The 40,998-nt window shown below is 71.9% G+C and carries 38 protein-coding genes and 1 pseudogene; 18 read left to right on the top strand and 21 right to left on the bottom strand.

Annotated features, from left to right (window positions below; genetic code table 11):
• Both J7I97_RS07750 and J7I97_RS07745 read right to left on the bottom strand, forming a co-directional pair.
• The coding region (locus J7I97_RS07750; RefSeq protein WP_214932012.1) for an acyl-CoA dehydrogenase family protein at positions 1 to 848 on the bottom strand (848 nt) is incomplete at its 3' end.
• A gap of 15 nt (positions 849 to 863) precedes the next feature.
• A complete protein-coding gene (locus J7I97_RS07745) occupies positions 864 to 1,784 on the bottom strand; it encodes an SDR family NAD(P)-dependent oxidoreductase (protein WP_214932010.1) in 921 nt (306 codons plus the stop codon).
• Positions 1,785 to 1,903: 119 nt separating this feature from the next.
• Here J7I97_RS07745 and J7I97_RS07740 point away from each other — a divergent pair, with 119 nt between their 5' ends.
• A complete protein-coding gene (locus J7I97_RS07740) occupies positions 1,904 to 2,830 on the top strand; it encodes a cyclase family protein (RefSeq protein WP_214932008.1) in 927 nt (308 codons plus the stop codon).
• Positions 2,831 to 3,146: 316 nt separating this feature from the next.
• Here J7I97_RS07740 and J7I97_RS07735 read toward each other — a convergent pair whose 3' ends face one another.
• The 4 genes from J7I97_RS07735 to J7I97_RS07720 form a co-directional block, all read right to left on the bottom strand.
• The gene (locus J7I97_RS07735; protein ID WP_214932007.1) at positions 3,147 to 3,617 is read right to left on the bottom strand and encodes an ATP-binding protein; all 471 of its coding nucleotides are present in this window, start codon (positions 3,615 to 3,617) and stop codon (positions 3,147 to 3,149) included.
• A 358-nt stretch (positions 3,618 to 3,975) separates the two neighbouring features.
• Complete coding sequence (locus J7I97_RS07730) at positions 3,976 to 4,983, bottom strand: acyl-CoA dehydrogenase family protein (protein ID WP_214932005.1); 1,008 nt, start codon at positions 4,981 to 4,983, stop codon at positions 3,976 to 3,978.
• A gap of 5 nt (positions 4,984 to 4,988) precedes the next feature.
• Positions 4,989 to 6,152, bottom strand: coding sequence for an acyl-CoA dehydrogenase (locus J7I97_RS07725; protein ID WP_214932003.1), 1,164 nt, complete (start codon positions 6,150 to 6,152; stop codon positions 4,989 to 4,991).
• Positions 6,152 to 7,366 (bottom strand): amidohydrolase family protein, encoded by a 1,215-nt coding sequence (locus J7I97_RS07720; RefSeq protein WP_214932001.1) that lies wholly within the window; start codon positions 7,364 to 7,366, stop codon positions 6,152 to 6,154. Before J7I97_RS07720 ends, J7I97_RS07725 begins: the two co-directional genes overlap by 1 nt.
• Positions 7,367 to 7,504: 138 nt before the next feature.
• Here J7I97_RS07720 and J7I97_RS07715 point away from each other — a divergent pair, with 138 nt between their 5' ends.
• From J7I97_RS07715 to J7I97_RS07690, 6 genes are all read left to right on the top strand, one after another.
• Positions 7,505 to 9,061: a class I adenylate-forming enzyme family protein gene (locus J7I97_RS07715; RefSeq protein WP_214931998.1), complete on the top strand. Its 1,557-nt coding sequence runs from the start codon at positions 7,505 to 7,507 to the stop codon at positions 9,059 to 9,061.
• 157 nt (positions 9,062 to 9,218) lie between these two features.
• A complete protein-coding gene (locus J7I97_RS07710; RefSeq protein ID WP_214931996.1) occupies positions 9,219 to 9,551 on the top strand; it encodes a hypothetical protein in 333 nt (110 codons plus the stop codon).
• 20 nt (positions 9,552 to 9,571) lie between these two features.
• On the top strand, positions 9,572 to 9,883 hold the full coding sequence (locus J7I97_RS07705) for a pore-forming ESAT-6 family protein (protein WP_214931994.1): 312 nt from the start codon (positions 9,572 to 9,574) through the stop codon (positions 9,881 to 9,883).
• A gap of 53 nt (positions 9,884 to 9,936) precedes the next feature.
• Positions 9,937 to 10,365 (top strand): DUF6507 family protein, encoded by a 429-nt coding sequence (locus J7I97_RS07700; protein WP_214931992.1) that lies wholly within the window; start codon positions 9,937 to 9,939, stop codon positions 10,363 to 10,365.
• On the top strand, positions 10,362 to 13,361 hold the full coding sequence (locus J7I97_RS07695) for a hypothetical protein (protein ID WP_214931990.1): 3,000 nt from the start codon (positions 10,362 to 10,364) through the stop codon (positions 13,359 to 13,361). The genes J7I97_RS07700 and J7I97_RS07695 overlap by 4 nt, the downstream gene beginning before the upstream one ends.
• Positions 13,362 to 13,374: 13 nt before the next feature.
• The gene (locus tag J7I97_RS07690; protein WP_308364629.1) at positions 13,375 to 14,241 is read left to right on the top strand and encodes an immunity 49 family protein; all 867 of its coding nucleotides are present in this window, start codon (positions 13,375 to 13,377) and stop codon (positions 14,239 to 14,241) included.
• 65 nt (positions 14,242 to 14,306) lie between these two features.
• Here the strand turns inward: J7I97_RS07690 and J7I97_RS07685 are convergent, their stop codons facing one another.
• A complete protein-coding gene (locus J7I97_RS07685; protein WP_214931987.1) occupies positions 14,307 to 14,831 on the bottom strand; it encodes an EF-hand domain-containing protein in 525 nt (174 codons plus the stop codon).
• A 283-nt stretch (positions 14,832 to 15,114) separates the two neighbouring features.
• On the opposite strand from J7I97_RS07685, the gene J7I97_RS07680 reads away from it, so the two are divergent.
• Positions 15,115 to 15,693, top strand: a complete 579-nt coding sequence (locus J7I97_RS07680; protein ID WP_214931985.1) for a sigma factor — start codon at positions 15,115 to 15,117, stop codon at positions 15,691 to 15,693.
• Complete coding sequence (locus tag J7I97_RS07675; RefSeq protein ID WP_214931983.1) at positions 15,690 to 16,955, top strand: zf-HC2 domain-containing protein; 1,266 nt, start codon at positions 15,690 to 15,692, stop codon at positions 16,953 to 16,955. Before J7I97_RS07680 ends, J7I97_RS07675 begins: the two co-directional genes overlap by 4 nt.
• 105 nt (positions 16,956 to 17,060) lie before the next feature.
• On the opposite strand, the gene purU is transcribed toward J7I97_RS07675, so the two are convergent.
• Together purU and J7I97_RS07665 are read right to left on the bottom strand one after the other, a co-directional pair.
• Positions 17,061 to 17,933, bottom strand: a complete 873-nt coding sequence (purU, locus tag J7I97_RS07670; protein ID WP_214931980.1) for a formyltetrahydrofolate deformylase — start codon at positions 17,931 to 17,933, stop codon at positions 17,061 to 17,063.
• A 14-nt stretch (positions 17,934 to 17,947) separates the two neighbouring features.
• Entirely contained in the window at positions 17,948 to 18,394 is a 447-nt protein-coding gene (locus tag J7I97_RS07665) for a hypothetical protein (protein WP_214932019.1), read from the bottom strand.
• A 196-nt stretch (positions 18,395 to 18,590) separates the two neighbouring features.
• Here J7I97_RS07665 and J7I97_RS07660 point away from each other — a divergent pair, with 196 nt between their 5' ends.
• Entirely contained in the window at positions 18,591 to 19,913 is a 1,323-nt protein-coding gene (locus J7I97_RS07660) for an ABC transporter substrate-binding protein (RefSeq protein ID WP_214931979.1), read from the top strand.
• A 15-nt stretch (positions 19,914 to 19,928) separates the two neighbouring features.
• On the opposite strand, the gene J7I97_RS07655 is transcribed toward J7I97_RS07660, so the two are convergent.
• A complete protein-coding gene (locus tag J7I97_RS07655) occupies positions 19,929 to 21,515 on the bottom strand; it encodes a hypothetical protein (protein ID WP_251058580.1) in 1,587 nt (528 codons plus the stop codon).
• Positions 21,516 to 21,910: 395 nt separating this feature from the next.
• The gene (locus J7I97_RS07650; RefSeq protein WP_214931974.1) at positions 21,911 to 23,293 is read right to left on the bottom strand and encodes a transcriptional regulator; all 1,383 of its coding nucleotides are present in this window, start codon (positions 23,291 to 23,293) and stop codon (positions 21,911 to 21,913) included.
• Positions 23,294 to 23,508: 215 nt separating this feature from the next.
• Between J7I97_RS07650 and J7I97_RS07645 the strand changes: the two genes are divergently transcribed.
• The 3 genes from J7I97_RS07645 to J7I97_RS07635 all read left to right on the top strand — a co-directional run bounded on the left by J7I97_RS07645 (position 23,509) and on the right by J7I97_RS07635 (position 26,759).
• The gene (locus J7I97_RS07645) at positions 23,509 to 24,195 is read left to right on the top strand and encodes a bifunctional DNA primase/polymerase (protein WP_214931972.1); all 687 of its coding nucleotides are present in this window, start codon (positions 23,509 to 23,511) and stop codon (positions 24,193 to 24,195) included.
• Between the two features lie 138 nt (positions 24,196 to 24,333).
• A complete protein-coding gene (locus J7I97_RS07640) occupies positions 24,334 to 25,167 on the top strand; it encodes an ABC transporter ATP-binding protein (RefSeq protein ID WP_251050278.1) in 834 nt (277 codons plus the stop codon).
• Positions 25,164 to 26,759 (top strand): transporter, encoded by a 1,596-nt coding sequence (locus J7I97_RS07635; RefSeq protein ID WP_214931971.1) that lies wholly within the window; start codon positions 25,164 to 25,166, stop codon positions 26,757 to 26,759. Before J7I97_RS07640 ends, J7I97_RS07635 begins: the two co-directional genes overlap by 4 nt.
• Before the next feature lie 489 nt (positions 26,760 to 27,248).
• Here J7I97_RS07635 and J7I97_RS07630 read toward each other — a convergent pair.
• Positions 27,249 to 27,365: pseudogene (locus tag J7I97_RS07630) on the bottom strand (IS5/IS1182 family transposase); the annotation flags it as partial.
• Positions 27,366 to 27,487: 122 nt separating this feature from the next.
• Between J7I97_RS07630 and J7I97_RS07625 the strand changes: the two are divergent.
• Both J7I97_RS07625 and J7I97_RS07620 read left to right on the top strand, forming a co-directional pair.
• Complete coding sequence (locus J7I97_RS07625) at positions 27,488 to 27,742, top strand: type II toxin-antitoxin system Phd/YefM family antitoxin (protein WP_214931968.1); 255 nt, start codon at positions 27,488 to 27,490, stop codon at positions 27,740 to 27,742.
• On the top strand, positions 27,739 to 27,990 hold the full coding sequence (locus J7I97_RS07620; RefSeq protein ID WP_214931966.1) for a type II toxin-antitoxin system RelE/ParE family toxin: 252 nt from the start codon (positions 27,739 to 27,741) through the stop codon (positions 27,988 to 27,990). The genes J7I97_RS07625 and J7I97_RS07620 overlap by 4 nt, the downstream gene beginning before the upstream one ends.
• A 465-nt stretch (positions 27,991 to 28,455) precedes the next feature.
• On the opposite strand, the gene J7I97_RS07615 is transcribed toward J7I97_RS07620, so the two are convergent.
• Positions 28,456 to 29,373, bottom strand: a complete 918-nt coding sequence (locus J7I97_RS07615; RefSeq protein ID WP_214931964.1) for an alpha/beta fold hydrolase — start codon at positions 29,371 to 29,373, stop codon at positions 28,456 to 28,458.
• Between the two features lie 287 nt (positions 29,374 to 29,660).
• A complete protein-coding gene (locus J7I97_RS07610; protein WP_214931962.1) occupies positions 29,661 to 30,353 on the bottom strand; it encodes a metal-dependent transcriptional regulator in 693 nt (230 codons plus the stop codon).
• A gap of 276 nt (positions 30,354 to 30,629) precedes the next feature.
• On the opposite strand from J7I97_RS07610, the gene J7I97_RS07605 reads away from it, so the two are divergent.
• Entirely contained in the window at positions 30,630 to 31,385 is a 756-nt protein-coding gene (locus tag J7I97_RS07605; protein ID WP_214931960.1) for an SIS domain-containing protein, read from the top strand.
• Positions 31,386 to 31,425: 40 nt separating this feature from the next.
• On the opposite strand, the gene J7I97_RS07600 is transcribed toward J7I97_RS07605, so the two are convergent.
• The 3 genes from J7I97_RS07600 to pdxH all read right to left on the bottom strand — a co-directional run bounded on the left by J7I97_RS07600 (position 31,426) and on the right by pdxH (position 34,619).
• Positions 31,426 to 32,820 carry a PAS domain-containing protein gene (locus tag J7I97_RS07600; RefSeq protein ID WP_214931958.1) on the bottom strand — a complete coding sequence of 465 codons (1,395 nt, stop codon included), beginning with the start codon at positions 32,818 to 32,820 and terminating at the stop codon, positions 31,426 to 31,428.
• Positions 32,821 to 32,944: 124 nt separating this feature from the next.
• The gene (locus tag J7I97_RS07595; protein ID WP_214931956.1) at positions 32,945 to 33,544 is read right to left on the bottom strand and encodes a PH domain-containing protein; all 600 of its coding nucleotides are present in this window, start codon (positions 33,542 to 33,544) and stop codon (positions 32,945 to 32,947) included.
• Positions 33,545 to 33,956: 412 nt separating this feature from the next.
• The gene (gene pdxH, locus J7I97_RS07590) at positions 33,957 to 34,619 is read right to left on the bottom strand and encodes a pyridoxamine 5'-phosphate oxidase (RefSeq protein ID WP_251058579.1); all 663 of its coding nucleotides are present in this window, start codon (positions 34,617 to 34,619) and stop codon (positions 33,957 to 33,959) included.
• 200 nt (positions 34,620 to 34,819) lie between these two features.
• On the opposite strand from pdxH, the gene J7I97_RS07585 reads away from it, so the two are divergent.
• A complete protein-coding gene (locus J7I97_RS07585) occupies positions 34,820 to 35,926 on the top strand; it encodes a citrate synthase 2 (RefSeq protein ID WP_214931954.1) in 1,107 nt (368 codons plus the stop codon).
• 67 nt (positions 35,927 to 35,993) lie between these two features.
• Positions 35,994 to 36,380, top strand: a complete 387-nt coding sequence (locus tag J7I97_RS07580) for a DUF3592 domain-containing protein (RefSeq protein ID WP_214931952.1) — start codon at positions 35,994 to 35,996, stop codon at positions 36,378 to 36,380.
• A 60-nt stretch (positions 36,381 to 36,440) separates the two neighbouring features.
• Here the strand turns inward: J7I97_RS07580 and J7I97_RS07575 are convergent, their stop codons facing one another.
• Genes J7I97_RS07575 through J7I97_RS07560 form a run of 4 tightly spaced genes read right to left on the bottom strand, consistent with a single transcriptional unit; the run spans position 36,441 to position 40,978 of the window.
• Positions 36,441 to 37,046 carry a TetR/AcrR family transcriptional regulator gene (locus J7I97_RS07575; protein ID WP_214931950.1) on the bottom strand — a complete coding sequence of 202 codons (606 nt, stop codon included), beginning with the start codon at positions 37,044 to 37,046 and terminating at the stop codon, positions 36,441 to 36,443.
• Positions 37,034 to 37,771, bottom strand: a complete 738-nt coding sequence (locus J7I97_RS07570) for an enoyl-CoA hydratase family protein (RefSeq protein WP_214931948.1) — start codon at positions 37,769 to 37,771, stop codon at positions 37,034 to 37,036. The genes J7I97_RS07575 and J7I97_RS07570 overlap by 13 nt, the downstream gene beginning before the upstream one ends.
• Positions 37,772 to 37,823: 52 nt before the next feature.
• Positions 37,824 to 38,996: an acyl-CoA dehydrogenase family protein gene (locus J7I97_RS07565; RefSeq protein ID WP_214931946.1), complete on the bottom strand. Its 1,173-nt coding sequence runs from the start codon at positions 38,994 to 38,996 to the stop codon at positions 37,824 to 37,826.
• A complete protein-coding gene (locus tag J7I97_RS07560) occupies positions 38,993 to 40,978 on the bottom strand; it encodes a biotin carboxylase N-terminal domain-containing protein (protein WP_214932013.1) in 1,986 nt (661 codons plus the stop codon). Before J7I97_RS07560 ends, J7I97_RS07565 begins: the two co-directional genes overlap by 4 nt.
• Positions 40,979 to 40,998: the final 20 nt, after the last annotated feature.

Here is a 40,998-nt window from a genome sequence, read left to right as displayed (position 1 = left end):
GCCCCCGCCCCCGCCCCCGCATACACGGCGAGCACCCGCTCCAGCTCCGCCGCGAACCCGATCTGCTGGACCAGCGTCGAGACCCCCCGCTCCAAGGCGAGCAGCCCCATGGCCACGGACCAGCCGTTGCCTTCGCCGCCGACGACCTCCGCCGCCACCGCCCCGTCGAGGAAGACCTCGTTGAACTCCGCCGTCCCCGACATCTGCCGGATCGGCCGGACGTCGACCCGGCCCGGCTGGTCCATCGGTACGAGCAGGAACGACAGCCCCCGATGCCGTGTGGACCCCGCCTCCGTGCGGGCCAGTACGAAACACCAGTCGGCGTCCTGGGCGAGCGAGGTCCAGATCTTCTGCCCGGTGACCCGGTACAGCCCGTCGGCGCGGTCCCGCTCCGCCGCCGTGCGGATCCCCGCCAGGTCGGAGCCGGCGCCCGGCTCGCTGTAGCCCTGGCACCACAGCTCCTCGCCACGCGCGATGCCCGGCAGGAACCGGTCGCGCTGGTCCTGCGATCCGTACGCGATCAGTGTGGGCGCGAGGAGGTTCTCCCCGATGTGGCCGACCCGGCCGGGGGCGCGCAGCGCCGCGTACTCCTCGGCCCACACCACCTGGCCGGTGAGGGAGATCCGCTGTTGGCCGTACGCCCCGGGCGGTGCGTCCCAGCCCTGGCCGATCCAGCCGCCACGGCCCAGCTCGCGCTCCCACGCGCGCCGCGCGGCGATCCCTTCGTGCTCGCTGCCGGGCCCGCCGAGGCCGATGACCTGCTTGTACGGGCCCACGAGGTGCTCGGTGAGCCAGGCGCGGGCGCGCCCGCGCAGCTCCTCGTCCTCGGCTCCGAAGCTGAAGTCCATGTCGTCCGGGTCCCCCTACGCGTTGGGGCGGTCCTTGGCGGCCGCCGCCTTGGCCATGGCCTCCAGCTGCACCAGCATCGGCATCGGGTCGGTGCCCACCGTCCCGGGCAGGAAGTCGGCGATCTTCTCCGGGGTCCAGGAGCCTTCCGCGTACCCGGCGCGCAGCTCGCGCGGCTGCGCCCACACGGCGATCTTCGGGCCGGCGATCGTGTACACCTGCCCGGTGATCTTCTCGCCGCCGACGGCCACGGCCTTGTCGCTGAGCAGGTAGGTGACCAGCGCCGCGACGTCCTCGGGCTCGCCGATCTCCTTGAGCTCCATGGGCACGTTGGCCGACATGCGGGTACGGGCGACCGGGGCGACGGCGTTGGCGGTGACCCCGTACTTGTTCAGCCCGAGCGCGGCCGACCGGACCAGCGAGATGATCCCGCCCTTGGCGGCGCTGTAGTTGGCCTGGGCGACCGAGCCCTGGTGGTTGCCGCTGGTGAAGCCGATCAGGGTGCCGGAGCCCTGCCTGCGCATGACGGCGGAGGCGGCGCGGAAGACGGTGAAGGTGCCCTTGAGGTGGGTGGCGACGACGGGGTCCCATTCCTCCTCGGACATGTTGAACAGCATGCGCTCGCGCAGGATGCCGGCCACGCACACGACGCCGTCGATGCGCCCGTACTGGGCCAGTGCCGTGTCGACGATGCGCTGGCCGCCCGCCATGGTCGATATGTCGTCGGCGACGGCCACGGCCTCGCCGCCGGCGGCGGTGATCTCCTTCACCACCGACTCGGCGATCTCGCTGGTCGGTTCCCCGCCCTCGATGCCGACGCCGTAGTCGTTGACGACGACCCTGGCGCCCTCGGCGGCGGCGGCGAGTGCCACGGCCCGTCCGATGCCCCGGCCCGCACCGGTGACGGCGACGACCTTGCCTGACAAGAAGTTCCCCACGTCCGGCCCCTTCCCGCGGTTTCTGACGGACCGTTAGATTCTATGGGCAGCCGGATACGGCTGCACAAGACCCCGCCCGGGTCCGGTCGTCGGCGATTTCTGCGAGGAGTGATGAGTCCATGGGCATGCCCGCCGAGTTCCACGACATCGCCAAGCGCATCAACAACTGGGGCCGCTGGGGCGCCGACGACGAGATCGGCACCCTGAACCTCATCACCGACGAGGTCGCTCGCGCGGCCGCCGCCGAGATCCGCGGCGGCCGCCGGATACCGCTCGCGCTCCCGCTCAAGGAGGACGGCGTCCAGGCCGGCATGATCCCGGGCCGGATCAACCCGCTGCACACAATGGTGCAGATCAACCAGGAGATCTTCGGCCCGGGCACGGTGGCGTGCAGCGACGACGCCGTGACGATGGGCCTCCAGGCCGCGACCCACTGGGACGCCCTGACCCACGTCTCACACTCGGGGAAGATCTACAACGGCCGACCGGCCGACACGATCACGGCCCACACCCGGGCTCAATTCAGCGGCATCGACAAGGCCGGGCACATCGTCTCGCGCGGGGTCCTGCTCGACGTGGCCCGCGCGAAGGGCCTGGACCGGCTCCCGGGGGGCCACGCGGTGACCCCGGAGGACCTGGCGGAGGCGGAGGAGTTCGGCCGGGTCACGGTCCGCCCCGGGGACATCATCCTCGTCCGCACGGGCCAGATCCAGGTCTACCTGGCGGGCGACCGTCACGGCTACGGCTTCCCGTCCCCGGGCCTGTCCGTCCGTACGCCCGAGTGGTTCCACGCGCGGGACGTGGCGGCCGTCGCCAACGACACGCTGACCTTCGAGATCTTCCCGCCGGAGATCGAGAACCTGTGGCTGCCGGTGCACGCGCTCGACCTGGTCGAGATGGGCATGTACCAGGGCCAGAACTGGGATCTCGAAAAGTTGTCCACAGCCTGTGCAGAAGAAAGCCGGTACGCGTTCCTGCTGTCCGCGATGCCGGAACCGTTCGTCGGCGCCGTGGGCACACCGGTGGCCCCGGTCGCCATCCTCTGACGCCCTCCCCTGACACCCTCCGCGCGACGGGCGCCACCCAGCCGGCTCCCGTCAGGCGCCCAGCCAGCGCTCATCAGACGCTCATCAGGCGCCCATAGACGCTCATCAGGCGCCCATAGAGGTGTCGAGGCCCCCGCAGAGCCGAGCAGGGGGCCTTGACCAACGGGTGGCGGCGTACGCGCATGCACGCCCCGAGCACGGCACGGCAGCCGCCACCCCACGACCCGCACTCGTCAAGGCTGGACCCTTGGCGTCCCCTCGCGTCGAATCGTTCACCACCAGGGTGATCAACACATGACGGTCCGTCAACACCTCGTTAGAGGTACACGCGCGGTTCCCGGATCGGCCCACAACATTCCGACGACCCGTCAGGTCCGTCCGTCGCGCACTCCGCGGCCTTCTCCGCGCGGTCGATCTCGCACCAGATCCGCTTGCCCGCGCCCTCGTGCTGCCAGCCCCACCGGTCCGCCAGACCGTCCACCAGCTCCAGTCCGCGCCCGCCCGTGTCGTCCCCGGCGGCCCGTCTCCGGGCCGGTCCCCGGTCGCTCGCGTCGGCGACCTCGACCCGCACCCCGGGGCCCCCGAACAGCATCCGCAGCACGGCCGGACAGCCGGTGTGCACGACCGCGTTGGTGACCAGCTCGGAGATCAGCAGGATCAGCGTCTCGGCAAGCGGCTCGTCGTCCCCTATGCCGGACCCGGCCAGCCGGGAGCGCGCCCATCGCCGAGCCCGGCCGACCTCGGCCGGGTCCGGTCGTACCTCCAGCTGAACCTGAAGCACCTGCACCGCTCACACCATCCGAACCGGCGGACACTTCGCCTCACGACGGAACGGGATCACGGACCGTGACCCCCTTTCGGAGCAGCATGGTTGACATACAGTCACCACAACAAGCGCTTCGGGCATATTCCAGCGCGAAGGAGTAGGCGTGGTGCATACTGTGCGACGCTCGCGCCGCTCAACCGCTCGCATTCGTGGGAGCGTACCGGAGCAGGCCCCCGACTCCGGGCCGCAAGGAGTCGAGCGAAGGACACAAACCGATATCAACTCTCCGTAATCGGACATGCGTCCCCCGCCGTCCTTCCCGTAACAGCCCGCTACGACGACGCCGACGGCGCCGACTACTCGTACAGCTACCCCACAGCTACTCCGCAGCCTCCCCCAACGCCTCCTCCAGCAGTGCCCGCGCCAGCTGCTCCTCCGCCTCCGCCGCGGTCCGCCACTGCTCGGCCCGCACCCAGGCCCGCTTGAGGTGCAGGTGCACATCCGCCTCCCAGGTGAACCCCATCCCGCCGTGCACCTGAAGGCAGTCCCGGGCGTTGCGCACCGCCGCCTCGTCCGCCAGCAGCTTGGCCGCCGCGATCTCCGCGGTGCCGCCGGTGTACGCCGTCACCGCCGCCGCGTAGACCGCCGCACGGGCCACCTCGGCGCGCACCAGCATCCGCGCGCACAGGTGCTTGACCGCCTGGAACGCCCCGATCGGCTGCCCGAACTGCTCGCGGTCCTTCGCGTACCGCACCGCCAGCTCCACCGTGCGCAGCGCGCTGCCGAGCTGGAGCGCGGCCGTCAGCAGCGCCCCCTCCTCGCGGTGCTCCGACTCCCCGCGGTACTCCGCGGAGGCCGCCGCGGCGCCGTCCGCCGGCGCCGCCACCCGGTACAGCGGCGTCAGCGGGTCCGCCGAGCGCACCCGGGCCGCGCTCCCGTCACCGGGTCGCAGTGCGGGCGCCCCGAGCACCGCGTCCGACTCCCCCAGGTACGCCACCAGCGGACCGCCGCCGTGGTCCCCCAGGTCGAAGGCCGTCACGACGGTCGTCCCGGCCGCCGCGCCCGGGACCACACCGGCCGCCAGGTGCGTGGCGACCAGCGGCCCCGGCAGCAGCGCCCGCCCGGCCTCCTCGAAGACGAGCACCGCCTCCGGGAGCCCGAGCCCGACCCCGCCCTCGGCCTCGGGGAGCCGCAGCGCGAAGAACCCGGCCTCGCCGAGCTCCCGCCACAGCTCCCGGTCGACGACCGCCCCGCCGTCGACCGCCCCGCCGTCGACCGCCCCGCCGTCGACCGCCGCCCGGAGCGCCTCGCGCCCGTACCGCCGCGCCAGGAGCTCGCGTACGCCCGCCCGCAGGTCCCGCTGGTCCTCGGTCGGCTGGAAGTCCATACCTCTCACCGCCCCTTCGGGAGGCCGAGGATGCGCTCGGCGACGATGTTCCGCTGGATCTGCGAGGTGCCCGCCGCGATGGTGTACGAGAGGGACGAGAGCCGGTCCAGGACCCACTCCTCGTCCAGCGCGAGGGAGCCCGCGCCCAGCACCTCGGCCGCGGTGTCGTACAGCTCTTGCCGCGCGTGCGAGTACGCCAGCTTGAAGACACTGCCCCCTGTGCCGGGAACGCCTCCGGTGCGCTCGGACTCGCTGACGTTCCACTGCGTCAGCCTCCAGAGGGCGCCGAATTCTCCGTAGAGCCGTCCGAGGGTGCGACGTAGAACGGGATCGTCCCACCGGCCGTTCGCCTTCGCCGCGCGCGCGAGCCCGGCGAGGGTCCGCCGGCAGGCGACGACCTCGCCGACGAAGGCGGTGCCCCGCTCGAAGGACAGGGTCACCATGGTGACGCGCCAGCCGTCGTTCTCCGCCCCGACCCGGTTGGCCACCGGGACCCGTACCTCGTCGAGGAACATCTCCGCGAACTCCGTCGAGCCGGCGAGGGTCCGCAGCGGCCGGACGGTGACCCCCGGCGCGTCCATCGGCATGGCCAGCCAGGAGATCCCGCGGTGCTTGGGGGCGGCGGCGCTGATGGGGTCTGTCCGCACCAGCAGCTCGCACCAGTCGGCGACCTCCGCGTGCGAGGTCCAGATCTTCGACCCGGTGATCACGTACTCGTCGCCGTCGCGGACCGCGCGCGTCCGCAGCGAGGCCAGGTCGGAGCCCGCGTCGGGCTCGCTGAACCCCTGGCACCACACCTCGTCCCCGCGCAGCACGGGCGGCAGCCAGCGGGCCCGCTGCCCGGCCGTGCCCTCGGCGGCGATGGTCGGGCCGGCGTGCAGCAGCCCGACGAAGTTCGCGCCGACGTACGGGGCCCCGGCGCGCTCCGTCTCCTCCAGGAAGATCAGGTGCTGGGTCGGGGTCGCGCCCCTGCCGCCCGCGTCGACGGGCCAGTGCAGGCCGGCGTACCCGGCGTCGTACAGCCTGCGCTGCCAGCCGAGGTCGTACGCGCGCCGGCCGGGCCAGTCGTCCGGGGACGGCTTGGCGGGCAGCTCGGGCAGCACCTTGGTGAGCCAGGAGCGCAGCCGGGCCCGGAACTCCTGCTCCTCCTCCGTGTAGGTCAGATCCACTAGCGGGCCCTGCCGTCGCGCAGGTCCCGGTCGAAGTCGAGCCCGAGCATCCGGATGGCGTTGCCGCGCATCAGCTTGTAGACGGTCTCCTCGTCCAGCCCCTTCACGTGGTCGAGGGCGACCTCCTTGGTGTGCGGGAACGTCGAGTCCACGTGCGGGTAGTCGGTCTCGAAGGTCGCGTTGTCCCGGCCGACGACGTCGAGCGAGGCGATCCCGTGCTTGTCGCGGAAGAAGCAGCAGAACATCTGCCGGTAGTAGTACGTGGACGGCGGCTCGGGGATCAGGTCGCGCACCCCGCCCCAGGCGCGGTGCTCCTCCCACACGTCGTCGGCGCGCTCCAGGGCGTACGGGATCCAGCCCATCTGGCCCTCGCTGTACGCCAGCTTCAGCGTCGGGAACTTCACCAGCACCCCGCTGAACAGGAAGTCCATCATCGAGGCCATCGCGTTGTTGAAGCTGAGCGAGGCCTGCACGGCGGGCGGCGCGTCGGGCGAGGCGGCGGGCATCTGCGAGCTGGACCCGATGTGCATGTTGACGACGGTGCCGGTCTCCTGGCAGACGGCGAAGAAGGGGTCCCAGTAGCCGGAGTGGATCGAGGGCAGGCCCAGGTAGGTCGGTATCTCGGAAAAGGTGACGGCCCGCACCCCGCGCGCGGCGTTGCGCCGGATCTCGGCGACGGCGAGGCCGATGTCCCAGAGCGGGATGATGCAGAGCGGGATCAGCCGGCCGCCGCTGTCACCGCACCACTCCTCGACCATCCAGTCGTTGTAGGCCCGTACGCACGCCAGTGCCACTTCCTTGTCGCGGGCCTCGGCGAAGGTCTGCCCGCAGAAGCGGGGGAAGGTCGGGAAGCAGAGCGAGGCCTCGACGTGGTTGAGGTCCATGTCGGCGAGGCGCGCCTTGGGGTCCCAGCAGCCTCTGCGCATCTCCTCGCGGGTGATCCCCTCCAGGGTCATCTCGTCGCGGTCGAAACCGACGGCGGCGATGTTGCGCTTGTACGGGAACTTCAGGTCCTCGTAGATCCACCAGTCGGTGGGCGGGCCGTCGGGATCCATGGTGATCACGTACTTGCCGCCGGTGTACGCGAGCTCGCCGATGCCCGCGGTGAGCGCTTTGGGGCCGCGGTCGCGGTACTTGGCGGGCAGCCAGACATCGAAGAGGTGCGCGGGCTCGATCACGTGGTCGTCCACGCTGATGATCCGAGGCAGTTCCATGGTGTCCCCTCGCCGCAAGCCGAATGAATCTGATGGATCGTCAGAAACAAGCTAGCTCCGCCACCCCTGGACCGACAAGCGCCGGAGCTCTACGCTCTCCGCTTGATCTGACTATCCGTCAGCTAGGGGAGGTCTGGGATGTCGGACACCACGGACACCGCGATACAACTGAGCCAGTCCCCCACCCTGTGGGAGCTGATCGCCCGGCGGGCCGCGCTGACCCCCGACGCCACGGTGCTGATCGAGGCGGCCGACGACCCCTCGGCGGACCGGACGCTCGCCTTCGGTGAGCTCCGCGACCGCTCCGAGCAGGTGGCGGCGGGCCTGTACGACATGGGCGTACGCCCCGGCACGGTGGTCGCCTGGCAGCTCCCCACCCGTATCGAGACCGTGCTCCTGTCGGTCGCCCTCGCCCGCATCGGCGCCGTCCAGTCACCGGTCATCCCCTTCTACCGGGACCGGGAGGTCGGCTTCGCGCTGCGCGAGTCGAAGGCCGAGTTCTTCGCCGTCCCCGGCACCTGGCGGGGCTTCGACCACACGGCGATGGCGCGACGGCTCGGCGCGCGCGGGATCTTCCAGGCCTACGAGGACCTCCCGGCCGGCGACCCGTCCGTACTGCCCCCTCCCCCTTCCTCCGGCACGGACGTCCGCTGGATCTACTGGACCTCCGGCACCACCTCGGACCCCAAGGGCGTCCTGCACACCGACCGGTCCCTGATCGCCGGCGGCTCCTGCCTGGCGCACGCGCTGCACCTGGATCCCTCGGACGTCGGCTCCATGGCCTTCCCGTTCGCACACATCGCGGGCCCGGACTACACCGTGATGCTCCTCCTCTACGGCTTCCCCGCCGTCCTGTTCGAGAAGTTCGCCATGCCCGACGCGCTGGACGGCTACCGCCGGCACGGGGTCACGGTGGCCGGCGGCTCCACGGCCTTCTACTCCATGTTCCTGGCCGAACAGCGCAAGGCGCCGGCCGAGAGGCTCATCCCCACCCTCCGCCTCCTCGCGGGCGGCGGCGCCCCGAAGCCGCCGGAGATCTATCACGCGGTGGTACGGGAGCTGGGCTGCCAGCTGACCCACGGCTACGGCATGACCGAGGTCCCGATGATCACCATGGGCGCCCCGGACGACACGGCGGAGAACCTCGCGACGACCGAGGGGCGCCCGCCGGCCGGCATGTCGATCCGCATCACGTCACCGGACGGCAGACCGCTCCCCCCGGACACCGACGGGGAGGTGCGCCTGCGCGGCGAGGCGGTCTGCCGGGGATACCTCAACCGGGAGCAGGACGGTGAGGTCTTCGACCGCGACGGCTACCTCGTCACCGGCGACTTGGGCCACCTGACGCAGAGCGGGCACCTGGTGCTCACGGGCCGCAGCAAGGACGTCATCATCCGCAAGGGGGAGAACATCTCCGCGAAGGAGATCGAGGACCTCCTCCACCAGCTTCCGGGCGTCGGCGACGTGGCCGTCGTCGGCCTCCCGGACCCGGTGCGCGGCGAACGGGTCTGCGCGGTGGTCGAACAGCCCGCGGGCGCCGCTCCCTTGACCCTGCCCCAGCTGACGGCCTACCTGCGCACTCAGGGCCTGTCGACCCACAAACTGCCCGAGCAGCTGGAACTGGTCGACGCGCTCCCCCGCAACGACGCCCTGCGCAAGGTGCTCAAGTACAAACTCCGCGAGCGCTTCGCCTGACCGTCTCGGGTACGGACGAGGCCGCCGGACTGACTGTCCGGCGGCCCTTTGTCATGCGTTCGTCACAGGGTGCGGTTGCAGATTGCACCAGCGACGCAGGGGTTGATATTGATGAAGTAATACGTTCATCCAGCCATCCATCCTGGCGGGGAGTCTGATGAAATTCGACATGGGGGCGCGGGTCCTGACGGACCTGCAGTCGCACTCGCAGAACTCGGGGAACGACCTCGGCCTGTTGATCAAGCAGCTGCTGCATGCCGCGCAGCCGCTCGAGGGAAAGTTCAACGGTGCGGGCAAGGCCGCGTTCGACCTGTTCAAGCTGCATTCCGACGACATCACCAAGGCGCTGAACGGCGCGCTGTCGGGGATCCTCGGCGGGCAGGCGGGCATGGACGCGGCGTTCGGTAGCGGTGACCAGGAGCAGGGCGACAACGCGCGCCAGCAGATGGCGGGCGCCAACTTCGACGCGGCCCGCTTCGGCGGCCGGTAATTCACGGGGAGTGATGGTTGATGGCAGCGGGAGAAGACCGTCGGTCGTACGACACGGGTGCCTCGACGGAGGCACAGACCAACATCAACGTGGTGATCGGCCGTCTGGAGCAGGTCATCGCCGCGCGTGACGCGCAGGTGAACGCCGCGATGATGGACTTCGCGGCCGATGGCGTGGCGGACGAGTACCACGCCAAGGAACTGCGCTGGAAGGGTGCCTCGCAGGAGGTCAAGAACATCATCGGGCTGCTGAGGTCGACGCTGGAGAAGAACGACCAGACGGCCGCGCAGACGATCGCCCGCGCCAAGGCCGCCGTCGACAACATCGGCTGACGTCCGCGGCGCGATCAGACGCGTTCGGTTCGGTTCGGTTCGCAGGGGGATTCATGACGTCGTGGGACATCAAGCCGCAGGGTGTACAGGGCCAGTTGCAGCTCACCGGCACGCGTGCCGGTGAGCTGGAGAAGGCACTGAACAAACTGATGACCGACATGTCGGAGGCCGCGCACGCCGCGGGCACCGCCGTACCGGGTTCGGTGGCGTCGACACCTCTGCAAGGACCCGTACCGGTCGGAGCGCCTCCACTGTCGCAGAAGGCGTCCGGGCCGGTGGGCGCCGCGCTCGCCGAGTACTGCAAGGAGCGGCAGAAGGACCTCACCTCGATGTCCGAGCGGATCCAGGCCGCCGTTCTCGGGGCCGCGAAGGCCACCAACGAGTACATCGAGGGCGATCTGGACGCGGCCAAGCACGCCCAGGACGCGGCGAAGGCCGTGCGACTGGATCTCCTCAAGGACGCCACGGGGGGCGCCAAGTGAGTGACGCACCGGTCAACCCGGCCGAGATCCCGGTCTTCACCGGCGATCTCGCCAAGCTCCAGGAGAAGGTGAAGTCGCTGTCGGGCGACGGCGCCTCCCTCGCCACCGCGGGCAACGCCGTCCACACCACCTTCGGCGGGATGTCGGCGTACTACAAGGCTCCCGAGGCGGAGCAGCTGTTCGCGGTGACGAAGCCGGTCGTGGACGTCACCCTGAAGTTCAGTTCCGACATGTGCGTCATCGCGGGCGCCCTCGGCACGTACGCGAGCGACATCGACCCGCTGATCAAGAAGCTGGACCACCTGCGCGAGGAGGCGCAGTCCTTCAAGGACAAGGTCTCCCACGACAAGAAGTGGCGTGAGGACGGCGACCTGATCGAGGAGAACCTCGACCGGCGCAACGAGATCGCCGAGGTCTGGGCGCAGTTCCAGACCGCCGAGCGCAACGCGCACGCCAAGATCGTCGCGCTGGTCGGCGGGAAGCCGCTCAAGGTCAACGACGGCTCCAACGGCGACCACATGTACGGCTACGACGGCGAGGCCCTCAAGGCGTCGAAGTCCCTGCCGTGGGGTGACGCGGTCGCCGAGTCGGTGCCGTGGTGGCAGGTGTGGGAGCACGCCTACGACTTCGGCAAGGGCGTCATCGTCGACGGCGTGTGGGGCACCATCAAGGGCCTGGGCACGCTGGTCGGGTTCGACGGATGGGACGCCGCCGGGCAGGCCTGGGTGGGCCTGGGCAAGCTCGCCACCGGCCTGGTCATCACCTCCATCCCCGTCGTCGGCTCCGCGTACCTGCTGGCCGACGACAAGGACCTCCCGTCCTGGCTGCGGGACTCCCGCACCGCGATGAAGGAGACCGGCAAGGCGCTGCTGGCCTGGGACCAGTGGAGCGAGAACCCCTCCCGTGCGGCCGGCGCGGTCACCTTCAACGTCGTGACCACCGTCTTCACCGGAGGCGCCGGGGGCGCCGCCTCGGGCGCGGGCAAGGCCGGAGCGGCCGCCAGGGCGATTTCCCTCGCGGGCAAGGTCGGCAAGGCCATCGACCCCATGACCTACGTGTTCAAGGGCGCCGGCGCCGGTCTCGGCAAGATCGGCGATGTCATGGCCGGTCTCAAGGGCATGGGCAACATCGAGCTGCCCAAGTTCCCCGACGGCACCATCAACCTGCCCGAGGGCTCCCTCAAGCTCCCCGACGGCACGGTCCACATCCCCGACGGCGTCAAGATCCCCGACGGTGCGGTCAAGCTACCCGACGGCAACTTCAAGCTCCCCGAGGGAACCACCGCCCTGCCGCCCGGCACAGTCCGCCTGCCCGGCGAAGGCGCCCCGCGGTTCATGGGCGAGGACGGCACCATCTACAAGGCCGACGGCAGCGTCGACAGCCATGTGGCCGAGGCCCCGAAGGACGTGGTGGACAAGCCAGGCGCCGACGGCAGGCCCACCACGCCGGACAAGCCCGCCAACCCCGTCACCGGGGCGGACACGCCGCGGGTCGGGACTCCGGCCCCGGCCAGGGTCCCCGAGCTGGCCGGCGTCGGCGGCCGCGGCGGCGACGACTTCGTCCGCCTCGGCGGCAGCACCGACGACATCGGCCGTGTCGGCGACCACACGCCCGGCGGCAACCCGGGAAGCCACCTCCCGGGCGACCTCACGCCCACCGGCCGGGCCGGCGACAACCTGCCGGGCGGGAACACCCCGCACACGCCCGGAGGCGGCGTGGGCGACCACATGCCCGCCAACAGCCTGGACAACACCGGTACCGGCGTCCGTCCCGGAGAGGCCGTACCCGGCCCGCGCACCGACGGCCCCTCCACGGGCGGCGGCGGCCACGACCTGCCCGGCGGCGGGGCCGCCGACAACGGCCTCCCCCGCACCGACGGCCCCGGCGGCGGCGCCACGGGCCCCGGCGGCGGCCTGGACGACCTGGGCCGCGCCGGCGACGACGCGATCGGCGACGCGGGCCACGCGGCCGGCGACGCGACGGGGGACGCGGGCCACGCGGCGGGCGACGCAGCCGGTGACGCGGCCGGTGACGCGGGCCGTGCCGCGGACGACGCGGCCGGTGACGCGGGCCACGCGGCCGACGACCCCTCCAACCCGGCGCACCCCGGGCAGGAGAAGCCCAAGTACGGCGACGGCAGCATGCGGCGGGACGACCTGACCCCGGCGCAGCGCAAGGCGATCCAGGACGAGCACGTCCGCCTGGCCAACCTCCCCGACAAGACGTGGTTCGACAAGTGGTACCGCCCCGACGGCCACCGCTGGCACAAGAAGGCCATCGTCGACGGCGTGGAGCTCCCGATCCTGAAGGAGGCCACCCCGGGCCAGTGGGTGGCCAAGTACGACCTGCCGAGCGGGCCGTCCGAGATCACCTTCGACTCGAAGCCGTTCAAGCGGGACACCGCCACCACCGGGCAGCTCGCGCTGCTCGACGACGTGGCGAAGAACCGCCACCTCGGCAGGACCCTCACCGATGCCCAGGACGCCTTCAAGGCCACACCGAACGAGGCGACCAAGGCGGCCCTCGAAGCCGCGCAGAAGGCCTTCGACGACAAGCTCCCCGGCGTCTCCAACAACAGCAAACTGGGCGAGGCGCTCGGCGAGAAGGCAGCCGAGCTGCACGTCGTGCCCAAGCACTTCCCCGACGCCGAGTGGGTCGAACTCCCGAAGACGCCCAACGGCGCCAACATGTTCGACCAGCTGTACAAGCTCGGCGATGACGGCGAGTACCTCATCGTCGAGGCGAAGGCGCCCGGGGCGAAGCTGGACTGGCGTCAGAGCACCGGCCTCCCCCAGAAGATGCGGGTCAAGCAGGGCACCAAGGAGTACCTGCACACGATCTTCGCCGAGATGACCGCCCGAGGCGGGAAGGACGCCGAGATCGCGGGCGACCTCAAGGCCGCCCTGGCGGACGGGAAGCTGAAGTATGCGCTGGTGAAGGCCAGCAAGGCGGACGGCTCCTACGCTGGTGCCCTGCTCGAATACTTCAAGATCTAGCCGAGGAGAGCACGTGGTCACCAGGATTGCCCGCCATGACTTCCGCACGGACGATGTGGACGGGGCGATGGCGCCGCTCATCAAGAACGTCGGCCGGATGCTCGACCGCATCGAGACGTCCGAGGTGTACCGCCACGACGCCCTGAGCGACGCGCTCATCGCGGCGAAGTGGTTCTGCCTGAAGGACCCCGAGGCGGACGCCTTCGAGACGTGGGAGGCGTGGGTCAGGGCCATGCAGGTCGGCTCGGCCCTGTTCACCTCGGCCACCGCTCCCGAGGGGCCCGTACCCTGCCGGATCGGGATCGCGGGCGAGGTGAAGAACCTCCCCGCGACGGGACCGCAGCCCTACCTGCACGCGGGCACCTGGCTCGACTCGTTCTACCTGGCCGCGATCTGCCGTGAGAACGACCGGGCCCAGCGCCTGGCCCAGGTACCGGTCCCGTTCCTGCGCGAGTCGGGCGCGCTGCTCGACGAGTACACGTACTCCTGGGTGGAGACCCTGCAGAGCTTCTGGTTCGGCCGGGACGATGTGTACGACAAGCTCGTCGCCGCGGTCAACGGCACCGCCCCGGAAGCGGTCGAGTACGCCGACCAGGAACTGATGGCGAAGATCCTCTACCCGCCGGTCATCATGTTCTACAGGTACCTCCGCCGGGACGCGGAAGCGTTCAACGAGGCCCTGGTCGACGCCCTCACGTGGCACAAGGAGTTCTGGACCGCCGACGAGGCGCGCGCCCTGAGCGGTGAGGGCCTGGTGGCCCTGGGCCCGCTCGCGGTCGCCTGCATGGCCCGCGACGCCGGCATGCCGATCGAGGTCGAGTCCGAGTACCTGCCCAAGGAGCTCCTGGAGTTCGGCTGGACCGGCGAGATCGACACCTGAGCCGCACCCCACACCCGAGCCCCACACCGGCGGGCACGCACGCAGTGCCCGCCGGGGGGCGCGTGCTACGCGTCCGGGGCCTCCACGCCGCAGTAGCCCGCGAACGCCTTGAGGATCTCCTCCTCCGAGATACGGCCGTCGCCGTCGGCGTCCAGGGCCGTCGCCACCTGGTCGGCCAGCTCGCCCGGGGTACCCAGCACCCGCAGGACGCGCGCCGTCGCCGCCGGGGTCGACCCCGCGCCCGCCGCGTCCTCCGAGGCCACCGCGATCACCGCCCGCAGGAACGGCCGCGCGATCTCCGCGAACCGCTCCGGGCTGTCCCGCAGCCGCTTCGCCGCCCCGGTGATGAACTCCTCGCGGGACACCCGCTGGTCACCGTCCACGTCCGCGATTCCGGCCATGCCCTGCCAGAACGCCTCGGCGCCCGCGAAGAGCGCCTGCCCTTTCTCCGACCGCGCGGCGGTCCCGAACTCGGCCAGCACCGCCCTCGCGGCCGCGCTGAAGTCCTCCCGGTCGATCGAGCCGTTGCCGTCCTGGTCGAAGGTGGCGAATCGGGAGGCGATCTTGCGCTCGTATTCTGCGCTGTCCATATTCGGCGTTCCGCCTTCACGTGTGCGGTGGGGTGCAGTTCAAGACAAGGCAGGAGCGTAAGGCCTGAGTGGCCTGCGCGTTAAGCGAAGTGGTCAAGCAGACGGCCGCATCGAACCCGCGCACGGGAAGCGCGGCAGGGCGCGCACGTGTGTACGCAAGCCCCGTCGGTGAGAGCGGACTTCTATCACGGAGGGCACTCGTCCACGGCGAGCTTCTCGCAAAACGGGCGCACGCGGCCATGTGCCACTACATTCGATGAGTCGACACACGGCTGGGGGCACTATGCCGAAGGACGTACCACCGCGCTGGGACCGCCGCATGCAACAGCGCCTCGCCCGCGGCGAAGCCGCCGCGCTCGGGGAGCTGTACGACCGCTTCGCCTCGCTCGTGCACAGCCTGGCGCACCGGGTACTGGGCGACGAGAAGGCCGCCGACCGGATCACCCGCGAGGTCTTCGGCTACATCTGGGAGAACCCGGACGCCTACGACCCCAAGCAGGGCTCCATGCGCTCCTGGGTCGCCCGGATCACCCAGGGCCAGGCGGTGGCCCGGCTGCGCCAGGCCGAACTGGGGCGCGGCTCCCGCGAGGAGCTGGAACGCAAGGTGGCCAGCGCCAACGCGGCAGCCCGCGCGGACTTCATCGTCACCTCCATGCCCGCACCGCTGCGCGCCGCCCTGGAACTCGCGTACTTCAAGCGCCGCGACTACCGCCAGGCCGCCGCCGACCTCCAGATCAGCGAGGACGAGGCGCGGCGCCGGCTGCGGCTCGGGCTGCAGTTGCTGTCGACCGCCAACACCCTCCCGCAGGAGGACACCGCCCCGCCCGGATACGGCCCCCCTGGATATGGAACGCCCCGATGACCGGACGCTCCGACACACCCGATGACGGATACGAGCGGCCCGGCGGCGTCGCGCGCATACCGGGTCCTCGCGGGGCCGCCGACGACTTCGACCCGCGGCACGCCCCGCGGCACACCCCGCGGCACACCCCGCAGCCGTCGCCCGCACCCGCACCTCCGCATCCGCCCTCCCATGCCGTACTGAAGTCCCTGCTCGGCGCGTGGGCGCTGGCCGCGTGTTCCGCGGAGGAGACCCAGGCGGTGGAGGACCACCTCACCGATTGCGCGCCCTGCGCGGAGGAGGCGTTGCGGCTGCGCGACGCGGTGGGGCTGCTGCATCCCGAGGAGAGCCTCGACCTGAAGCCGCTGCTGCGGTCGCGGGTACTGGAGGACTGCCTGGGCAAGCGGCCGGCGCGCATCCCCGTACCGGTGTGGGCCAATCCGTACGACACGGAGACGGCGCGGCTCGACGCGCTGCTACGGGACTTCGGCGAGTCGGAGTGGCACACCCCGGTACGGCTGAAGTGGTTCGAGGAGGACCGGCGGCAGTCGCGGCGGACCACGGTGGCCGGGGTCATCGGGCATCTGCTCACGGTGGACGGCCTGGTCGCGACCGCGCTGGGACTGGACGACCCGCTGGGCAAGGACGCCCCGCCCGGGGGACCGGCGGGCCGTACGGAGCACTTCTGGAACAACAGCTCGTACCCGGTCACACGGCAGGTCCGCGAGCCGTGGCGGGAGCAGGGGCACACCCTCGTACGCACGGTGTCGTTCGCGGGCCGGGGCGTGGCCGAGCTGGACGTCGACTACGGCTCGTTCGCCCTGCCGCTCGGGGACGCGTTCCTGGAGCGCGCCTTCGAGTGCTGGGTGCACGCGTGGGACATCGCGGAGGCGGTGGACTACCCGTACGACCCGCCGTCGGGTCCGCACCTGAACCGGATGATCGACCTCGCGGCACGGCTCCTCCCGAGCGCCCTCGCCCATCGCCGCCGCCGCGGCCTGGCGGCGCCGGCCCGCGGGCTGGTCGCGGCGGGAGCCCCTGGGCGGACCCTGCAGCTGGAGATCGAGGGCGGGGGCGGCGGCAGCTGGGACATCGCCCTGGACTCCCCGGCGGCGAAACCGTCGCCGGACCACCGGGTGGCGCACATCGCGCTGGACGGCGCGGAGTTCTGCCAGCTGGCCGCGGGCCACATCTCCCCGGAGGAAGCGGCGGCAGGCCAACACGGCGACCGCGAAGCCATCCGCGACGTCCTCTTCGCCGCCGCCTCCCTCAGCCGCCTGTAGCCCAACCCGGCCGGCACATCCAGCCCGGCCGGCACATCCAGCCCGGCGGGGCTGGGTGTGCCCGGCGGGGCCGAGAAGGCAGGACGGTTCAACCCCCGGCAGGTGTCAGGCGAAGACGACCGTGCGAGAGCCGTTCAGCAGGACGCGGTGTTCGCTGTGCCACTTCACGGCCCGCGCCAGCGCCTGGCACTCCACGTCACGCCCGATCGCCACCAGCTGGTCCGGCGTCACCTCGTGGCCCACCCGCTCGACCTCCTGCTCGATGATCGGGCCCTCGTCCAGGTCGGCCGTCACGTAGTGCGCCGTCGCACCGATCAGCTTCACACCGCGCGCATGCGCCTGGTGGTACGGCTTCGCGCCCTTGAAGCTCGGCAGGAACGAGTGGTGGATGTTGATGATCCGCCCGCTCAACTCCTTGCACAGCGTGTCCGACAGCACCTGCATGTACCGCGCAAGGACCACCAGCTCGACGTTCTCCGCGCGCACCAGCTCCAGCAGCTGCGTCTCCGCCGCCGCCTTCGTGTCCTTGGTCACCGGAATGTGCACGAACGGGATGTCGTACGAGCCGACCAGCTCCGCGAAGTCCGTGTGGTTGGAGACCACCGCCGCGATCTCCACCGGCAGTGCACCGATCCGCGCCCGGAACAGCAGGTCGTTCAGGCAGTGGCCGAACTTGGACACCATCAGCACGATCCGCATGCGATCGTCGGAGCGGTGGATCTGCCAGTCCATACGGAAGGAGTCCCCGATGGCGGCGAAGCTGGCCCGCAGCTTCTCCACGGTCACCGGCGGCTCCGCCGAGAAGTGGACCCGCATGAAGAAAAGGCCGGTGTCGTGGTCGCCGAACTGCCGGCTGTCCTCGATGTTGCATCCGGTCATGAACAGGTAACTGGACACGGCATGCACGATGCCCTGCTTGTCAGGGCAGGACAGGGTGAGGACGTACTGCTGGGGCTGCTGCTGCGGGTCATCGCTCATGACCCCACAGCCTTTCATACCGCGCGGGTGAGGATCCTCAGAACGTCCAGTGAGCTGGGCCTTTCGTCCGGGTCGTCCCCGTCCGCCGTGGCAAGACGCACGTGCGCCTCGCGCGCCGCCCGCACCGCCTCGGGCCAGGCGTGGTGTTCCAGGTACGTGGACACGGGCGCGTCCGGCCCGACCTGGTGCAGGATCCGCAGCACCCGCAGCACCGCGAGGTCGACGAGGGCCGCCTCCTGCGAGTCGCGGAAGATCGTGCCGACGTACTTCTCGGCGGACCAGCTGTCGAGCCAGGTGTCCTCGACGAGCCGGTACACGGCGTCGGTGACGTCCCCGTACCCCTCGGCGCCGACCAGCCAGGTGTCCTCCTGGAACGCCGGATCGGAAAGCATGTGCAGCGCCGAGCGCACGTTGCTGCGCCAGCGCCACCACGGCATGTCGTTGAGGGGCATGCCGCCCATGGTGGAGGAGCGGCTGCCGCGGCGGGAAGGGTTCTTCGAGCTTTCGGCGAATGTCACGCTTTCGATCGTACGTTCCCTCTTTTAGTGATCTTGAGGCAGCTCTCCGTGATCGCCCCCCGGCAATTCACCTGGGCGTCACCCAATGTTGTGTACACCTCAGACTTCAGTTACCCGCGGGGCGGAATGGTGCATGGACATGACCGATTCGCGAGGCGTAGCACCCCTGACCCGAACCCTCCTGGCTACGGCGATGGGCACGTGTCTCGTCGCCGGATGCGGGATGCTCCCAGCCAGATCGGGGGGCTCCGGGGACACCATCACGGTCATGACCTTCGCGCCGGAGGGCACCAAGGCGACCAACATGCCCGGAATGCCCGCCATGGCCAAGGCGTACGAGCGCTGGGTCAACTCCAAGGGCGGCATCAACGGCCACAAGCTGCGCGTCCTGACCTGCAACGAGAAGAACACCCCGGCCGGCGCCGCCGACTGCGCCCGCGCGGCCATCGCCCAGAAGGCCGTCGCGGTCGTCGGCTCGTACAGCCAGCACGGCCGCGCCTTCATGGCGCCGCTGGAGTCCGAGGGGATCCCCTTCATCGGCGGGTACGGGGTCTCCTCCGAGGAGTTCCAGAGCACCCTCTCCTACCCCGTCAACGGCGGCCAGCCGGTGCTGCTCGCCGGCGCCGGCCACCAGCTCGGCCGGGCCTGCGGCCAGGTGGCCCTGGTCCGCCCGGACACCCTCGCCGGGGACTCGATGCCCGTACTGCTCAACGCCGGGCTGAATGCCAACAAGATGGCCGAGGCCTCCGACATCCGCGCCGCCGAGGACACCGCGAACTTCTCCCTCCAGGCCCGCGAGGCACTGGCCGACACCGCCGGCTCGGGCTCGGGCTCCTCCAAGGACAAGGAGAAGGCGAAGGAGAAGGACAAGGAGAACGGCTGTGTCACCGCCGTGCTCGGCGAGCGCACCGAGACCTTCTTCGACGCCTTCCGCCGGACGGCCGAGGAGAAGAACCGCAGGCCGCAGATCTCCTCCGTCCTCGGCAGTGTCAGCCAGGCCCTGGTGGACCGCACCGGCGGCAAGGAGAGCCCCTTCGAGGGCGCGTACCTCACCAGCTGGTACCCGGTCTCGACCGATCCGCTGTGGGCGCCGATGCGCCGGGTCGTCTCGGAGTACTCCTTCGGCGACGACGGCGTGGATCCCGACGACAGCGGGGCGCAGACCACGTGGATCGCGTACACCGTCCTGAACGAGATCCTGAAGCGCTTCAAGCCCGACGAAGGCATCACGGCGCGCAAGGTCGCGCGCACGCTCAACAAGTCGGAGAGCGTCGAGACCGGCGGTCTCACCCCGGAACTGTCCTGGCGCTACAAGGACATGCGGGCCGTCGCCGGCTTCCCCCGCATCGTGAACGGGCGGGTCAGCTTCCAGATCGTCCAGTCGGGCCGCCTCGTCGCGCAGCCGGGCGAGCAGACCATGGACATGATCCCGACCCTGGAGCAGGCCCCGCGCGCGACGTGATCCGGGGCGGGGCCGTCAGAGCTGGGTCTTGTCCCGCTTGGTGAGGCTGTACTTGGCCGCGATCGAGTTCCACATGGTCGCGGCCGACTCCTTGGCCCGGGTCGCCTCGCCGCTCGACTTGTTGCCGTCGGAGGCATTGCCGGTGTTCTTGGCCTGCCCGTCCTTGCAGCCCTTCTTGTCGCCGCCGACGTCGTCCGCCCACGCCGCGTAGCTGTTGTCGGCGGCGGCCGAGGCCTTCCAGGCCTTGGTGAGGGCCGCGGAGAGCCTGGCGTTGTCGGGCAGCTGGTCCAGCTTCAGCTCCTGGAGCCGGGTGACCAGCTCATCGCGCTGGCGGGCCGCGTCACGCAGGTCGTCGGCCGCCTGGGGGAGGTTGCGGCAGCCCTTGATGTCGTCGACGGCCTTGATCACCGAGGCGCGGCTGTCGTTGCTGTCGGCGAGCAGCTTGTCGAGCTGGACGGCCTGGGGCCGCGCCGGGTCCACGGGCGCCTCGCCGGCCGCCGTCGAGCCGGCGGAGCTGGTGGGTACCGGGGGCGCCGCGCCCGGGTCGTTGTTCTGCGGCTTGCCGTCGCTGAGCAGCGCGCCGACGCCGAGCCCGACGACGGCCAGGCCGATGACGACGGCACCGATGATCACGGGCGAGACCCGCCGCGCGGGCTCCGGCGGCGGGGGCGGCGCCGCCTGGAAATGCTGCGGGGCCATGGGCGCCGCGTACTGCTGCCCGGGCTGCTGGGGCCGTACGGGGCCCTGCCCGGGCTGCTGAGGCCGTACGGGGCCCTGCCCGCGCGGCGGATAGGGCCGCGGCGGCTGCTGCCGGAGCACCGGCTCCTGGATCGGCGGCAGGTGCTGGGTGTGCCCGGCGGAGTCGTCGTCACCCCGGAACAGCCCGTCGAACCCCTCAGCGGCGTTCGGCGCCGGCCCGGCGGGGATGGGCGCGATGTACTGCGTCGCCGCCTCGTCATGCCCGGGCACGGACCCCGAACCGGCGGGGATGGGCGCGATGTACTGCGTCGCCGCCTCGTCATGCCCGGGCACGGACCCCGAACCGGCGGGGATGGAGGCGATGTACTGGGCGGAGTCGTGGTGCCAGGCACCGGATCCCGGTCCGGCCGGGACCGGCGGGATGTACTGCGTGGCCGCCTCGGGCAGGGGCGGGTAGCCGTAGCCGTGGGGGTCGCCCGGGCCCTCGTATCCGGGCCCCACGACGTGCCCGGGGGGCTGCTGCGCCGGGTAGCCGTATCCGGGCTGCGCGGGCGGCTGCGGGTAGCCGTACACGGGCTGTCCGGGGGCCTGCGGCTGAGGCTGCTGCTGCTCGCTCTGGTGCGGGTAGCCGTACGCGGGCCGTCCCGGAGCCGGTGCCTGCGGCGGCTGCTGCTGCTGCTGCTGCTGCTGGTAGCCGGGCTGCTGCGCCTGCGGCGAAGGGCCGGACTGCTGCTGCGGTCCCGGCGTCCCCCAAGGCGCCCCGGCCTGCGGGACACCCTGCTGCCCCGGCGGCTGCTGACCGGGGTACTCCGGATAACCCGAGGTCGGGTCCGGCTGCGCCGGATACGGCGACCCGGCCTGCGGGGTGGCCTGGTGGCCGCTCCCCTGTCCGCTCTCCGTCACCGGGACTCCTTCTCCGACTCGCCCGAACCTACGGCACCGTCGGCTCACGCTACCCGGTCACCCGCCACCACCGGCAGGCCCACCCGCACCTTCCCCCCGCGACTCCGCCTCCGGACACCCCCCCGAAACGGCCGTCAGGTCACCCGCCCCTTCCACCGTGGCCCAGCCTCGGGGCAGCCCGCGTACGGCCACTCCGCAGTCGCGGGCGCAGGCCTCGTACGGCTCCTTCCCCCACCGCCGTCAGGTCACCCGCCCCTTCCCCCGCGGCTCCACATCCAGGCACCCCCCAAAACCGCCTCCGGAGGCCCCCGCGGCCCAGCCTTCCGGCACCTGAAGCGGCCGCCAGGCCACCCACCCTCCCCCGCCACCGGCCTCCGGACAGCCCCGAACCGCCCTCAGGCCACCGACGCCTCCAGCCTCACCCCGAATTCCCGGACCGCCGCTTCCTCCCGGTACGGCTCCAGCCGCAGGCGGAAGTCCTCCAGGTACTCCGCCCCCCGCCGCGAGCGCAGCGAGCCCAGGAGTTCGGCTGCCTTCGTCGCCGTCTGGCAGGCCTGTTCCACCTCCCGCTGCTGCACCTGCGCCGCCGCCAGCAGCAGCAGACCGATGGCCCGGCGGCGTGCCTTGGTCGCGGGGAGGCCCCGCAGCGCCTCCTCCGCGCGTTTGCCCGCCGCCTCGGCCTGTCCCAAGTCCCGGTGGCAGTGCGCGAGTTCGTCGGCCAGGTAGGCCTGGTCGAAGTGCCGGATCCACACCGGGTCGTCGCCCGGCTCCGGCTCCGCCCGCTCCAGCGCGGTGACCGCCCGCGAGGACAGCACCGCGGTGGCCCGGGTGTCGCCCAGCAGCGCGTGCCCGCGCGCCTCGGCGGCGTAGAACATGGCCTCGACTCTCGGGGTGACCTGCCCGCGCGTGCCCTCCTGGGCGGCCCGCGCCAGCTGTGCGATCTCCCGCGGGTTGCCCAGCTCGGCGGCCAGGTGGCTCATGGAGGCGGCCAGGACGTAGCCGCCGTACGCGCGGTCGCCGGCCGCCTGGGCAAGCCGTAGCGCCTGGATGTAGTAGCGCTGGGCCAGGCCCGGCTGGCCCGTGTCCACCGCCATATAGCCGGCGAGCTCCGTCAGCCGGGCCGCGGCAGCGAACAGCGCCCGCCCGACCGGCTCCCGGTACGAGCCGCCGATCAGCCCGGACACCACGGAGTTGAGGTAGTGGACGACCACGGGCCGGACATGCCCGCTGCCGAAGCGGTGGTCGAGGTCCTTGAGCGCCTCGGTGGTGGCCATCACGGCCTCCACGTCGGACATCCCGACCCGGGAGCCGCCGCTGCGCGCCACCTGCGCGTCGGCCCCGGTGATCAGCCAGTCGCGGCTCGGCTCGACGAGCGCGGACGAGGCGACGCTCGACCCGGACAGGAAGTCGCGGCGGCCCACATCGCTGCGCCACAGCTCGCAGACCTGCTCGATGGCGCCGATGACGGTCGGGGAGAACTGCAGGCCGACGCCCGAGGCGAGGTTCTTGCCGTTGGCCATGCCGATCTCGTCGATGGTGACGGTCCGGCCGAGTTTGCGCCCGAGCGCCTCGGCGATGATCCCGGGGGCCCGGCCGCGTGGCTGCTGGCCGCGCAGCCAACGGGCCACGGAGGTCTTGTCGTAGCGGAGATCGAGGCCGTGCTCGGCCCCGCACATGTTCACGCGCCGGGCGAGCCCGGCGTTGGAGCACCCGGCTTCCTGGATGAGCGCCGCCAGCCGTTCGTTCGGCTGGCGGGCGACGAGAGGCCTGGCTGCCATGAGAAACCCCCTGAAGCCACGGGAGAGCATTGGAATGATCACTTCCCGCCTGATGTGCGGAGAATCTTCCCCTCTGCGTCGTGTCGCTACCCAACGGCGGCGCCCCGGCCCCCCACGCGCCCCCGTCCATGCATCGGTGCGCCCCGTGTGCAGGATCGATGCTCCGCCCACCGGCTGGTTTACGCCCGTAACCCCACGTGACCCGAAGAGTTGTGATGGGCGTGGAAGAGACCATCGGAGTCACGGAGACCGCACCCATCCCCAAGCAGCGCGGCGAGCAGCTATTGGACCATGCCGTGCGGTACACGGAAGAACGGCACTGGGATGTCTTCGCCGGCACCTGGCTGGAGGTCGGGAACGGGCGGGAGCTGTGTTCCTGCGGGGCCGAGGACTGCCCGGCGCCGGGCGCGCACCCGGCCGTGAAGGACTGGGCGGCGCAGGCCTCGGGCAGCGCCGTTCAGGTCCGGCGGATCTGGGGGAAGCAGCCGAACGCCTCGATCCTGCTGCCGACGGGCCGGACCTTCGACGCCCTCGACGTACCGGACTCCGCCGGATTCCTGGCCCTGGCGCGGCTCCAGCGGATGAACCGCACCGTCGGGCCGGTCACCCTCACGCCCGAACACCGGATGCTGTTCTTCGTACTGCCGGGCGCCGGGGCGAAGGTGCCGGACCTGGTGCGCAAGCTCGGCTGGTCGCCGAGCACGCTCGACCTGGTCGCGCGCAGCGAGGGGCAGTACGTCGCCGCCCCGCCCACCCGCTTCGGCGGCCGGGGCTCGGTCCAGTGGGCGCAGGCGCCGACGGCCGCGAACCGGTGGCTGCCGGACGCGGAGGAGCTGATCGACGCCCTCGCGTACGCGTGCGGGCGGGAGGCGGCGGACGCCCGGAACCGCAAGCAGGCGTGAGGGCCTGACCTGGTGGTTCGCGCCGCGCCCGACACATGTACCGGCAAGTTCATGACATAAGTAACTGCCAGGGTCTCTCCCCCTCCTCCTATCGTGAGGAACGTACGACCTACGGGGATCAGAACGAGAGGCAGGCGCATGCCGGACCAGGGTTATGCGACGGGTGTGACGGGTGGAGCGGACGGGGCGCGACCGGCGCCGTCCGCCGCACCCGCAGTGCGGGTTGAGGGTCTGTGGAAGCGGTTCGGCGAGCAAGTGGCCGTCGCGGGGGTCGACCTGGAGCTGCCGGCCGGCAGGTTCATCGGGCTCGTCGGCCCGAACGGAGCCGGCAAGACGACAACGCTGTCGATGGTGACCGGGCTGCTGCGCCCCGACATGGGGCGGGTCATGGTCGCCGGGCACGACGTCTGGGCGGACCCGGCCGAGGTGAAGTCCCGGATCGGCGTCCTGCCCGAGGGCCTGCGCCTCTTCGAGCGCCTCTCCGGACGGGAACTGCTCGGCTACATGGGCCGCTTGCGCGGTCTGCCGGGCGAGGAGACCGACAAGCGCGCGACGCAGCTGCTCGACGTCCTCGACCTCGCGGGCTCGCAGCACAAGCTGGTCGTGGACTACTCGACGGGTATGCGGAAGAAGATCGGCCTGGCGGCCGCGCTGCTGCACAACCCCGAAGTGCTGTTCCTGGACGAGCCGTTCGAGGGCGTGGACCCGGTGTCGGCGCAGACCATCCGCGGGGTGCTGGAACGTTACACCTCGTCCGGCGCCACGGTCGTCTTCTCCTCCCACGTGATGGAGCTCGTCGAGTCGCTGTGCGACTGGGTCGCCGTCATGGCCGCCGGCCGGATCCGCGCCGCGGGCCCGCTGGCCGACGTACGGGGTGACGCGCCGTCCCTCCAGGCCGCCTTCCTGGAGCTGGTGGGCGCGCAGGGCCGCCCCACCGGCGACTCCCTGGACTGGCTCGGCGGCGCACGATGAGCACCCCCGCCGCCTCCCTGACCCCGATTTTCGTCCGCATCAAACTGTCGCTGCTGAAGAACGGGCTGAAGGGCTCCTCCAAGCGCAAAGCCGCCTACTTCACCAGCCTCGCCTTCGCGCTGGCGGTCGCCTTCTTCATCACCCTCGGGCTCGCCATGCTGCACGGCAACGCGCACGCGGGCACCGTCGTCGTCCTCCTCGCCGCCCTCCTGGCGCTCGGCTGGGCCGTCATGCCGCTGTTCTTCCCCAGCGGGGACGAGACGCTCGACCCGAGCCGGCTGGTGATGCTGCCGCTGCGCCCGCGCCCGCTGGTGCGTGCCCTGCTCGCCTCCTCGCTGATCGGCATCGGCCCGCTGTTCACGCTGTGCCTGGCCATCGGCTCGGTGCTCGCGGTCGCACGGGGCGCCGCGGGCATCGCGGCCGCCGTCATCGCGGCGCCGCTGCTGCTGCTGGGGTGCGTGACCCTGGCCCGGGCGGTGGCCACGGCGAACGTCCGGCTGCTGAGCAGCCGCAAGGGGCGTGACCTGGCAGTGCTCAGCGGCCTGCTGATCGCGGTGGGCGCGCAGCTGGTCAACTTCGGCAGCCAGCACCTGTTCCAGTCGGGCGGCCTGGCCCGGCTGGAGCCCGTCGAGGCCGTCGTACGCTGGCTGCCGCCCGCGACCGCCGTCGGCATGGTGGACTCGGCCGGCAAGGGTTCCTACGGCGTGGCCGCCGCCCAGCTGGCCGTGACACTGGCGGCCCTGGCCCTGCTCCTGTGGTTCTGGGAGCGCACCCTGACCAAGCTGATGGTCACCCCGGACGGCTCCACGATCGCCGCGGCGAAGCCGCAGAAGGACCGCGGCGCGGGCGGCTTCTGGTCCCTCCTCCCGGGCGGCCGTACGGGCGCGGCCATGCAGCGCACCCTGCGGTACGTCGTCCGGGATCCGAAGACGAAGGCGGCCTGGGTGTCCGCCCTCGCGATCGGCATGATCGTCCCGGTGTTCAACGCCCTCCAGGGCACGGGGTCCGTATACCTCGCCTGCTTCGGCTCGGGCATGCTCGGCGTCCAGATGTACAACCAGTTCGGGCAGGACACGTCGGCGTTCTGGATGGTCGCGCAGACCATCTCGACCCCGCGCGACGCCTACGTCGAACTCCGCGCCCGCGCCTACGCCCTGGCCCTGGTCACGGTCCCGTACACCGTCCTGGTCACCGCCGTCACGGCAGCCCTGGTCGGCAACTGGCCGGGTTTCCCGGCGGCCCTGGGCCTGGGCCTGGCCCTCCTGGGCTCGATGCTGTGCACGGGCGCACTGGCCTCGGCCCGCTTCCCGTACTCCATCCCGACGGACGGCGCCTTCAAGAACGTCGCCCCGGGCCAGGGAGGCCTCGCCTGGGCGGGCATCTTCGGCGGAATGTTCACCTCGGCGGTGATCTGCTCTCCGGTGATCGTCCTGACGGTCTACCTCGTCGCGGACCACAGCTCCCTCACGTGGATCCTGCTCCCCCTGGGCACGGCCTGGGGCACCCTGGCCACCTGGACAGGCCTCCGCCTCGCCTCCCCGACGGTGTCCCGAACCCTCCCGGAAATCCTCCTGGCGGTATGCAAGGGCTGACCACGCAGGCTGACCACACAGAACGCGGCGGCGGGCCCCGGGGTGACCGGGAACCCGCCGCCGCGGTGTGTGGGGACCGGCCGGCGGGGCGGGCCGCAGCCGAAGCGCCACCCGAACGGCAACGCACGGCACCCGGGTCCGGAACACCCCGCCGGGCGGTGACGCGCAGCGGGACGAGCCGATCCCCGCCGGGCGGTGACACACAGCGAGCCGAAGCCGGAACACCGACCGGCCGGCACCGCGCAGCGGGACGGTACGAGGTGGTCGCCAGACCACGACGAGCGGCGGGGCGGGGCGGGGGTGGGGTGGGGTGGGGTGGGGACGGACGGACACCCGCGGGCGGTGATGCACAGCGCGGCGGGGACCGAACACCCGCCGGACCGCGACGCGCGGCGGGCCAGTTGACGAAAACACCGCCGGGCGGTGGTGCGCGGCAGGCCAGTGACGAAACACCCGCCGGGCGGTGGCGCGCAGCGCGGCGGGGACCGAACGGCCGCCGAGGCGTCCGCGCCGCTTGCGGTTGGCGGCCTGGTCGGCAGGCTGCGGGATCACCGCCCGGATGCCACGCTGCCGCAGGTGGCGGCGGACCGCCCGGGACGAGCCCGCGTCGGCGTCAGCCGTATACCGCCAAAACCCGGTCCAACCCTCCCCGAGGACCAACACCCCGCAGGCTCTGTTCGCCGAGCGAACAGCCCGCCACAAGGCACGTGAAGTGTACAGTTCTGCGCATGAGTGACACTCTGCCGATCACCGAGGCGCGGGCGAAGTTCGGATCACTGGTCCGCCGCACGTCCCACGCCCGCGAACGCATCACGATCACCGACCACGGCCAGCCGGCGGCCGTGCTCATCAACCCCCAGGAACTGGCCGATCTCGAGGACGCCCTGGCCCTGGCCAGGTACCGCGAGCGCCAGTCCGCCGGGACCGTGGAAACCGTGCCCCACGATGACGTCCGCACCCGACTCGGCCTGGAGCGTGGGTGACCTACTCGATCGTCTGGGACGAGCCCGCCATCGACGCGGCCGCCCGGTTCCTCAAGGACGACGCCGACGGGCTGCGCCAGCTCATGGACGCCGTCGACCTGCTCGCCGACCAGCCCCGGCCCGCGGGCAGCACTCCGTACGGCTCCCCGGACCTGCGCCGGATGCACGTTGGGCGCTACCGGGTCATGTACAAGATCACCGAGGCCACCATCACCATCGTGGTCATCCACGTCGGCCGCCTTGGCTGACACCCGCAGCAGCAGACGCCCGCGGTGATCTTCTCGTCCACGCGGACCAGGGTCAGCTCCAGCCAGCGGCGTATGACCAGGAGCTGGTCCAGCGCCGGGGGGCAGGCAGCGGCACGAGCTGTTCATGAGGTGCTGCGGCGCCGTGTTCGGTGGGCGCGCCGGTTGGTCCACCAGGTGAGGCGGTCGGTGGAGTCCTGGGGGAAGACGGTCTGTCCGACTGCCCGGCCCCGGTTCGGGTGGGGCACCTGGCCCGGCACCGTCCGACTGCCCGGCCCCGGTTCGGGAGCGGCGCCTGGCCCGGCACCCCCCGACTTTCAGGTCCGGTCCGGGAGGGCTGCCCGCCCCAACTCCGCCCGTCTGCCAGGCCCTGCCCCCGAGAGTCACCCACCCCCGCACCGCCCGACCGTCAGGCCCCCCTGGGAAGAGCCCCACCCCGCCCCGCCGGGCCAGGCGTCTGGGGCGCCGTCAGGGGGTCGCCTTGATGCCGTCCAGGAATGGTTCCAGGGCCGCGCGCCACGCTGTTGGTTGGTCGTAGTGGAGGTAGTGGCCCGCGTCGGGGATTTCGGCGTACTGGCCTGCTGGGAGGACGCGGACCATTTCCTGGGCCTCCGCGCGCCCGAGTTCGCCGTCGAGGCCCCGGACGACCAGGGTCGGGCAGCGGACCTGGGCCAGCTCCTCCCAGTGCGCGTCGTGGACCCAGGTCTCGCGGGCCGTGAGCATCTGGCGGCGGGAGAAGAGCGGGCGCCAGCCGTCCGGGGCCTCATGCATCACCTCGGCGAAGAAGGCGCCGCGGCCGGGGTCGGGGCGCTCCACCCGCGGGTCGTCCTCGCCGAACCAGCGGCGGGCGGCGTCCTGGGTGGGGAAGGGCAGGGGCCAGTGGTGGAACCAGTCCTGCCACTGCTGCTGCGAGGCCTCGCCGAGGGCGGAGGCGCGCATGTCGCAGATCACCAGGGCCCGGACCAGGTCGGGGCGGCGGGCGGCGAGCTGCCAGGCGGTGAGGGCGCCCATGGAGTGGCCGATCAGGGTCACCGGGGCGAGGCCGAGCTGGTCGACAGCAGCCTCGGCGTCGGCCACGAAGGCCTCGCGGCCCAAGGGCGTAGGGCTGTCGGGGCCGGCGGCCGGGCGGTCGCTCTGGCCGTGGCCGCGCTGGTCCAGGGCCACGACGCGGTGGCGCTGGGCGAGCCAGCGGGCGGTACCGGCCCAGTGGAAGGCGCGGCCCATCAGCCCGTGGAGTAACAGCACCGCGGGCCGCTCCGGGTCCGCGGGGGGCTCCCGGTCCACCGGGTCCGCCGCCCGGTACGCGTCGGCGGAGGCCGGTTCCTGGAACTCCCAGGCGGCCAGGCGCACACCGCCGGCCCCTGTCACATCGATGCGCTGTACCACCGCAGATGCACCCCCTTCGCTCTCGGCCAGAGTATCGAACCCGCATTCGAAAACCGGGTTCTCGCCGCCAACACCGCTCTTTCGAGTGACCTTGCTCAAGGATTGGCTTCCGCTGCCGAGGGGATCTTTTCAACGGGAGGCGGGCCGCTCGGGGAAGACGGTCCGTGGGGATGACCTTGAGAGCTCGGGGCTCCAGGTCAAAAGGGGAGGACCGGCCCCGGCGCCGCAAAAGCGCCGGGGCCGCCCACAGAGGCCCACAGAGGCCCAAGCAGCCCCAGCCCCAGTGGTCAGCGCTTCGCGACGAACACGTGCGAGGCGACATCCGTATCCAGCTCGGCGGCCTCGCCGCCACTGCCGACCAGCACCCCGCCCGGGGACTCGGTCACGCTCACCACCGAGCCGGGCTGCACGCCCGCCCGCCGCAGCGTGTACATCAGCTGGGCGTCGGTCTGGATCGGCTCCCCGATCCGCCGCACGACCACGGTCTTGCCCTCGGTGCCCGGATCCAGCTCGGACAGGCTGACCATGCCGTCCTCCAGGAACAGCTCGGCCTCCGCCTTCTCGCCCAGCTCCTCCAGACCCGGGATCGGGTTCCCGTACGGCGACTCCGTCGGGTGGCGCAGCAGCTCCAGCACCCGCCGCTCCACCGCCTCGCTCATCACGTGCTCCCACCGGCAGGCCTCCGCGTGCACCTGCTCCCACTCCAGGCCGATGACGTCGACGAGCAGGCATTCCGCGAGCCGGTGCTTGCGCATCACGCGCGTCGCCAGCCGCCGCCCCTCCTCGGTCAGCTCCAGGTGCCTGTCGCTCGCGACGGCCACCAGGCCGTCTCGCTCCATCCGCGCCACCGTCTGGCTCACCGTCGGACCGCTCTGGTCGAGCCGCTCGGCGATACGGGCGCGCATGGGGACAACACCTTCCTCTTCCAGCTCGAGGATGGTGCGGAGATACATCTCCGTGGTATCGATCAGTCCGGACATTCGTGCCCCTCGGATTGCGTGCGCTGGCCCTGTCCCCAATTCTGACGCATCGGGCCGACAACCGTCCCGTGCCGAGCGTCAAGGCCAGTCCTGGACATCTCCGGATCATGTCCGGGACATCTGCCGGATCATGTCCGGATCATGTCCGGGACATCTGCCGGGCCGTCGGCCCTGGATTGACGTTCGTATTGACACGCCCTTGGTACAGACCGCACGGTGAGCGGCGGGCACGGACGCACCCCCACCGCATCTCACCTCTGAAAGGGCCATCGGCGTATGAGCGAGAGCAAGCTGGCCGGGCAGTTCTTCGACGCCGCCATCGGCCTCCTGGAGCGGGTGCGGGACGAAGAGGGCGCGCGGATCGCCGAGGCGGGCGTCGTCATCGCCGACGCCGTCGCGGCCGGGAACCGGCTCTTCGCCTTCGGCGCCGGGCACTCCTCGCTGCCCGCCCAGGACGTGGTCTACCGGGCCGGCGGACTCGCCCTGATGAACTTCCTGGCCGTTCCGGGCACCGCCGGCATCGACGTCATGCCCGCCACCCTCGGCAGCGCCCTGGAGCGGGTGGACGGTCTCGCCGCGGCCGTCCTGGACAGCAGCCCGGCCGCCGCGGGCGATGTCCTCGTGATCATCTCCCTCTCGGGGCGCAACGCCCTGCCGGTCGAGATGGCCATGAACGCCCGCGCCATCGGCCTCAAGGTCATCGGCGTGACGTCGGTGGCGTACGCGACGGAGACCAGGTCGCGGCACGTCTCCGACACCTTCCTCAAGGACCACTGCGACATCGTGCTGGACAGCAAGATCGCGGTCGGCGACGCCGAGCTGAGCATCGACGGCATCGACGCACCGTTCGCCCCCGCCTCGACCGTCGTGACCAGCGCGATCATGCAGGCCGTGATGGCGGCGGCCGCGGGCGAGCTCGCCGCGCGCGGGATGGAGCCCCCGCTGCTGCGCTCGGGCAACGTGGACGGCGGCCACGAGTGGAACGGCCGCGTGATGCGGGAGTACGGGGACCGGATCTTCTTCCGCCACTAGGGCGCGCGGCCCGGGCCGGTCGGCTCCGGTATCGGCTACGTCACTGACCACGGCCGCCGGCCAGATCCAGATCGGCCGCCACCCGGGCCGCCACCTCCTCCGCGTACAGCGCGTCCGCCCGCTCGAATGCGGCGCGCGAGGGCCCGCGCAGGAAGGTCAGCGCCCCCAGGGTCCTGCCCCGGCTGCGCAGCACCGTGCAGAGCGCGTGCGCCGCACCCTCGGGCCACTGCCGGGCCCGCGCCCAGTCCGGGTCCGCCTCCCCGCGCGGGGCGCTCGTACGCACCGAGCCGATCCGGTCCAGCGCCTGGAGCGCCGGGTGCCCGGCCTCGTACCGGACGGGGATCGCCCCCGGCCCCGGCAGCAGCAGCGTCAGCCCGGACGGCGACACGGCCGACCGGACCAGCCCTGGCCGCTGCCGCGCCCGCGCGGAACGGGGCCCGCCCGTCTGCTCCGGCACGTCGTGTACCTCTCGTCCACCGGGTGAGTCATGTACGTCATGTACGCCGAGTAAGTCGAGCAGCGCGTGATCCGCGAACCCCGCGAGCGCGAAGTCCAGCCGTACGGCGGCTGCCTCCGCCGGGTCCTCGCACTCGGCGGCGGCCCGCCCCGCCCGGTACAGCTGGTTGGCGCGGAACCGCAGCTGTCCCGTGTCCAGCTCGGCCTGCCGGGCCTCGGTGACGTCCTGGAACAGCAGGCCGACCCCGAGCGGCACCGGTTCCTCCGCCAGCGGCGAGCCCAGCCGCAGGAACCCGCACCGCCAGCACCGCCGCCGCACCCCCTCGGGAGTACGCACCGACACCCACAGTTCCAGCGGCGCCGGCGGCGCCCCCTCGGCCAGCACGTGCTGGAGCGCCCCCTCCAGCTCCTCCACGCCCTGGGCCAGCAGCTCCCCCAGCGGCCGCCCGAGCAGCGCGGTCCGCACCGACCCGAAGGCCCGGGCGGCATGCGCGTTGACGACGGCCGGGCGCAGGTCCACATCGACGAGCACCACGCCCCAGGAGGCGTCGTCCATCAGCGCCTCGCTGAGCGCGATGGACCGCTCCAGGTCGATCTGCGCGTGCACCTCGCTGAACGCGCAGTACACCCCGGCTGGTTTCCCGTCCGCGCCCGGCACGCCGGCGGACTGGGTCCGTACCAGCACGCGCCCGCCGTCCTTGGTCAGCAGGGCGAACTCGTGCACCTGCCGTCCCGGCGCGTCCTGGGCGGCCATGAGTCTGTCCTGAACGTCATGGGCGTCGGCGGCCCGTACGGCCCACCCAGCGAACCCGTGCCGCCCCACCGCCTCGGCGGCGGACCAGCCCAGGATCCGCTCGGCCTCGCGGTTCCAGTGGGTGATCACACCGGCGGCGTCGAACGCGCACAGGGCGGCGTCCATCCCGTCCAGCAACGCCGCGAGCAGATCGTCGGCGGTCTCACTACGTCCGGAAGCACTCACCCGGCACCCCCCGCAGGTGTTCGCGTGTGCGGCACGTCAGATCATTGAACTGGAACGTGACGCAGCCCACACCCGCTTCCCGGAATCATCCCGGTTTGTCCTGTGCATCCAGCACTCGGGGCGCTCAGTCCACGGCGGCGCGGATCATGACGACGACAAAGATCGCCACGACGGCGCCCAAGCCCCACAACACCCGCGCCAGCATCCGGCCCTCGCGACCGTGCCGTCGCTCGATCCGGCGCAGCACCTCCGGGTCCGGCTCCCAGCCCTCCCCGCGCAGCTCCTCCCACGCCGCCCGCATCAGGCCGATCTCGTGCCCGACGTCGACGTGGTTGTCGTCCACGTACATCAGCTGGACGCGGCGCCCCGCGCGGTCATAGGCGTACGAGATGACGTTCGGCTGGTGCGCCGCCTTGGCCGCGACCGGATTCGGCACGGCCCGGATGCCCTGGATGTCCTCCCAGGCCAGGCGGCGGCTCCCCCTGAGGCGGCGGACCCGGATGCCCTTGAGGTCGGCGGAGGTGGCGCAGCGCTTCGACGCGTACGCCAGCCAGCCGAACAGGGCCAGCATCAGGGCGCCGAACAGCAGTTTCAGCCGGCCTGGGAAGTCCTCCATGGACAGCGACAGCAGCGACGAAGCCGCGCCAAGGCCCATGGCTGTGTAGTTGCCGGTCACCCGGGCGGGCCGGATTCGGTAGTCGCGTGGCAGCCGGTCTGCGCTCATGACGCCCCCTCCCCCGGTGCGGGACGCCCAGTGTAGGGATGAACTCCAGTGCCAGAAAGGACAGTTGGGTTCGGTGAATAAATTGCTTGAGGGTCCCGTGGAGGGGTCGTAGGCTCTGTCTTACACGAGAAGGGAGGTGGTTCCCGAAATGTACGGAAACCGGACGCGTGAGGTGGCTGCGGGCTAAGTGCCCGTCGTCGCACGCACCCAGTGCGGTGCCCGGCGGGATCGCCAGGCGCCAATCCCAAGCAGTCACCCGACCCGCGGGCTCGCCGGTACGTCCGGCCGGCTTCTCTCACTGCAGGAGAGAAACCCGAGCCCGCGGGTCGTCTGCGTGTGCGCTCCCGCCCGGGGTGACGGCGAGGATGCGGAACGGCCGGCCGCCCCGCGTCCACCGTCCGGCGCCGCGCGGCTACGGGCAGAGACGCTCGATGCGCCACTTCCCGGCGTCCAGGACGTAGTGCAGGCGGTCGTGGAGGCGGTTCTCGTGGCCCTGCCAGAATTCGATCTCGGACGGGATCACGCGGAAGCCGCCCCATTCCGTCGGGACCGGGACCTGCTCGCCCTCCGGGTAGCGCTCCTCCAGCTCCGCGTAGCGGCGGTCCAGCTCGGCGCGGGAGGCGATCACCTGGGACTGGGCACTGGCCCAGGCGCCCAGCTGGGAGCCGTGGGGGCGGGAGCGGAAGTACGCCACCGTCTCGTCGCGGCCGATCCGGGTGGCCGTACCGGTGACGATGACCTGGCGGGCGATGGGATGCCAGGGGAACAGCAGGGCGATGTGCGGGTTCGCCGCGAGTTCGCGACCCTTGCGGGAGCCGTAGTTCGTGAAGAAGACGAATCCCCGCTCGTCGAACTGCTTCAGCAGCACGGTGCGGGAGCTGGGGCGTCCGTCAGGGGTCGCGGTCGAGACGATCATGGCGTTCGGTTCGAAGAGGTGCGCGTTGGCCGCCTGCTGGAACCACCGGGTGAACTGCTGCATGGGGTCGTCGGCGAGGCTGTCCTCGGGCACGATTTCCGAGCGGTACTGCTTGCGCATGAGGGCGGGATCAAGGTCCTGATGGGTCACGTCGGCCATCCTGCCGCAGTACGACTGCTGGGGGTGTGCCGTATGTCACGCTTCCGCACGCCAACCGGAACCGCCAAAATCTTGGGGCCGGTCCGAGGGTCCTCGCAGGGGTGACCATCGGCCGTGCCGGGCATCAACGGGGATGACCGCGCCGGACCGCGAATCACGCCGGGAGCCGCGCGTGTTCGCACTATCTGAGGAGCCGCCTGATGTCCGACTTCGTACCCGGGCTTGAAGGGGTCGTCGCGTTCGAAACCGAGATCGCCGAGCCCGACAAGGAGGGTGGATCCCTCCGCTACCGCGGGGTGGACATCGAGGACCTCGTCGGGCATGTGTCCTTCGGGAACGTCTGGGGTCTGCTGGTCGACGGTGCGTTCAACCCCGGACTGCCGGCCGCCGAGCCCTTCCCCATCCCGGTCCACTCCGGTGACATCCGCGTCGACGTGCAGTCCGCGCTCGCCATGCTCGCCCCCGTGTGGGGCCTGAAACCGCTGCTCGACATCGACGAGCGGACCGCCCGCGACGACCTGGCGCGCGCCGCCGTGATGGCGCTGTCGTACGTCGCCCAGTCCGCCCGCGGCCAGGGCCGGCCGATGGTCCCGCAGCGCGAGATCGACAAGGCCGAGTCCGTCGTCGAGCGGTTCATGATCCGCTGGCGGGGCGAGCCCGACCCGCGCCACGTCAAGGCCGTCGACGCGTACTGGACCTCGGCCGCCGAGCACGGCATGAACGCCTCCACGTTCACAGCGCGGGTGATCGCCTCGACCGGTGCCGATGTGGCCGCGGCGCTGTCCGGCGCCGTCGGCGCCATGTCGGGCCCGCTGCACGGCGGCGCGCCGTCGCGCGTGCTCGGCATGATCGAGGAGATCGAGCGCAGCGGTGACGCCGTGGCGTACGTGCGGAAGGCCCTGGACAAGGGCGAGCGGCTGATGGGCTTCGGGCACCGGGTGTACCGCGCCGAGGACCCCCGCGCGCGAGTGCTGCGGCGCACGGCCAAGGAGCTGGACGCCCCGCGCTACGAGGTGGCCGCCGCGCTGGAGAAGGCGGCGCTGGAGGAGCTGCACGCGCGCCGTCCCGACCGGGTGCTGGCGACCAATGTGGAGTTCTGGGCCGCGATCATGCTGGACTTCGCGGAGGTCCCGGCGCACATGTTCACGTCGATGTTCACCTGCGCCCGGACCGCCGGCTGGTCGGCGCACATCCTGGAGCAGAAGCGCACGGGACGCCTGGTGCGCCCGTCGGCCCGCTACATCGGCCCGGGCGCGCGCAACCCGCGCGACATCGAGGGCTACGCGGACATCGCCGAGACGGCCTGACCTCTTCGTCCGTGGGCGCCGCATCCCGCACGGGGTGCGGCGCCCGCTGCTGTTCAACGGAGTACACATGAGACAGATCTGCGCCTGCATCAACGCCTTCGGTCTGCTGGTGTTCGTGGTGTGGCGGCTGCGCAGCCGTGTCGTGCTGCGGCGGCACGGCGTCGAGGTCACGGGGCGCTGTTTCCGGCAGTACCGCCCGAGGAAGAGGGGCGCCACGCAGATCTTCCTGCGCTACACACCGCCGGACGGCCGGGGCCGCGTGCACATCGCGAGCGAGCGCGACTGCCCGCCCGGCACCGGCGTGGGGACCGAGGTGACGCTGCTCTGCGACCCTCGCAAGCCGGAGCGCTGCGAGACCGCACTCGTAGTGGGGAGGCCGCCGTGGCGGTACTTCGACCTGTACGCGCTGTTCGCGCTCGCCGTCGGCCTGGCGGCGACCTCCCCCTACGTCTGACACCCGCGGTCCCGCGGCGGCCTCTGGGGCTCCCACGGGGCGTTCCGTCCCTGCGGTCCCTCAGCCGAGGGCCGCGTCCAGGATGCGGGACCACTGAGCGACAACGCGGGCGCGGCGGGCCGTGTCGTCGGTGAGGACGTTGGCCAGGCCGAGGCCGCGGGCCATGTCGAGGAGGCCCTGCACGGTTTCCCGTACACCGGGGACGGACTCGTCCGCGCCGAGGAGTTCCACGGCGATGCGGTGGGTCTCGCGGCCTACGCGGGCTTCGAGCTCGGTGACCTGGGGGCGCAGCTGCTCCTCGTTGGAGGCGGCGACCCACAGTTGCAGGGCGGCGCGGAAGAGGGCGCCGGTGTAGAGGTCGACCAGGGCCTCGACGACGGCCGGGCGGGGGGCGGGCCCGGCGTGGAAGAGGTCGCGCAGTGCGGCGGAGCGTTCCTCGGCCACGTAGGCGACGGCCGCGGTGAAGAGGTCCTCGCGGGTCGGGAAGTGGTACTGGGCGGCCCCGCGGGAGACGCCGGCGCGTTCGGCGACGACGGCGACGGTGGAGCCGGCCCAGCCCTGCTCGGCGAGGCAGGAGACGGCCGCCTCCAGGAGGTGACGGCGGGTGACGCGGCTGCGTGCCTGCTTGGGGAGGTTCCCCGGCCTGGGGTCGGTCACAGTGCCCATGACGGGTCCCGGCGCTCGAAGCGGGCGGTGATGCCCTCGCGGGCCTCGTCGGAGGCGAAGTGGCGGGCGGACAGTTCCGCGAGGGCGGCGCCGTCCTGGGCCAGGGCGGTGCGTACCGGGGCGGTGAGCAGCCGTTTGGTCTCGGCGAGCGCCTGGGGGCCGGCCTTGCGCAGGCCGGCGAGTACGGGGGCGAGAGCCTTGTCCACGTCGTCGCCGTGCAGGGTGAGCAGGCCGATGCGGGTGGCTTCGGCGGCGTCGAAGGCCTCGGCGGTGAGGAAGTAGCGGGTTGCGGCGCGGGGGTCCAGGCGGGGGAAGAGCGGGGCGGAGATGACGGCCGGGACGACGCCGAGGTGGGTTTCGGTGAAGGCGTACGTGGATTCGGGCCCGGCGGCGGCAATGTCGCAGGCGCCGAGCAGGCCGAGGCCGCCGGCCCGGACGTGCCCGGTGACGCGGGCGACGACGGGCCGCGGCAGTTCGGTGATCTCCCGGAGCAGGGCCAGGAAGTCGGCCGGGGGGCTGGGGGCCTTGAGGTCGGCCCCGGCGCAGAAGGTGGTGCCGGTGTGGGTGAGGACGACGGCCCGGGCCGCCGGGTCCGCGCCCGCCGCGGCCAGGGCGGCGCGGAGCTCGCCGACGAGGGCCGCGGAGAGTGCGTTGCGGTTGGCCGGGGAGTCCAGCGTGAGGGTGGTGACGCCGTGCGAGTGCGTGGCGCCGACGAGCGGTGACATGCCGGTCTCCTCCGGAGGGGTCGTACGGTGCGCGGGCCGGGGCGGGGGTCTCCTAGTAGGACTTGGGGAGGCCCAGGGTCTGGTGTGAGATGAAGTTGAGGATCATCTCGCGGCTTACGGGGGCGATACGGGACACCCGGGATGCGGTGATGAGGGATGCCAGTCCGTATTCGCGGGTGAGGCCGTTGCCGCCCAGGGTGTGGACGGATTGGTCCACCGCCTTCACGCAGGCCTCGGCGGCAGCGTACTTGGCCATGTTGGCGGCCTCGCCCGCGCCCATGTCGTCGCCGGCGTCGTAGAGGTGGGCGGCCTTCTGCATCATCAGGCGGGCGAGTTCCAGCTCGATGTGGGCGGCCGCGAGGGGGTGGGCGATGGACTGGTGGGCGCCGATGGGCTCCTTCCACACCTGGCGGGTCTTGGCGTAGCCGACGGCCTTGGCGAGGGCGTGACGGCCCATGCCGATGGCGAAGGCGGCGGTCATGATGCGCTCGGGGTTGAGGCCGGCGAACAGCTGGAGCAGGCCCGCGTCCTCGTCGCCCACGAGGGCGTCGGCGGGCAGCCGTACCTCGTCGAGGACCAGCTCGAACTGTTTTTCCGCCGCCTGGAGTTCCATGTCTATGACGGTGCGGGAGAAGCCGGGGGTCTCGCGCGGGACGATGAACAGGCAGGGCTTGAGACGGCCGGTGCGTGCGTCCTCGGTGCGGCCGACGATGAGGGTGGCGTCGACGATGTCCACGCCGGAGATGAAGACCTTGCGGCCGGTCAGTACCCATTCCTCGCGGTCGCGGCGGGCGGTGGTGGTGATGCGGTGGGAGTTGGAGCCGGCGTCGGGTTCGGTGATGCCGAAGGCCATGGTGCGGCTGCCGTCGGCCAGGCCCGGCAGCCAGGCCCGCTTCTGCGCCTCGGTGCCGAAGCGGGAGATGACCGTGCCGCAGATGGCGGGCGAGACGATCATCATGAGGAGGGGGCAGCCCGCGGCGCCGAGTTCTTCGAGGACGATGGAGAGTTCGGCTATGCCGCCGCCCCCGCCGCCGTATTCCTCGGGGAGGTTGACCCCGAGGTAGCCGAGCTTGGCGGCGTCGGCCCACAGTTCGTCGGGGTGGCCGCCTTCGCGGGCGACGCGAGTGAGGTAGTCGCGGCCGTAGCGCCGCCCGAGGGCGGCGACGGCGGCGCGCAGGGCCTTGTGTTCTTCGGTTTCGACGACGGAGCTGGTGACGGGGCTCATGACTGCGGTTCCTCCTGGACTACGGCGAGCAGGGCGCCGAACTCGACCTGGTGGCCGACGGTGGCGTGAAGCGCGGTGAGCGTGCCGGAGGCGGGCGAGAGGATGCGGTGCTCCATCTTCATGGCCTCCAGCCACAGCAGGGGCTGTCCGGCGGTGACGGGGGCGCCGGGGGCGAGGCCCTCGGCGACGCGGACGACGGTGCCGGGCATGGGGGCGAGCAGAGAGCCGGGTTCGGTGCGGTTCTGGGGGTCCGCGAACCTGGGTACGGGAATGAGCGTGTGGGCGCCGAGCGGGGAGTCGACGTAGATCTCGGTCCGGTAGCCGTCGGCACCGTCGGTGTTCGATTTATGTTTCACGTGGAACATCCGCCGGATTCCCTCGACTTCGAGGGTGACCAGCTCCGGCCCGGCAGCCAGGACTCGAACGCCGGGGTGGTCCACGAGGTGCGGGGGGCCGCTGCGGGCGTGCTCGTAGCGGACCTCGTACTCGGTCCCGGCGGCGCTGTAGCGGCGGGTCTGCGGCTGGGAGCGGACGTTGCGCCAGCCGCCGAGGCGGGTGGTGAGCGGGGCGTCCGGGGCCGGCGCCGCGTCGGCGAGGGCGGCGGCGAGCGCGGCCAGGGTGGCGGCTGAGGCAGCGGCCGGTGTGGCTTCGGTGAGGGCGGCCAGGTGGCGTTCGTAGAAGCCGGTGTCGAGGCGGGCCGCGGTGAACTCCGGGTGCCGCAGGGACCGTACGAGGAGCTCGCGGTTGGTGGTCAGGCCGTGGATCCGGGCTCCGGCCAGGGCGTGGGAGAGGGCGCGGACGGCCTCGGCGCGGGTGGGGGCGTGGGCGATGACCTTGGCGAGCATGGGGTCGTAGTGGATGCCGACGGTGTCCCCGTCGGCGAAGCCGGTGTCCACGCGGATCCTCCCGGCGGCTTCGCCGGGGATACCCGCACCAGGGACGGCGAGGGTGTGCAGGGTGCCGGTCTGCGGCCGCCAGTCCTGGGCGGGGTCCTCGGCGTAGAGGCGTGCCTCGACGGCATGCCCAGTGGGCGCCGGGGGTGTCAGCGGCAGGGCCGCGCCTTCGGCGATGCGTAGCTGGAGGGCGACGAGGTCGAGGCCGAAGACGGCCTCGGTGACGGGGTGTTCCACCTGGAGGCGGGTGTTCATCTCCAGAAAGTACGGACGGCCGTCGGCGGTGATGAGGAACTCGACGGTGCCCGCGCCCCGGTAGGAGACGGCGCGGGCGGCGGCGACGGCGGCCTGGTGGAGGCTCTCGCGCAGGCTTTCCGGCAGGCCGGGCGCCGGGGCCTCCTCGATGACCTTCTGGTGGCGCCGCTGGAGGGAGCAGTCGCGAGTGCTCAGGGCCCAGACGGTGCCGTGGGAGTCGGCGAGGATCTGCACCTCGACATGGCGGCCGCGCTCCACGTAGGGCTCGGCGAAGACCTCACCGTCGCCGAACGCGGACCGGGCCTCCGCGCGGGCCCCGTCCAGCTCCTCCTTGAGGGCGTCGAGGTCCCGTACGACGCGCATCCCGCGGCCTCCGCCGCCCGCGGCGGCCTTGAGGAGCAGCGGCAGGTCGGCGGCGGTGGCGGTGGCCGGGTCAACGGGGTCGAGGAGCGGAACCCCGGCGGCGCGCATCAGGTCCTTGGCGCGGGTCTTGGAGGCCATGGCCTCGATGGCCTCGGGGGGCGGGCCGATCCAGGTCAGGCCCGCGTCCTCGACGGCGCGCGCGAATTCGGCGTTCTCGGAGAGGAACCCGTAGCCGGGGTGGATGGCGTCGGCGCCCGCCGCGAGGGCGGCCTTGATGACGAGGTCGCCGCGCAGGTACGTGTCGGCGGGAGCCGCGCCGGGGAGGCGTACGGCCGCGTCGGCGTCCCGTACGTGCAGGGCGTCGGCGTCCGGGTCGGAGTGGACGGCCACGGTGGCGAGGCCGAGGGCGCGGGCGGTGCGGAAGATCCGTACGGCGATCTCGCCGCGGTTGGCCACCAGGAGGGAGGTCAGGGGCGTGGTGTGGGGCGTGG

The sequence above is a fragment of the Streptomyces sp. ISL-87 genome (genome assembly GCF_018614095.1).
Taxonomy (GTDB): Bacteria; Actinomycetota; Actinomycetes; order Streptomycetales; family Streptomycetaceae; genus Streptomyces.
This window is presented reverse-complemented; position numbering and strand designations above follow the sequence as displayed.

Excerpts from the sequence above, each read along its gene's own strand:
- J7I97_RS07740 (WP_214932008.1), top strand. The coding sequence starts at position 1,904 with ATGGGCATGCCCGCCGAGTTCCACGACATCGCCAAGCGCATCAACAAC.
- J7I97_RS07730 (WP_214932005.1), bottom strand. The coding sequence starts at position 4,983 with ATGGACTTCCAGCCGACCGAGGACCAGCGGGACCTGCGGGCGGGCGTA.
- J7I97_RS07720 (WP_214932001.1), bottom strand. The coding sequence starts at position 7,366 with ATGGAACTGCCTCGGATCATCAGCGTGGACGACCACGTGATCGAGCCC.
- J7I97_RS07715 (WP_214931998.1), top strand. The coding sequence starts at position 7,505 with ATGTCGGACACCACGGACACCGCGATACAACTGAGCCAGTCCCCCACC.
- J7I97_RS07710 (WP_214931996.1), top strand. The coding sequence starts at position 9,219 with ATGAAATTCGACATGGGGGCGCGGGTCCTGACGGACCTGCAGTCGCAC.
- J7I97_RS07705 (WP_214931994.1), top strand. The coding sequence starts at position 9,572 with ATGGCAGCGGGAGAAGACCGTCGGTCGTACGACACGGGTGCCTCGACG.
- J7I97_RS07700 (WP_214931992.1), top strand. The coding sequence starts at position 9,937 with ATGACGTCGTGGGACATCAAGCCGCAGGGTGTACAGGGCCAGTTGCAG.
- J7I97_RS07685 (WP_214931987.1), bottom strand. The coding sequence starts at position 14,831 with ATGGACAGCGCAGAATACGAGCGCAAGATCGCCTCCCGATTCGCCACC.
- J7I97_RS07680 (WP_214931985.1), top strand. The coding sequence starts at position 15,115 with ATGCCGAAGGACGTACCACCGCGCTGGGACCGCCGCATGCAACAGCGC.
- J7I97_RS07675 (WP_214931983.1), top strand. The coding sequence starts at position 15,690 with ATGACCGGACGCTCCGACACACCCGATGACGGATACGAGCGGCCCGGC.
- purU (WP_214931980.1), bottom strand. The coding sequence starts at position 17,933 with ATGAGCGATGACCCGCAGCAGCAGCCCCAGCAGTACGTCCTCACCCTG.
- J7I97_RS07665 (WP_214932019.1), bottom strand. The coding sequence starts at position 18,394 with ATGGGCGGCATGCCCCTCAACGACATGCCGTGGTGGCGCTGGCGCAGC.
- J7I97_RS07660 (WP_214931979.1), top strand. The coding sequence starts at position 18,591 with ATGACCGATTCGCGAGGCGTAGCACCCCTGACCCGAACCCTCCTGGCT.
- J7I97_RS07650 (WP_214931974.1), bottom strand. The coding sequence starts at position 23,293 with ATGGCAGCCAGGCCTCTCGTCGCCCGCCAGCCGAACGAACGGCTGGCG.
- J7I97_RS07645 (WP_214931972.1), top strand. The coding sequence starts at position 23,509 with ATGGGCGTGGAAGAGACCATCGGAGTCACGGAGACCGCACCCATCCCC.
- J7I97_RS07640 (WP_251050278.1), top strand. The coding sequence starts at position 24,334 with ATGCCGGACCAGGGTTATGCGACGGGTGTGACGGGTGGAGCGGACGGG.
- J7I97_RS07635 (WP_214931971.1), top strand. The coding sequence starts at position 25,164 with ATGAGCACCCCCGCCGCCTCCCTGACCCCGATTTTCGTCCGCATCAAA.
- J7I97_RS07625 (WP_214931968.1), top strand. The coding sequence starts at position 27,488 with ATGAGTGACACTCTGCCGATCACCGAGGCGCGGGCGAAGTTCGGATCA.
- J7I97_RS07610 (WP_214931962.1), bottom strand. The coding sequence starts at position 30,353 with ATGTCCGGACTGATCGATACCACGGAGATGTATCTCCGCACCATCCTC.
- J7I97_RS07605 (WP_214931960.1), top strand. The coding sequence starts at position 30,630 with ATGAGCGAGAGCAAGCTGGCCGGGCAGTTCTTCGACGCCGCCATCGGC.
- J7I97_RS07595 (WP_214931956.1), bottom strand. The coding sequence starts at position 33,544 with ATGAGCGCAGACCGGCTGCCACGCGACTACCGAATCCGGCCCGCCCGG.
- pdxH (WP_251058579.1), bottom strand. The coding sequence starts at position 34,619 with ATGGCCGACGTGACCCATCAGGACCTTGATCCCGCCCTCATGCGCAAG.
- J7I97_RS07585 (WP_214931954.1), top strand. The coding sequence starts at position 34,820 with ATGTCCGACTTCGTACCCGGGCTTGAAGGGGTCGTCGCGTTCGAAACC.
- J7I97_RS07580 (WP_214931952.1), top strand. The coding sequence starts at position 35,994 with ATGAGACAGATCTGCGCCTGCATCAACGCCTTCGGTCTGCTGGTGTTC.
- J7I97_RS07575 (WP_214931950.1), bottom strand. The coding sequence starts at position 37,046 with ATGGGCACTGTGACCGACCCCAGGCCGGGGAACCTCCCCAAGCAGGCA.
- J7I97_RS07570 (WP_214931948.1), bottom strand. The coding sequence starts at position 37,771 with ATGTCACCGCTCGTCGGCGCCACGCACTCGCACGGCGTCACCACCCTC.
- J7I97_RS07565 (WP_214931946.1), bottom strand. The coding sequence starts at position 38,996 with ATGAGCCCCGTCACCAGCTCCGTCGTCGAAACCGAAGAACACAAGGCC.